This window comes from Shouchella miscanthi, assembly GCF_007725405.1.
Taxonomy (GTDB): domain Bacteria; phylum Bacillota; class Bacilli; order Bacillales; family Bacillaceae_D; genus Shouchella; species Shouchella hunanensis.
In genome coordinates, this window is record NZ_CP042163.1 from 1,892,448 (window position 1) to 1,950,118 (window position 57,671).

Genomic DNA, 57,671 nt, shown 5'->3' on the forward strand with positions numbered 1-57,671 from the left:
CTGTTTGATATCGATGAAACCATCTTTCAGGATGATCGATTGATAGAGATGGTGAAGGAGATAATTGAAGTTGCAACTGGAAGAAAGACTAAATTGGTTGTTGGCAAACCATCTTGCTTTATGGCAGAAGCGACCCTTGATTTTTTGCGAGCGGTTCCAAAAAGCTGTCTCATTGTTGGTGATCGTATAGAATCTAATATTGGATTTGGCCGGTTGCAGGGAATGAAAACAGCGCTTGTCTTAATTTGTAACGCTAGCAATGTAGAAGCCGATCATCTTCCGCAAAGAATCCGCCCTGTTTCTATTCTCGGAAGTATCGCTCAGCTAAGGAGGTACATATGAATTTACGATTACTAGAAGAGCACATTAGTCGGTCAGAAGAAAAGCTTAATCCTTTACCACTTGAAACAATCGTTGTGGAAAAGAATGCATTAAAAAAAGCAGCAGCATTTGTTGCAAGTCGGGTCAAGCAAAGTATTCTGCTTGTTGCTGATAGCCAGACGTACGCGGCAGCAGGAAACCAATTGACTGATTTGCTACAGGAGGAAGCTGTTTTTGTTAATATTCATCTCGTTAAGCCGAATAAAAACGGCGATGTGCTTGCTGATGAACGCTCCTTAATCGATGTTTTTTTAAGCGTTAAAGAAGAAACCGAACTGCTTTTAGCGGTTGGCTCAGGCACAATTCATGATCTTGTTCGCTTTATAAGCGGAAAGACAGGAAAATCATTCATCTCCATTCCTACAGCTCCATCAGTCGATGGCTTCACGTCGCTCGGGGCACCGATTGTTGTGAGAGGGGAGAAAAAGACGTACCAACTTGTGGCTCCAGTTGCTTTGTTTGCTGACATAACTGTATTGCAAAAGGCGCCACCTGCTTTAATTGCCGCAGGTTTTGGGGATATGGTTGGGAAATTTACGTCGCTTTTAGATTGGCACATTGGATCCATTGTGACTAATGAACCGTATTCTGCTTTTGTTGCTGAACGAACAAAAGAAGCGCTCCAAGCTTGTCTTGACCATGTTGAGGAAATTAATACAAAAACAGAAAAGGGCGTACAGCGATTAATGGAGGCTCTGTTACTATCCGGGCTGGCAATGGCTCTTTTTGGTCAATCTCATCCCGCCTCTGGAGCTGAGCATCATCTGTCTCATTATTGGGAAATGAAGGCGTTGGAGAATGAGGAGAAACAGCTATTGCATGGTGCTAAAGTTGGTTTATCAACCTTAGTCATTACTCAATTCTATAAAGAAATCATCAAGCCAGAACTTCACAGTTTAATGGGTGCGGAAGAAGCAAAGCAGATTCGCCAATTAATTGAAGAATTGCCGGACGTGGAATTCATTCAATCACAACTTGAACAAGTAGGCTGGTCTAAGGAGCTTGTGCCTATTCCACAAAGCCTGATTGAGCAGAGCTTAAAGGAAGCTCATCTACTAAGAGATCGTTACACGCTTTTGCGCTTGTACAACGACTACAAGGGAGGAAGAAGCGATGCTTACCGAACTAAAACAGCAAGTATATGATGCGAATATGGCTTTACCAGAGCATGGACTTGTAACGATGACATGGGGGAATGCGAGCGGTATTGATAGAAGTCGAAATATTGTTGCGATTAAGCCTAGTGGACTGGATTATGCAGACATGACTCCAGACGATATGGTGCTCGTCTCGCTTGATGGAGAACGAATAGAAGGTTCTCTCCGCCCCTCCTCCGATCTCCAAACGCATCTGGTCCTATACCGTACTTTTGCTGAAATTGGAGGAATTGTTCACACGCATTCAACTTGGGCGACAGGTTGGGCCCAGGCTGGAAAATCGATTCCTGCTTTTGGTACAACACATGCCGATTATTTTTACGGTGACATTCCTTGCACAAGAGAAATGAAAGAAGCAGAAATCCGCGGCAGCTATGAGCGGGAAACGGGAAACGTAATTGCGGAAACGTTCGAATTAGGAAACCCGCTGCAGATGCCAGCCGTGCTTGTTCACGGGCATGCTCCTTTTACATGGGGACGTACTCCGAAAGAAGCCGTTTATCATGCGGTTGTCTTGGAAGAGGTAGCGAAAATGGCTTCTAATACGATCGGCTTAAACCCTCAAGCATCTGGAATTTCACAAACGCTACTCGATCGTCATTACTTGCGTAAGCATGGAGAACACGCCTATTACGGTCAAGAAGGGAAGTGATATGGAATGAACAAGCGCTATACAATTGGAATCGATTATGGAACAGAGTCAGGCAGAGCGGTATTAATTGATTTAGCAGATGGAGCAGAAGTTGCTGAGCATGTTACGCCTTACGCACATGGTGTAATGGCTAAGCAATTGCCAAAAGGAGGGGTGGTGCTGGAGCCTGAGTGGGCACTTCAACATCCTCGAGATTATATTGATGTGCTTGAGCAATCTGTTCCTAAAGTGTTGACAGAGGCGGGTGTTCATCCAAGCGATGTAATCGGCATTGGCATTGATTTTACCGCATGTACGATGCTGCCAATTGATGAGGATGGCGAGCCCCTTTGCTTCCATACATCTTTTGCGAACCGTCCACATGCATGGGTGAAATTATGGAAACACCATGCGGCCCAGGATGAAGCAAATGAGATCAATCGAATCGGCGCAGAAAGAGGAGAAGCATTTCTTAAGCGCTATGGAGGCAAGTATTCTTCAGAATGGATGATCGCAAAGATATGGCAAATTTTTAATGAGGATCGGCAATTATTTGATGAAGCGGATGCATTTCTTGAAGGCACCGACTGGGTGACCGCACAGATGACCGGAACGATTGTACGCAATAGCTGCACTGCTGGGTATAAAGCGATGTGGCACAAGCAGGACGGTTATCCTGAGGATACTTTTTTTGAAGCCTTGCATCCTGATTTAAAGAGACTAACAGCAACAAAGTTACGAGGTCATATTCGCGCTCCAGGTGAGACAGCTGGCAATTTGATGAAAGAGATGGCTGACCGAATTGGACTCTTGCCAGGTATCGCTGTCGCTGTTGGTAATGTAGACGCACATGTTTCCGTACCGGCAACAGGGGTTGTAACTCCAGGGAAGCTTGTGATGGCGATGGGGACGTCCATTTGTCATCTCGTTCTTGCAGAAGAAGAGAAAGAAGTAGAAGGAATGTGCGGTGTAGTTGAAGACGGAATTGTCCCTGGCTATTTTGGCTATGAAGCAGGACAATCGGCTGTTGGCGACATTTTTGCTTGGTTTATGGAGCATGGCGTCTCATCCGATCTTGTTAATGAAGCGAAGCAGAAAAACGTACCGCTTCATGCGTTACTAGAAGAAAAAGCGGCTGCTTATCAACCAGGTGAAACCGGTTTGCTCGCATTAGATTGGTGGAATGGAAACCGCTCAACATTGGTTGATACAAACTTATCAGGGGTCATTCTTGGAATGACGCTGCAAACGAAATCAGAAGAAATTTACCGAACGTTGCTGGAAGCTACGGCATTTGGAACAAAGAAAATCATTGATGCGTTTACAAAAGCCGGCGTTGAAGTAAATGAACTGGTTGCCTGTGGTGGCTTACCGCAGAAAAACAATTTGTTAATGCAAATTTTTGCTGATATTACGAATTTGGAAATAAAAGTGGCAGCATCCAAACAAACACCAGCGCTTGGGGCAGCTATGTATGCAAGCGTCGCAGCAGGTAAAGCGGCGGGTGGCTATGCAACGATTTTTGCAGCAGCAGAAAAGATGGCGCGTGTACAGGATAGGTCCTATAAGCCTAACCCGGAACGGGCGCAAGTCTACAAAGAAATGTATAAGGAATATAGCAAGCTTCATGATTATTTTGGGAAAGGAGAAAACGATGTGATGAAAACACTTCGGAGCGTGAGAGATAAAACAAAAGGAGGGGTTGTTCATGCTTAAACAAAAAACGTCACACTTTTGGTTTATTGCTGGTAGTCAGCCCTTATACGGGCAAAAAACGATTGATCAAGTCGCTGCTCATGCGGAAGAGATCGTCAAAGGCTTGAATGAGTTGCTGCCAGAACAGCTTATCTTAAAACCGGTCGCAACTTCCCCTGAACGTATTACTGCACTCTTGCGGGAAGCGAGTATGGATGAAAACTGTGCAGGAATTATTACGTGGATGCACACGTTTTCACCGGCAAAGATGTGGATTGCGGGACTAAAAGAATTGACGAAACCGATGCTTCACTTACACACCCAGTACAATCGTGACATTCCGTGGTCCACGATTGATATGGATTTTATGAATTTAAATCAGTCGGCTCACGGTGACCGTGAATTTGGCTTTATGGTTTCAAGAATGGGGATTAACCGTAAGGTAATAGCCGGACACTGGCAGGACTCGAATGTCGCCAATCGAGTCGGTGATTGGATGAAAACAGTTCGCGCCTATCAAGAAAGCAAGCAATTAAAGATTGCTCGTTTCGGTGACAATATGCGAGAGGTAGCGGTGACAGAGGGAGATAAGGTTGAGGCGCAAATTCAGCTTGGCTGGTCTGTTTCCGGTTACGGTATCGGTGATTTAGTCGAAACGATTGAAGCCGTTAATGACCAAGATGTCGCCACATTAATGGAAGAATATCGCAGCCTGTACACATTCCATCCAGATGCGGACGTTCGCGCGATTGAAGAACAGGCACGAATTGAGCTTGGGCTTGAAACCTTTCTTGCACGAGGAAACTATCGCGCTTTTTCAACGACTTTCGAAGATTTACATGGAATGAGCCAGCTACCAGGACTGGCGGCACAGCGGCTAATGGCAAAAGGGTATGGTTTTGCTGGAGAAGGGGATTGGAAAACAGCCGCATTTTTGAGGGTACTTAAAGTGATGGCAGGTAACAGTGGAACGTCGTTTATGGAGGATTACACAAATCATTTAGAGCAAGGGAATGAACTGATCTTAGGCTCACATATGCTAGAAGTATGCCCGACGATCGCAGCTGAAAAGCCGACGATTGTCGTAGAACCCCTTTCTATGGGCAACAAAGCGGACCCGGCAAGGCTTGTTTTCAAAGGCAAAGCAGGACACGCGCTTAATGCAGCAATAATGGATGTCGGTTCTCGTTTTCGAATTGTCGCAAACGAAGTGGAAGCGGTCGAGAATCAGCAGGAAATGCCACAGCTTCCTGTAGCTAGTGTCTTGTGGAAACCGCTTCCTTCGTTTTCGGAAGCAACGGAGGCATGGATCTATGCTGGTGGGGCGCATCACACAGTTTTGTCATACGAGATTACGAAAGAGCAGCTGGCTGATTGGTCAAGTCTAATGGATGTGGAATGCCTTGTAATTGGAAAAGAGTCGAGTATAGAGCAAATACGCAAGGAGTTGTTCTGGAACGAGAAGTCTTATCGTTAAGAAGATCAATAATAATGGAAGGATCGGTAAAGAGAGTGTACGAAAGAACCGTTACATCATTATGAAAACGCTTACTCATAAAATAAGGAGGGAATAAGATGAAAAAATACATTGGAAGTTTCGTCGTACTTGGTTGTGTTGTTTTTACAGGAGCATGTTCTGAGGAAGGATCAGGAGAAGGATCAGGGGAAGGCAAAGGAACGATTGGAATTGCCATGCCAACTCAATCCTCTGAACGCTGGATTGCTGATGGTAATCACATGGTCTCGTATTTTGAAGACCTAGGTTATGAAACGGATCTACAATATGCGGAGGATGTCGTAGAAAATCAAGTTTCCCAGATTGAAAATATGATCACACGTGGTGTAGATGCACTTGTTATCGCTTCTGTTGATGGAGAAGCCTTAACAACAGTATTAGAATCAGCAAATGCACAAGAGATTCCAATCATCTCCTATGACCGTCTCATTATGAATTCAGAGTTTGTCGATTACTATGCGACTTTCGATAATTTTGAAGTAGGTGTTCTGCAAGGTCAATACATCGTTGATGAGTTAGACCTAGAGAATGAAGAAGGACCATTTAACATTGAGTTATTTGGTGGCTCACCAGATGACAATAATGCCCATTTCTTCTTTAATGGAGCGATGTCTGTCCTTCAACCCTATCTAGATGAAGGGAAATTAAATGTGCAAAGTGGTCAAACCGATTTTAATCAAATTGCCATTCTTCGTTGGGACGGTGCAGCTGCTCAGAGTAGAATGGATAATTTGTTGAGTTCTAACTATGGTGGTAGCGAAGACCTTGATGCTGTATTAGCGCCAGCGGATTTATTAAGTATTGGTATTCTAGCTTCACTAAAAAACTCTGGATTTACAGCTGATGATATGCCAATTTTGACAGGGCAAGATGCAGATATTCCTTCAGTGAATGCGCTTATTGCAGGAGAACAAGCGATGACTGTTTTTAAAGATACACGCGTTCTTGCAGAAAAAGCTGTTGAAATGACAGAGGCGGTTCTGCAAGGCGATGAGCCTGATGTGAATGATACAGAAACCTATGACAATAATTCCAAAGTGGTTCCTTCATTCCTAGAGACTCCTGTTGTTGTGACGATTGATAACTATGAAGAAATCTTAATAGACAGCGGCTATTACGAGGCGGATCAGTTAAATCAATAAGGGTTATTGCGGTTTTCTCATGAGAGAGAACCGCCTTTATATAGGAGGTGACCGCAAATGGCGGACGTTCTTTTGGAAATGAAACAAATAACAAAGGAATTCCCTGGTGTTAAAGCGTTGGACAATGTGAACTTGATCGTGAAACAAGGGGAGATTCATGCTTTATGTGGAGAAAATGGAGCTGGTAAATCGACACTAATGAAAGTGTTAAGTGGTGTCTATCCGTTTGGTACATATAACGGTGAGATCTTTTTGAATAGAGGAACGTGTCAATTCAAAGATTTAAAGCAAAGTGAAGCGGAAGGAATTGTCATTATTCACCAGGAGCTTGCCTTAATCCCTGAGTTAAGCATTGCGGAAAATATCTTTCTAGGAAATGAGCGCAAGAGATTTGGTGTCATTGATTGGGATGCGACTGCGAAAGAAACAAAATCCTTATTAAAAAAAGTGAATTTAGATGAGCCCCATGATTCGCTCATTAAGCACATTGGCGTAGGGAAGCAACAGTTAGTAGAAATTGCAAAAGCATTGGCAAAAAAAGTAAAGTTACTCATCTTAGATGAACCAACTGCTTCATTAAATGAAACCGATAGTGATAACCTTCTAAATCTGCTTGTGGAATTAAAAGAACAAGGTATTACTTCTATTATTATTTCTCACAAACTGAATGAGATTAGACAAGTTGCCGATGCTGTAACGATTTTACGCGATGGCAAGACAATTGAAACGTATGATCTAGAAGAAAAAGAGATTAATGAAGATGACATTATTAAAGGAATGGTTGGTAGAAGTCTAACGAATCGCTATCCTCCGAGCAAATCAGAGATTGGTAGTACGATCTTTTCAGTCGAAAAATGGAATGTGTATCATCCGGTTCAGCGAGAAAGACAAATTATCATGGATGCTGATTTTCATGTAAGGCGTGGAGAAATCGTTGGTCTCGCTGGTCTAATGGGTGCTGGTCGAACGGAATTTGCCATGAGCATATTTGGCAAGGCGTACGGGACACAAATTACTGGAACGATTAAGAAAGACGGGAAAGTAATAGACCTTCAGTCTGTCAGTGAAGCAATTAAGCAGGGTTTGGCATATGCAACGGAAGATCGAAAATCATACGGGCTCGTTTTGATGAACGACATTAAAGAGAACATTTCGTTGGCTAGTTTAAATAAGCTTTCTTCACGCGCCATCATTGATGAGCAAAATGAAGTAAGGGTTGCTGAAGAATTTAAACGGAAGTTGCATATAAAGGCGCCGACAATCTTGCAAGAGACTGGTAAATTAAGCGGAGGAAATCAACAAAAGGTTGTTTTAAGTAAGTGGATTTTTTCTGATCCAGATGTTTTGTTTTTAGATGAACCTACTAGAGGGATTGATGTTGGAGCCAAATATGAAATTTATACCATTATTCGAGAACTAGCAGCGACAGGGAAAGCGATCGTCCTTATTTCTTCTGAACTACCAGAATTGATGGGGATGTGTGATCGTGTATATGCGATGAATAAAGGTCAGATTACAGGCGAGCTCGCTAAAGATGAACTTTCACAAGAAAGATTAATGAAATTAATGACGAAAACAAGAGAGGTTTCCCCATGAAAGCGCTATTGAGCGTCATCCAAAATAACGTACGTCAATACAGTATGACATTTGCATTGTTGCTTATTATGATTCTATTCCAACTCTTAACAGATGGTATTCTACTACAGCCATTAAATATCACAAATTTGATTTTACAGAACAGTTATATTCTTATACTTGCTATTGGTATGGTTCTTATTATTATTACGGGGCATATTGATTTGTCAGTAGGGTCGATTGCTGCTTTTATTGGAGCACTATCTGCTATCCTAATGATACAAATGAATCTTGACCCCATTTTATCTGTGTTAATTTGCTTATTGGTCGGTGCGTTAGTTGGAGCTTGGCAAGGGTTTTGGGTTGCTTATGTCAAAATTCCTGCATTTATTGTGACCCTTGCTGGGATGCTGATCTTTAGAGGAATCACGTTAATTATGTTGCAAGGGCAATCAATTGCACCATTTCCTCCATCCTTTCAACGATTAAGTTCAGGATTTCTTCCAGATGTGTTTAATGGTTCTTCTTTGCACCTGTTATCCTTGTTAATTGGTGTGTTGCTTTGTGCCATTCTCATTTTTATTGAGTTGCGCGGGCGGAAGAGAAAACAAAACAACGGTACGGATGTGCTAAATCCGACATTATTCATTTTGAAACTTGTTGGTATCGCAGCCGTTATTTTAGGCTTTACGTATATCTTGGCCAGCTATCGCGGAATTCCTTATATTCTCATCTTGTTGATTGCGTTAATTGCTTTTTACGCATTTCTAACGAAGAAGACAGTCTTTGGTCGTCATATCTATGCAGTAGGTGGAAATGAAAAAGCCGCAGCTCTTTCCGGTATTAAGACGAAGCGCGTAACCTTTATGGTGTTTGTGAACATGGGGATGCTCGCAGCCTTGTCTGGTCTGATTTTCGCGGCTCGGTTAAATGCGGCTACACCGCGTGCAGGTAACTTATTTGAATTAGATGCCATTGCAGCTGCTTTTATTGGTGGAGCATCCGCTTACGGGGGTGTTGGAACAGTCATCGGCGCAGTAGTAGGTGGCCTTGTTATGGGTGTTATGAATAACGGAATGTCCATCTTAGGTCTCGGAATTGATTGGCAACAGGCGATCAAAGGGCTCGTTTTACTAGCGGCTGTTGCGTTTGACATTATGAATAAGAAGAGAGGATAGTATATGTCATTTAAAGTCACCTTTATTGGAGCAGGAAGCATTGGCTTTACAAGAATGTTACTACGAGATTTACTATCTGTCCCTGAATTTAAGCAAGTTAGAATTTCGTTCACAGACATCAATGCTGAGAATCTAGAGATGGTAACGGCTCTTTGTCAACGAGATCTAAAAGAAAATGGCTTTAACACCGAGATACAAGCAACACTTAATCGTAAAGAAGCACTTAAAGATGCACGCTATATTTTTTCGGTTGTTCGAATTGGTGGATTGGAGGCATTTGAACAAGATATCTCGATTCCTTTGAATTATGGTATTGATCAATGTGTTGGAGATACCTTAAGCGCAGGCGGCATTATGTATGGTCAAAGGGGCATTCAGGAAATGCTGGCAATTTGCAAAGATATTCGCGAAGTAGCCGAACCAAACTGCTTATTACTAAATCATGCCAATCCTATGGCAATGTTAACATGGGTGTGTCAGACGTACGGAGAAGTAAATACGGTAGGCCTCTGTCACGGCGTGCAAGGTGGCCATAGACAAATTGCAACTGTTTTTGGACTAGACAAAAAAGAGGTGGATATAGTCTGTGCGGGTATTAACCACCAAACTTGGTACATTCAAATAAAACATAACGGAAATGAGTTAACACCGATGCTACTTGATGCATTTGAACAACATCCTGAATACAGTAAGACAGAAAAAGTAAGAATCGACATGCTCAAACGCTTTGGGTATTACAGTACGGAATCGAATGGTCATCTAAGTGAATATGTACCGTGGTATCGTAAGCGCTCTGATGAAATAATGGATTGGATTGATTTAGGGACATGGATTAATGGCGAAACAGGCGGGTATTTACGTGTATGCTCAGAAGGTCGGAATTGGTTTAAAGAAGACTTCCCAAATTGGATGCAGGATCCAGTTCTTATCTATTGCAATGAAAATCGTAGTGAAGAACATGGTTCATATATTATTGAAGCCCTTGAAACAGGGCGTGTCTATCGTGGCCATTTTAATCGTGTCAACAATGGGACGATTACCAATCTACCAAAAGATTGTGTCATTGAAGCACCTGGTTATGTAGATCGAAATGGATTGACTATGACGTTCATTGGAGATTTGCCCCTTGGTTGTGCGGCCGTCTGCAACGCGAGCATCCAGGTTCAGCGGCTAGCAATCATGGCAGCTGTAACCGGAGATGAACAGCTATTGCGCCAAGCTTTTATGATGGATCCGTTAACGGGTGCCGTCTGTACACCACCTGAAATTTGGCAGCTGGTAGATGATCTATTAATTGCGCAAGAAGAATGGCTTCCTCAATATGAAAAAAGTATTGAAAAAGCAAAGCAAAGACAGTCAACTGAGCCTAGGCTAGTGACAAAAAAATCATCAGGAGCAGCAAGATTAAAGCAAAAAACGATTGAAGAGCTAAAGGAAAATCGTGCAGAAGCAATAAAAAACGCACAAGCAGCTGACAAAGCGAATAATCGACCCGCGCGTTCCACTTGAGGCTGATAAAACGAATAAGTGTAAAGTAGAAGTAAAATCGTTAAAGCCGATTTTACTTCTTTTTTCGTTTGAAATGGGTTTGGATGATGGCGACTGACATGGACATTTACTTTTAGAAAATCAGTTGTTTGCGTTCAAGAGCCTGAGCCAAAGTAGAATGAATGGTAACGTCAGAGAAAGAAATACCAAGCTGTACAGCTGTTTGAGCAATTTCTGGACGTAACCCAGATAAAGAGGTTTGAACACCAATAAGCTTTAACCCTTTAATAAGCTGGAATATTTGTTGTGCCACCATCGTATCAATAACGGGCACACCTGATAAATCAATGAATAGTGTATGAATATATTGCTCGGAGCAATGTTGGAGTGTATGATCAAACATTACTTTTGCACGGTGGGTATCAATCTCACCTACAAGTGGCAATAGAGCTGTTTTTGGAGCCAGTTGAATAATGGGTGAACTTAACTCATCAATCATTTGTTTTTGTGCATTTAATTGATAGTCTGATTGCTTTTTATTTTGCCTAGAAAACTCTAAAATGACTTCGTTAACTCCTTGAACGACAATTTCGTTCCAACGATAAACATCCTTAAGAGAAATAGATTCTTGTTTAACCGATTCGGCATAAGATAATATAAGATCCATATACTGTTGCTGTGTTCTAAAAAACTCGCTCAAAATATTGTTGAAGGGTGTTCGTTGATGAGCACGATCATTCGCAATTGATTCAATCCATTTTAAAAATTCTTCATCGTGAATTCCATTCTTAGTCGGGTTAAATAATTCAGTAAAAAGAGTGTGGAAAGCACGATTTTGGTCTTTGAGCAATTCAATTTGACGAGGATCGGAAGTACTATACACACCGTCTTGTGATTTGTCCAAAGACTTGTACCATTCTTCTGTCAGCTCATCTGTTTTTGATTTTATATATGAATACAGTCCATCTGTTGGCAAAGGAAAGCCCCCTAAAGAGTTAAGAAATTAATTCTAAACTCTATACCCACTCTATATAAATTATAAACCTGTTTTAAATGAAATGTATAAAAATTCATGTATAAAGAGGACCGTATCGGCAACATCGCTTCAGCCGGTCACTCTGTTTAACTAGTCGGTTGAGTAGGTTTCATCGATTCTGTGATTCAACTAAAAGATAATGAAGCTATAATGAGAATGAAAATAAGTATAAGAAAAACCAATTAATTCGATACATTTTTTCGAATTCCTACTTTATCTCTTAAGCGACTTAACTCCATGAACCACTGCTTGTCCTTAGTGAGTAGTGCTAGTTCTTGTAAAGCTCTTATATCAGATTCTTTTAAACGAGCTTTGCTCGTTTGCAAATCTTCTTCATTTGCAAGTAGTGGTTGTTTGCCATTTAAAACTCGTTGCTTCGTGTAGAATTGATACATCGTTTTAATCGGTTCATTTGAAGAGCTTGACGCAATAACTTTAGCATCACTGATCCATCCTAATATACTTGTGCGACCAGCTTTATAAATCACCCATTCTCCATTTCCGAACATTCTATCAACTCCTTTAAATCATCGTATTCAAGTCTGAAGTTGAATATGTATTGCAAGCGTAAAAAAGTCGAGCTCGATTTCTGAAGCTCGACTTTTGCACTGTTAGCTAATTGTACAAATTTGAGAAAGTGTAAATGTTCGAGTTTGTACACCATCTGTAAACACAACCGTACCATTCGCAAGGTTAAACCCAATAAATATTCCTGTGAATGTGCTCGTAGCTGTCGTAATTGTTACTGGGGTGTTAGCTGGTAAAGCTAAGACGGTATTTGCAATCGCAACTAAAGATTGACAGTTGGTGCCTCTCGAAATTGGAAACGGAAAGAAAGGAAAACGACATGGATTTTGACACTGACAGTCACAATCATTTCGCTTTTCATTCTTTTTCTCATCGCGTGAACGAGACAAGTAATCCACCACCTTTTTGTAGGATACTGTAGACTATTCGCAGAAGTCAAAATGAGGTTGGATGATTCACCGAGACCAATCGCCCTTTTTCGTTTCTCTCACTAAATTCATTGGACAAACATGAAGAAGATGTGCAAGAAAATAGGATAGCGATTACAAAAAGCGGTTACAATGAAAAACAGGTAGAAACCAATGAATTCACAGTTCAAAATGTAGCTAAATGAAAGAGAAACTGGTATCATGAAAAGCACTAACCTTAGTATGAGGATAGAAAATGATAAGCGTTGTGAAATAGAAAGAGGGTATACTCATGAAAGATAATAGACAGTCAGAGGCTGTTTTTGTTATATTTGGGTCAACTGGAGATCTAGCAAAACGAAAATTGTTTCCATCTTTATACAATTTATATGTAAAAGGATTGCTATCGAATAAATTTGCTGTCATAGGATTAGGAAGAAGAGAGTGGAGCGACGAAACATTAAAACGTGTCGTTCAAGAAGCGCTAGAAGAAACCAATCAGCAACTAGATAAAGTAGAATCATTTCTTACTCATTTTTCTTACATGTTATTTGATGTAACGAATAAAGATTCCTATAAAGACTTAAAGCAGGAAATCGAGACAAAAGAAGAAGATTTCCAACTGCCAGGGAACCGAATTTTTTACATGGCAATGGCGCCAGAATTCTTTGGGCAAATTGCTCAGTCTATACATAAATATGGCTTAAAGGAAACAAAAGGGTGGACAAGACTTGTTATCGAAAAGCCATTTGGAACAGATTTACAAACGGCCAAAGTGCTAAATAGTGAAATACGTGAAGCGTTTGCTGAAGATGAAATCTATCGAATTGATCATTATTTAGGAAAAGAAATGGTGCAAAATATACAGGTCATCCGCTTTGCAAATGCCATGTTTGCACCGCTTTGGAACAACCGCCATATTGCTAACGTACAAGTAACCTCTAGTGAAAAGCTTGGTGTAGAAGGCCGAGGTGGCTACTATGAAAAATCTGGTGCATTACGTGATATGGTACAAAACCATATGCTGCAAATGGTTTCCTTATTGGCAATGGACGTACCATTGCAATTAACAACAGACGAAATAAGAAGTGAAAAAATAAAGGTGCTTCGAGCACTGCGTCTTATTACGAACGACAATATTGATGATACCGTTGTTCGCGCACAATATCATGAAGGTAACATGAACGGTCAACAGGTTCCAGGTTACGTCGAGGAAGACAATGTCGACCCTCATTCTTACACAGAAACCTATGTTGCGGCTAAATTAATGATTGATAACCACGTGTGGGCAGGTGTTCCTTTTTACATTCGAACAGGGAAACGGATGGCTGTCAAATCAACGAAGATTGTGATTGAATTTAAAGAGATGCCCCTTAATCTTTATGCGAAGGAACATAAAGCAACAGGACCTAACTTGCTTATTATTCACATTCAGCCAGACGAAGGCATTACGATTGTGTTAAATGGTAAAAAGATCGGCTCTGCCGACACAACCCCAGTCCATTTGGAATATCGCCATGATAGTGAAGATCGTGTTAACACACCAGAAGCATACGAACGTTTACTTTATGATTGCATGATGGGTGATGCCACAAACTTTGCTCATTGGGATGAAGTAAGTTTATCTTGGTCACTCGTTGATGCTATTTCAAATGCATGGAAAGAGTCTGCTCATAAACCGGTAAACTATCGAGCAGGGACAATGGGTCCTAAAGAAGCAGATCGTTTGCTGGCAGGTGATGGTCACGCTTGGTGGCCTGTTGAAGAAATGTAGACAAATAAGCAAGGTGACGGGAAGGAGTATACATGCTCCTTCCCTTATTTTTGTGGGTACAACTATGAATAGAATAAAGATCATGCAAACGGCTAAATTTGTATTAGAACTGGGAAGATTATCCTGATTTTGCTCTATAACCGTTAAAATGATTGTATTCATTCTTCTATTCCTGTAGCATTGTCCATCCGTCATCTTATACAAATGAAAGACAAATAGAAATGTAGATAAATCGATATGAATAAGAGAGGAGACCATTTGTTTAGTCCAACTGATTGGTTACGGTTGTTTATGGCAGCTCTTTTTATCCTTCCGATTGTCACGGTTATACGTGAATCAGGTTATTATTTGGCTGCAACACTGCTTAGAGGTGAAAATAAAAAATTAATTATCGGTAGCGGTCCTACTTTTTTTAAGCTCCGAACGATAGAGGTTAGACGTTATTTCTTTATGTACAGCTGGATGGAATACGATGAATTAAAGCCAGGTAACCGTTTTTGGCATGGTTTCATCTATGCTGCACCAATTATTACAACAGGCACTTTTGCGTTTCTTGTAAATTCACTCGTGCTTGGTGACGTTTTACCGCCTAATATCTTTTGGACCACCTTTATTTTTTATTGCTTCTACTACATGCTTTTCGATGTGATCCCAGTCTATCTTCCAGACGGACAGCCTACTAATGGACGTGCTATTTTTGATCTCATTTGGCACGGTGAACGGTCAGACTTCAAAAAGCTTAGAGAAGAAAACGAGTTGAATGCTCAAGGAAGCCATGAACGGAGTAATACAGTAGCTCAAGAAGAAACTATGGAAAATCGAGATCGAGATGATGAAGAAAGAGACGATCATACAAATCCGGAATCCAATGAAACAATGGATGATTCCGAGTCAGATTTTGATGAACGACGTAGTTATACAGAATCTCAGGAGCAAACGAAAGAAAATCGAGATCGAGATGAACGTGCAAGAGGAAATCATGTAGAACCAGATAAGTAAAGGAACAAGTCAGTATGTTATTCACGCACAGATACTGAGAAGCAAAAAAAGCGCCGACGAACGGCGCTTTTTTTTTTGAACGAGAACGAACAGGTTGAAGAAGTTTTACTAAGGAAAAGCCGGTAAATGAGGGGTATGAACACTTGATAGAAATAGGCAATTTTTGAATAGAATTATACGACAGAAGCGGAGCTTTACCGTTTACAGTAAATAGTAAGCGTAAAAGAAGGGAGAAGTTCAAATGGAAAACATCTTATTGAATAACGGAATAAAGATGCCTGTTCTCGGTTTCGGTGTGTTTCAAATTGACGATCATCAACAGTGTAAACAAGCAGTTGTACAAGCAATTGAATCAGGCTATCGATTAATTGATACATGAGAGTGCTACTCAATTTAATCGCGAGTATGCACGACTATTTGGACGTCCGCCAAAAAAAGATAAGCTTCAATATAATCAAAACGTTTAACGAAATAGATTTTGTCAGTTTTGATGAATGGCTTGTTACGTTGAGAAAAAGTTTAGTGACATGCCTCATGTAAACACGAAAACCGCGATGGATAACTAAATCCACCGCGGTTTACTTTATTAATCGTCTAATTTATACCCAGTTCGTATGGAAAATACCGTCTTTATCAATACGCTTATACGTGTGAGCGCCGAAATAATCACGCTGCGCTTGAAGCAAATTAGCTGGCAAGCGTTCACTTCGGTAACTGTCATAATACGCAATGGCGCTTGAAAAGCTTGGGACAGGAACGCCGTTTTCAACAGCAAGTGAAATGACTTTTCTTAATGAGCTTTGATAAGAAGAAGCAATGTTTTCAAAGTAAGGATCGAGCAATAGGTTTGCTAGCTCTGGGTTACTTGAAAAAGCTTCCGTAATTTTATGAAGGAACGCAGCACGAATAATACAGCCTCCCCGGAAGATTCGTGCAACTTCTCCATATTGGATATCCCAATTCTGCTCATCTGACATTGCTTTTAATTGAGCAAAACCTTGAGCATAAGAAAGCACTTTACTAAAGAAAAGAGCTTTACGAATCTCTTCAATTAACGCTTGTTTGTCGCCTGAATAAGAAGAGATTTCTGGTCCAGAAAGCACTTTACTTGCTTGAATACGCTCTTCTTTAATTGCTGATAAGAAGCGAGCGAAAACGGACTCAGTGATGATCGATAGAGGAACACCTAGATCGAGGGCACTTTTGCTTGTCCACTTTCCTGTACCTTTTTGACCTGCCGAATCAAGAATAACGTCAACAAGTGCTTGTCCAGTTTCTTCATCTTGTTTTGTGAAGATGTCTGCGGTGATTTCAATTAAGTAGCTGTCAAGTTCGCCTTCATTCCATTCTTTAAAGACATGGTGAAGTTCCTCGTTTGAAAGACCAACAATCTCTTTTAATAGAGCATAGGATTCAGAAATAAGCTGCATATCACCGTACTCAATTCCATTATGAACCATTTTCACATAATGACCTGCACCATTAGGTCCAATGTATGTTGTACATGGTTCGCCATTTACTTTGGCAGAAATATCTTCAAAAAGTGGGCGAACGAGTTCATAGGCTTGCTTTTGTCCACCAGGCATAATAGAAGGACCCTTTAGTGCGCCTTCTTCGCCGCCTGATACACCAGCGCCGATAAAATGAACACCACGCGCTTCAACTCGTTCAGATCGACGAATGGTATCCGTATAATACGTGTTTCCTCCGTCAATTAAAATATCTTTTTCATCAAGTAAAGGAAGCAATGAGTCGATTACAGAATCAGTTACCTCGCCAGCTTGAACCATGAGCATAATTTTGCGAGGCGTTTCTAAAGAAGCAACAAGTTCCTCAAGGGAATAAGTCCCTACTAAGTTTTTCTTTTTCTCTAAGGCAATGATTTGGTTTACTCGTTCTTCGGAAACATCGTATAAAGAAACACGATACCCTTTACTTTCAAAGTTAAGGGCTAAACTTCTCCCCATCACGCCAACACCAATAACACCGATATTTTGCTTCGTCATTTCGTACGTCCTTTCTCTATTGCTTACCTGTAGTCAAGGCATGATTCTCTAAAAACTAATCATGCTCGAAGATTCGCTATGACCATACCACATGAAAGCGATTTCGAGCAAGCTGGGATTCTTACGTTTCTGTTTTTGACGCTTTTATGATAATGTGGCCAATTTTATCTTTATAGTTTGCCATCAATAATTGGTGTTGATGCATCTTTTCATAGAACTGGGTATTAATCGTCTCAGACGGTCGCATATCGTTTCCTTTGTCCGTTTCATCGTGCTGTAATGATTCTGCTGTGTACTTCTCCATCGTTTGAATGGTGCTAAAACCTGCCTGTGTTAATCGTTCTACCCATTGGTCAGATGAATAAAGTGACGTAAATCCATAGGCGTTTTGTAGTACAGTTCGCTCGTCATTTGACAAAGGGGCGAAGCAAACAAGCTCATTGATAAAAAGGGTGCCGCTTTTTTTAAGCACTCGATATAGTTCAGCTAAAGCGCGATCAATGGACACGAAGCTTAATACAGATTCTGTTAGAGCATAATCAACATAATCTTGCTCTAATGGAATCGCTTCTATAGATGCTTGATGTAAATCAACAGGTAAAAGGTTGTCTGTAAAACGTTGCTGTGCTTTTTTAAGCATAAGAGGATGGCATTCAAGTGCAACCATCTCACAATCAAATTGTTGTTTAATGTAGGCGGACGTTTGGCCAGTTCCGCACCCACAATCAAGAACAGTCGAACGTTCATCAATGTCCATATGCATAATCATGGCTATTGATTTTTTAAAACCACCAGGGTGGGCGCTACCAATTCCAAAGGCAGCAAGCATATCTGTGTAGTTGGTCATACATATCTCCCTCTTGTTTTTTACTATCGTATGACCTAGTAGTGGTTTCGTGCTTTTTATGACCGTTATATTGTTACAGATAGGTTACAAAAAGATTAAATGGACTGTAATAAGTATTAATTTAGGACAACGACGAGTAGGTATGGAACAGATTACAAGAAGGAGGCGTTCATTTTTTTATGAAGACTTCAGAGGCTTTTCGCCACCGTAACAAAAGGGGATTAATGAAAAATAGGGAAAAAGCATATAAGGAGAGGTTCGTAATGAAATATATGATCGGTATGATCGCTACATTCCTAATGGGGGTACTATTTTTACTGCCAGACCATACATATGCAACATCTGTTCAAACGATTGAAACAAACGAAGAAAGTGAACGGGTAGAGTGGTTACAAAGCCAATTAGTGGAACAAGATTTCTTAAAAGAAGAGGATATGTCTTCCATATTCGATGATGCAACGGTTGAAGCGGTGAAAGCCTATCAAGAAGAGCACGGTTTAAGTGTAGATGGAATTGTTGGAAAGCAAACGTTAGGTGCGTTAGAAATATTGCAAGAGGGGAGTCAAGGATTGCTTGTAGAAGCATTACAAAAAAAGCTGCAGGAGCTAAATTATTATAGCAGTTCAATTGATGGCCAGTTTGGTCCTCTTACAACACAAGCGGTGGTAGCTTTTCAACAAGCCAATCATTTACTTGTAGATGGCATTGCCGGTCCAGAAACACATGCACATCTTTATTACAATCAAACAAAGGTAGCCAATGTTGTTGAATCAACTCCGGCTACTAAGCAACAGGAAGAGCAAGAGGCACAAGCGGAACAAACAGAAGATACGACTACTAGTGAGGAAGAACAAACAGTAGAAGTGACAGCGGAAGCGGAAGTGAACAATAAAAAGAAAGAAGAAACGACTATAGAAGAAGAAACGACAGCAGTTGAAGAAGAAACGACTGTAGCAGTAAACGAATCTGCTGGTCAAACCATGACAATGGAAGCGACAGCATATACTGCTTATTGCGAAGGCTGTTCAGGTGTTACGAGAACAGGCATTGATTTACGTGCAAACCCAAATCAAAAAGTAGTCGCTGTTGATCCGAACGTTATTCCACTTGGTAGTAGGGTATATGTAGAGGGCTATGGCGAAGCAATTGCCGGAGACACAGGTGGAGCGATTAAAGGACAAAAAATTGATTTATACGTGCAAACAAAAGATGAAGCATTTCAATTTGGGCGTCAACAAGTACAGGTGACCGTGTTGAATTAAACAAGTAAGAAGCTGCAGAAACGACTGCAGCTTCTTTTGTTTTACGTTGTATCTGGCTCAACATGTACGGTTGTCTCTGTCACATCGTGTTGATCACGAAGTGTTTGCTCGATAAGGTCGGCAATCTCGTGACTAGTACGAACACTCATAGACGGTATGACTGTAATCGTTACATCAGCGTAGATGGTTGAACCGACTTGCCTTGCTTTAATGCCCAACAAATTTTGTACACCGTCAATCGCCAAAACCGTTGATTTAAATGGCTGGAGTGCTTCTTCACTAAATCCATCAGTTAACGAGTGACTCGCTTCTTTAAAAATAGACCATGCCGTATAACAAATGATAAGACCAATTAAAAAAGCCATTAAAGGATCAATCCAGCTCAAATGAAGATGGGAGCCAATAATTCCAATAACAACACCAATACTAACTAGGGCATCATTCTTATTGTCTTGTGAGGCCGCTTTTAATGCTTGGCTATTAATTTTTTCTGCTAGCTTGCGGTTAAAACGGTAGACGAAAAGCATAATAATCGCACTAAATCCAGCTACCCAAGCAGTAATGAAACGAGGTGCTTCAACTGGTTCATTTGCAAGCAGCGTAGTCCCAGCATTTAGGATAACTTGTAAGCCGATGACAGCCATGATAAACGAAGCTAGGAGTGCTGCAATATGTTCAGCCCGAAAATGACCGTAAGGATGATCGTGATCAGGTGGCTTTTGAGATATACGCAAGCCAACAAGAACAGCTACAGAAACAATAATGTCAGCAGCATTGTTATAGCCGTCAGCCACGAGGGCTTGCGACAAAAAGAGGTAACCGATAATTAGTTTTAAGCTAGCTAAGAAAAGGTATGTGCCTATACTTAGCCATGCACCACCTTCACCTTTACGCAATTCCTCGTAACGTCTCATTCTTCTTCCTTTCTTTGGTGCATATTTATTGTTCTTCATTAATGTTTAAACTGTTTGAAAATACAAATTCGTGTTATAGTTATATGATAAAAAATCCTATTTTGATTTAGTATGGACAAAGATACTTATTTTATAAGGAGTAAGAAAGGAAGCTTTTTTATGTCAGAACATACACTAGAAATTATGAAATGTACCCACGAAAAGACAAAGCCAGATCCAGATTCTCTCGTTTTCGGAACAGTCTTTACAGATCATATGTTTATTATGGATTATTCTGAAGAAAAGGGTTGGTACAGTCCTCGTATCATTCCATACCAGCCCTTAACACTTGATCCAGCTTCAATGGTATTTCATTATGGACAAACCGTTTTTGAAGGGTTAAAAGCGTATCGATCGAAAGAAGACGGAACCATTCGCTTGTTTCGACCGGATATGAATATTAAACGTCTTAATCGCTCTAGTGAAAGGTTAACGATTCCGCCTGTTGATGAAGAACAACTATTAAGTTATTTAAAAGAATTGTTGATTATTGATAAAAAGTGGATCCCCGAAAAAGAGGGAACCTCGCTTTATATACGTCCATTTATTATTTCAACGGAACCGAATTTAAGTGTGGCACCTTCTCATTCTTATAAATTAATGGTTATTTTATCGCCAGTCGGCGCTTACTACAAAGAAGGAATGTCGCCAGTTAGTATTTTAGTCGAGGAACGCTATACGCGCGCTGCTCCTGGAGGAACTGGTACAGCTAAAACAGCCGGCAACTACTGTTCTGCTTATAAAGCTCAAGAACGTGCCACGGCAAAACAAAAGTCGCAAGTATTGTGGCTAGATGCAAGCGAGAAGAAATACGTTGAAGAAGTCGGAAGTATGAACGTCTTCTTTAAAATAAATGGCGAGATCGTCACACCAAAGTTAAACGATAGTATTCTTGATGGTGTGACGCGAAATAGTGTCATTCAAGTTTTAAAAGACTGGGGATTAACAGTAAAAGAGCAGCAAGTTGAAATTGAAGAAATCTTTCAAGCTCATCGAGACGGTGTCTTAGAAGAAGTGTTTGGAACCGGAACTGCTGCGGTGATCTCACCAGTTGGACAATTAGAATGGAACGATGAAAACATTACCATTCATAATAATGAAACGGGTCCTTTAGCTCAGAAACTATACAATTACTTAACAGATCTACACGTTGGAAAAGAAGAAGATCGTTTCGGCTGGATTGTTGAAATCGATAATGATTAATGGTTAAAGCGAGGGAGCCGATGATAAAAGCCGTATTTTTTGATTTAGACGATACATTACTGTGGGATAAAAAAAGTATTGCCTTAGCATTTAAGCAGACGTGCTTGCAGGCAGCTGTTGAAAAAGAGCTCGATCCAAAGGAACTAGAGGAGTGTGTAAGGGAAGAAGCAAGAACGCTTTACCAATCCTATGAGACGTATCCTTTTACAGTAAACATTGGCATCAACCCATTTGAAGGATTATGGGGTAGCTTTCGCGACGAAGAGGAAGGCTTTAAAGCGTTAAGAGAGGTTGCGCCAGTTTATCAAAAAGCGGCGTGGCACGAAGGGTTAAAGCGAGTGGGGATTGACAATGAAGCGTTCGCACAACATCTTGCAAATCTATTCCCAGTCGAGCGTCGTAAGCACCCAGTTGTGTATGAAGACACGTTCTCAACGTTAAATGTGTTGAAGGATAAAGTTCATCTTGTTTTACTAACAAATGGCTCTCCTGATCTACAAAATACAAAGCTAGAATTAACGCCAGAGCTTGTACCATACTTTGATCATATTCTTATATCTGGGTCTTTTGGAAGAGGGAAGCCGGACGTTATGATGTTTGAAGACGCATTACATCGTCTCCATCTTGAACCTCATGAAGCGATAATGGTTGGTGATAATCTTCATACGGATATTAAGGGTGCAAATGCAAGCGGGATTCCATCCGTGTGGTTAAATCGAGATAGCCGATCAAATGAAACATCTATTCACGCCACATACTCGATTGAATCGTTAGATGAGTTGTTTCGTTTAGAAAAAGTCAAACATTCCCTTGATAAAGCTTCAAGAATGTGATCTAATTAGCTTAACAAAAAATTATAAATGCCACTAGGGGTGCGAAGAGCTGAGAGAGGATAAATCCTTAACCCTTTACCTGATCTAGATAATGCTAGCGAAGGGAAGTGCGATATGTAGAATGATTGGTTGTTTGTAAGTCCTAGCCAGTTTATTTGCATGCGTCGTTCCGTCGTCTAGATGGAACGTTTTTTGTGTTCGTAGTGGTGGACAGGAGTCGAAATGAAAAAGAAGAATAGGCTGACGTTAGCGGATATTATTGTGACAGTTATGATTGCCACTGTGTTTGCGGTTGTGTACCGATTATGGAGTCCTGTTACAGACGTTGTTGGATTATTTGGTTTACAACTGGAACAGCTTATCTATGGCATGTGGTTTATTGCAGGTACAATTGCGGCTTTGATCATTAAGAAGCCGTTCGTAGCTTTAATTGCTGAAACGGCTGCGGCGTCTGGAGAATTTATCGCAGGCTCCCCGTATGGTGGCATATTGCTTATTTATGGAATTCTTCAAGGAATTGGAATGGAATTAGCCTTTGCGCTATTCCGCTACAAAGTTTACTCCATCTGGACTGCCATGCTGGGTGGCGTGTTCGCAAGTTTTGCTTCAATTGGATTAGATTTCTTATATGCCAATATTGGTCAGTTGACAACGTGGGCGCTCGTTGTGCGAGTAAGCTTACGAACGATTGGTGCCATTCTCATTACAGGCGTTTTAGCTGCTAAACTGGTACAAGCATTGCAAAAGACAGGGGTTCTCGATTCGTTTGGATCGCACCACAAAGGAAGGCCGTTCTCATGAATGCGCATCAACCAATTGTATTAAAGGAGCTCACTGTACGAGATCAACAGAACGGGAAACTCATTTTAGATCGAGTTTCCTGTACAATTAAACCAGGTGAAAAAGTATTAATTGTAGGGCCAAGTGGTGCGGGGAAATCGACTTTATTACAAGTGATTGCTAAACTTCTTGATACAACGAACCAGTTTGAGGTAAAGGCTGAATCGTATCAAGTCCCACCGTGTAGCTATGTATTTCAAGATCCCGATTCGCAGTTTTGTATGCCTTATGTAGACGAAGAGCTTGCGTTTATGTTGGAGAATCAGCAAGTTGCTTCAGAAGATATGCTCGCTATTATAAAAAAAATGCTAACGACGGTTGGTTTACAAAAGGATCAACCCCATACTCCGATTCAAACGTTATCAATGGGAATGAAGCAGCGATTGGCATTGGCCTCTGCCATGCTCCATAACCAAGAATGCATGTTGTTAGACGAGCCTTCTGCATTACTCGATCCAGATGGTGCAGTCCAATTATGGAAAGAAGTGGCGAAGCATTCTGAAGGGAAGACGGTTGTAGCCGTTGAGCACCGTATTACGGAAGCACTCCCGCATATGGATCGCATTCTACTCTTTAATCATCGCGGACAGCTGGTAGCCAATTCTAACGCTACTGTTTTCTTTAACGAGTATCGAAAAGAGGTTATAGCTGCCGGCATCTGGCACCCACATTCATGGAGTGACTATGCAAGTGAAAAACAGTTTGCTAGCAGTTTTAAAAAGAAAAAAGAAGTGCTATCGCTTAGCGATTGGCAGCTGTTAAGACGAAAAAAACCACTCGTTACCGTTAAGGAAGCAACTGTGTATCAGAACGATTGGATTTGTATAACCGGCGTTAATGGCGCAGGTAAATCTTCGCTACTTTATGGATTGATGAATCTACTTCATCATAAAGGCCGATACACATTAAATGGGGGACTCGTTCATCGTAAAGAAAATGTGACAGATCGAATTAACTTTGTCTTCCAAAATCCAGAATTTCAATTTGTCACAACCAACGTGGAAGAAGAATTGCTCTTTTCTGCAACGAATCCCGAAGAAGATGCGCTAGTGAAGACGATCTTACAGCAATTTGGTCTTTCTGAACACCATGATGTGCATCCATACCGTCTTTCTGTTGGTCAAAAAAGACGGTTAAGTGTAGCGACAGCGTTTGTTCATTCAAAACCGTTTCTTTTTCTTGACGAACCTACGTTCGGTCAAGATGCTTTTCATACGTTTACATTGCTTGATTTAATGGAGGACTTTCGTCAATCAGGTGGGACAATTGTGATGGTTACACATGATGAAACGTTAGTTCAACTCTTTGCAACTCAAGAATGGCATGTGAAAGATGGAGCACTTTTTTCTAGTGAAGGGAGGCAGCTTGAAGGTGTACTCGCTACATGATACATTTCTCACAAGCATTAATCCAACAGTCAAACTCCTTTGTTTGCTAGCGCTTTTTTTTGTCATTGTGCTCATTCATAATCCAAATGTATTGTTGTTTATGGTTGTATGTGCACTTCTCGTAACAGTCTTCTTTTCGGGTCATCCAAAACGATATGTCCTCTTGTATGTTGCATCATTCGTGTTGCTATTTGTGTCTGCATCAACGACAATGATTTTTTTTGGACAAGGTGAAACAACATGGGTAAAATGGGGGCTACTTCATATTACAGAGGAAAGCTTCTACACAGGTCTTCATCTAGGCTTACGAGCAACATTATTTGCAACTCTTGGTTTACTGTTCCTTTTAACGACAAAGCCTGTACTCTTATTTTATTCCCTGATGCAACAGCTTAAACTACCACCGACGTTTGCTTATGCTTTTTTAGCGGCAGTGCGAATGCTGCCGATTATGGTAGGAGAGTTCCAAACGCTTCGCCATGCCTATCAAATTAGAAACGCGAAACAAAAGCCAAGAGGAAAACGATTGTACCGAGCTGTTTCATTTTACGTAATCCCGTTACTGACACAAGCGATTCGACGAGCACAACGACTAGCTGTAGCGATGGAAGCCAAGCAGTTTAACCAACAAAAACGAACTTTTTACTATCCTTTGACTTACCGTTGGGTTGATGGACAATTTCTCTTGTTGTTGGTCGTCTTTGTAGGAATTAGTTATACGCTAGGTCAAATGCTACCGATTGTGCCAACAACAGATATTCGACTGAGTTAATCGGAAAGGACATTTCTATGATAGTGGAAAGGATGCCAGCCAACTTTTATGCTCAATCAACTATTGAGTTAGCAAAAGCACTTATCGGGAACTACTTAGTTCATTTTCTTGATGGGGAGTTACTAGCAGGCAGAATTACAGAAACAGAAGCATACTTAGGTGTTTTGGACCGAGCTTGCCACAGTTACGGTAGAAAGCAAACCAAACGGACCCGAATTCTCTACGAGGAGCCAGGACATATTTATACGTATACGATGCATACACATTGCCTGTTAAATGTAGTAACGGAAAGAAGAGGTCAGCCTGAAGCAGTGCTCATTCGAGGGATTGAACCTGTATGGGGAATCGAAAAAATGGAATCTTTAAGAGGAAAGTCTGCTCTAGACAAACAGTTTGCAAATGGACCAGGTAAATTAACAAAAGCATTGGGTATTACAATGGAAGCTTATGGGGAGTCATTTATTGACGGTCCGCTCTATATTGGTTACAACGACAAGAAAAATGTAGCACCACTGCTGGTAAAAGCGACGAGGAGAATCGGAATCGATAACACGGGACAAGCAAAGTACTTTCCCTTTCGCTTTATTGAAGACAGATAAAAACGTACAAGCCTCGCATAAAAGCGAAGCTTGTACGTTTGTTTTATTGTGCTTTTTAAATCGTTGTCCGCAATTCCCAAAGCTCTGGAAAGAAGTAGTCGTCGAGCACAGCCTTTAAATAATGAACCCCTGCTGAGCCTCCTGTGCCTGATTTCATTCCAATAATCCGTTCAACTGTTTTTAAATGTCGAAAGCGCCATTGCTGATGCCAGTCTTCGAGATCCACGAGCTTTTCAGCGAGCTGGTAAAGGTTCCAATAGCGATTCGATTGTTGATAGACGACTTGCCATGCGTCTCTGACTGACTCGGTCGATTGATGACTTTTTGTCACATCTCGCTCTAAGACGGTTTTATCGGAAAATAACCCCGCTCGCGCAAGTGCTTGAATGGCCTCGTCGTAAAGGGTAGGCTTCTCGTAATCCACTTGCAATCCTGATAAGATGGTCGGCTCGTTTTCATAAATTTTTAAGATATGAGGTGTTTTTTTTCCTAATAGAAACTCGAGCTGACGGTGCTGATAAGATTGAAAGCCAGAAGCTTGCCCTAAACTATCGCGGAATTCGACATATTCGCTCGGTGTCAATGTAGCGAGAACATCCCACGCTTGAATAATTTGTGCTTGGGTTTTTGAAACTCGAGCGAGCTGCTTGAAGGCAGGTTGAAATTGATCTTGTTGAAGGGATGTAATCGCACCACGTATTTCGTGGAGCATTAACTTCATCCACAGTTCGCTTACTTGGTGAATCACAATAAACAGCATCTCATCGTGATGATCTGACAGTCGCTTTTGACTATTTAAAATCGGTTCTAGCTGCAAATAATCACTGTACGTCATTTTATCTTTAAAGTCTGTATAGGCAGAATGGCTGTTCTTTGTCATGTCAATCACTCTCCAAAGGTTTAATAATCGCTCGTACTGGGCTGCCATCACCGCCAACAATGCGAAGAGGTAGGGCAATAAATTCATATAAGCCCTCCTCAACATGATCAAGTACAAGGTTCTCAATAATGGCGATATTTGCTTTACCTAGACTATGATGACCGATTAATTCCTTACTCGTGACCGGATCAACACTTGGGGCATCTACACCTAATAAGAAAACACCTTTTTTATGTAGATAGTTCGCTCCATCTTCTGTAACGTATGGAATATCTGTTGGAAAAACGGTTGGATCCGTTTTCGTTTTTGTTTTAATGAGTAGACGTCTAACACCGGTTAAATCATACGTTTCAAGTAAAGTTTGATTAATGGCTCGTGCGCCAATTGCAGTCATAACCGCTGCTTGCCCTACATACGTCTCTAGCGGTAACTCATCAATTGTTGCGCCTGTTTCGTGATAATGAAACGGTGCATCAGCATGAGTACCTGTATGAGTACTGGTTGTGATTTCACCTATATTCACTGAGCCCGTTTCTTCCATAGGAGCCGATAACGTGTATGAGAAAGGTGTATCGCCTGGCCAATGGGCAATCTGGTTATGTAGCGGCATTGTAATATCAATCCAGCCCATTTATGCAATCACTCCTCGTTTATTTTCAAATTGTAGATACGTTTTCTTTTTCATTATAGTTGCAAGGGTATGCGCTGTCTCATAAACATCCGTAAACGAATTATAAAGAGCAACTGGTGCAATGCGGACACCGTTGGGACTTCGGAAATCAGGAATAATACCTTCGGATTTGAGTGCTTTGCAAATGCGTGCAGCTTCAGGGTGCTCAAGAAGAAGGTGCCCTCCGCGCTCCTCATCATGCACGGGTGTAGAAATCGTAAACGACTGTGTGTCAGGTAGCTGGTGTAGCAGGTTGCGTAAATAATGAGTGAGCGCCAATGATTTCGTTCGAATTGCTTCTATACCGACGTCAGTAAACATGTCTAACGAGCCAATGAGTGGTGCCATTGATAAAAGGTGAGGAGTTCCAAGCTGGTAGGATCCAATAGCTGCACTTTTATGGAACAGTGGACTCATATCAAATTGTTTCGATTTATCAGAGCCAAACCATCCTCTAAGACCTGGTAATGTAGTGTGATGCTTTTCATGAACAAATAGACCGCCAACACTACCGGGTCCCCCGTTTAAATGTTTATAGGTACACCAGAAAGCAAAATCAACATTCCATTGCTTAAGTTGATGAGGCACAGAACCGATAGAATGACAAAGATCAAAGCCGATCAAAATCCCTTTATCGTGTGCTGCTTTTGTTAATCTTTCAAGAGATAAAAGCTGCCCGCTTCGATAGAGTACGCTTGATAGAACCACCACAGCAACGTCATCGTCAAAGGAGGCAATAATATCTTCCTCAGATAATGTATGACCGTCTTTGCTTTCAATTAAACGGAGCCCTTTTTCATGAGAGATGCTATGGAGATCAAGATGCGAGTGAATTGCGTAAAGGTCTGTCGGAAAGCTAAGGGCTTCACTGACAATAACATAGCGGTCGGCTGTTGGTTGATAAAACGTAGCAAGCAATTGATGAAGATTGACCGTTGTTGAGCCCATTGCTAACACTTCTTCAGTTGATGCACCAACGAGTGGCGCCATTGATGCGCCTAATTTCTCAGAAAGGGTGAACCAGGGGTACTGACCATCTGTCCATCCATCAATTCCGTATGTTTTCCAATCTTCAAGCATTTGTAAGACTGCCTGCTCAGCTCTCTTACTTAGTAACCCAAGTGAATTGCCATCCATATAGATGGTGTTTTTATCAAGATAAAACTCTTTTTGATAAGGAGCTAGCCTATCAGTTGCATCGAGTTTCGCTGCATACTGCTTTGAAGTGTCCATCTACTCACATCCTTGTTCATAAATTTATGACTCTAGTTAAACGTATCAAAATCCTATTCAATTGAACAGTGGGAATTAAGCGGAGAACGTTAAATATGTGCGTTTCCTGCGCTCCTTACGTCTAATCGAATTCTTTCCATCTCACATAAAGTAGTTACATAGAATGTATGGAGGTGGAGAAATGATGTCAGCCACATTTTCTGTGGTGTTTCGTTCAAAAATAAAACAAAAAGAAGAGACAATTCTAGTACCGACATGTTTGAGAAAATGGTTCACTTATAAACAAATACAGTTAACGTATGGACTCGCATCTTGTAATCTAACAATCTCTTATTATGATGAGAGAGAAAACGATTCGTTGTCCATTTATGTTCATAAGAATGTTCAAAAAGAATTAGCTCTTCATAAAAAAGAGAGTTATCAAGTAAGAGTGGATCAGAACGAACTAACCATAGGTCCCTATATTGGCTTATTGCTAGGGGATCAGCCAGCGAATTATACCGCTGCATTTATGAAAGAACATTATGAAGAAAGAATGAAGCTACAAACCCAACTCGGTGTACGAGTAGCTGCTTTCTCAATCAAATGGGTTGACCTAGAACAGACAAAAACAAAGGCACTAACGTATTGTGTGGAAACAAAAAAATGGAAAGAAGAAGTAGTTCCGATTCCTAAGATTATTTATAGACGTCATTTGCGTCAAGACGAATTCAATGCGTTTAAAAAGCAAATTATACAAAAAGGGGGAACGATTTTTAATTCTAATCGACCAGATAAGTGGGAACTTCATGCCTATTTTAGTGAAGATAGCACGTTAAAGAGTGTTTTGCCTGAGACAGAAAAGTGGACAAAGGAAGGTCAATTAGAGCGTTGGTTACAGGAAAAGCCAAAATTTGTATTGAAACCGATTTTAAATTCGCAAGGTCGGGGTATTTATATGATTACAAAATTAAAGCAGTCGAATCAGTTTTTAGTCTATGATTATGCCAAAACCGATCAAGCAATAAAAAGAAAGCTAACCAAAAAAGCGCTGTTACGATTTTTTCATAAACGTAAATTACGATCGAAAGACTATTTAATACAAGAGTGGATTTCATTAAAGAAATGGGAGTCACGACCATTTGATGTCAGAGTATTTTTACAAAAAGAAACGACTAATTGGCAAGTAAACGGAATCGAGTGTCGACAAGCTCAAGTTAAGCAGCTTATTACTAATTTTTCAAAAGGGGGAAGAGTTCTCCCTCTAAACGAAATATTTGGTGGAAACACAAAAGTGAAGGAAGCAGAAATTGAACAATTGTGTGTAGAAATAGCGAATAAGATTGAATCGATTTATCAAGATGATCATTTTGCTGAATTAGGAATTGACCTTGCTTTTGATGTGAAGCAAAAGCGTTTCGTCCTTATCGAAGTTAACTTTCGACCAGGATACAAAGGGCTTAAACTGTTTGATGAAGACGCTTATTATCGGGTTGCATGGTCACCGTTTAAGTACGCCGCAAAAATGGAAGGGTTTTAAGCAAAAAACTCTGGGGAATTCCCCAGAGTTTATTCATGTGCAGCGTTTACTTGTAACATTCCTTCTTTAAGAACCACTTCTATATGCGTAATGTCGCCATCTTCAATAAGAAGCTCGGTAATATCGTCTTCAATTGTATCTTGAATAACGCGGCGTAATGGTCTTGCACCAAAAGAAGGGTGATAGCCTTTTTTCGCTAGTTCTCGTTTCGCGTCATCACTTACATGAATGGTCATATTTAGCTCATCTAAGCGAGTACGAAGATCATCTAGCATCACATCAACAATTTGAATTAAATCGTTTTCTGTTAGTTGATTAAACTCAATCAATGCATCAAAGCGATTTAAGAATTCTGGCTTAAAGTAGTCATGCAGACTCTCAAGAATTCCAATCGTTTTACTTTGTTCAGCGTTAAAGCCAAGGGAACGAGAAGTGGAGCCAACACCTGCATTTGATGTCATAATGACCATGGTATCTTTAAACGAAACGACTCGACCTTGACTGTCAGTTAAACGACCATCCTCCATAATTTGCAAGAACATATGTTGTACATCAGGATGGGCTTTTTCAATTTCGTCTAACAAGATGATGCTGTACGGATTGCGGCGAACTTGTTCAGTTAATTGGCCACCTTCTTCATGTCCAACGTAACCAGGAGGTGAACCGATTAATTTAGAAACGGCGTGTTTTTCCATAAACTCACTCATATCAAGGCGAATCATATTTTCTTTATTCCCGTAAACTTCTTCGGCTAACTGCTTCGTTAACTCAGTTTTACCAACGCCAGTAGGCCCGACGAAGAGAAAGCTAATAGGGCGATTGCCTTGCTTCAAACCAGCGCGGCTACGTTTGACTGCTTTCGCTGTTTTTGAAACCGCATCTTCTTGTCCAATGACTTTACTAGCAAGACGGCTTGTTAAGTCACGCATTTTTTGCTGCTCATCTTTTTGCAGTTTCTGAACAGGAATACCTGTTTGTTTTTCAATTAATGCTTGGATGTCTTCAATTTTAACGTTAATCGGCGTTAAGCTTGATGCCGTTTCTTTAAGTTTCTCTCTAATGACATTTTCCTCATCACGTAACGTTGCTGCTTGTTCGTATTGTTCATTTTTAGTAGCGGCGTGTTTTCGTGCGCGAACATCATTTAATCGCTTTTCAAGAGACGTTTTATCTTCATGTTCAATAGAAAGCGACAAGCGGGATCCAACCTCATCAAGTAAGTCAATTGCTTTATCCGGTAAGAAACGGTCTTGAATATAGCGGTTTGAGAGACTTACAGTTGCACGTAGTACTTCATCTGAATAGGCTACACCGTGATACGCTTCATAGACTGATTTCAAGCCTTTTAAAATCTCATATGCTTGCTCTTCTGTTGGCTCTTTTACAGTCACTGGTTGGAAGCGACGTTCAAGTGCGGCATCTTTTTCAATTTTACGGTATTCATTCAGCGTTGTAGCACCGATTAACTGCATTTGCCCACGTGCGAGTGCTGGTTTTAAAAGGTTGCTTGCATCCATATTACCTTCACCAGAAGCACCAGCACCAACGAGCATATGAAGCTCATCAATAAATAGAATGATGTCTTCGCGTTGAGATACTTCATCAATTAATTGCTGCATGCGTTCTTCAAATTGACCTCGATAGCTTGTTCCAGCAACGAGAGAAGCAAAATCTAGAGAAAAGATTTGCTTATCTAGCAGTTTTGCAGGCGCATTGCCTTGTGAGATACGCAATGCTAAGCCTTCAGCAATCGCTGTTTTCCCAACACCAGCTTCACCAATTAAAACGGGATTATTTTTTGTTCGGCGACTAAGGACTTGAATGACTCGTTCTACCTCTTGATCGCGACCGATAACTGGGTCAATGTTTCCGTTCTCTGCTTCATGGCTCAAATTGTGTCCAAATTGAGCCAAAAAGCTGTCTTTCTCGTTTTGTTGTTCTTTTATTTGTGTATGATGAGGCTGTTGTTCTTGCCCACCCATGAAAGATTGAAAAAAAGATTGGGCTGGGGCCGCCTGACCATTTGCTTGTCGTAATTCTTGTAAACACGTTTCACATAAGATCATCTGTTTTTTATGCTGATTCACAACAAGATTTAATGATACTGTGGCATCATTTGTTTGACAGTGTTGACATTTCATCTTCAATTACCCCCATTTTTAATATTTATTGACTTTGACTATATTTGACCATTAGGTGTGTAAGAAACAGCTATCGCAAAGGAGTAGCTGTCTTATATAGACTTATTATAACTGATCATATGATATTGTTCAACCAATATCGACTTTTTAGGTCAAATATGATCAGTGGATATACTCTATCACTTGATCATATTCGTGTCAACTATTGCTTAGAAATAGTCAGAGAACCAAGGTTGATTGTCTGGAATTAACTCTTCTAGATAGCTAATAGTTGTATTTGTCGCTTCGATACGCCCGATTTCTTTTAAGTCTTTTGCTCGTTTGTAGTTGAGCAGGAGGGTGACGAGCGTTTGAATATCAAGAGATGCATCAACAGGCGTATCCTCACTCACTCGTTCTACTGTTTGCCCGTTTTCAAACGTCAGTTTAAATACATCTTCATTCCATTCAAGCATTGGATCAGTAACCTTTAAAACAATGGCTTGTTTTGCATAAGAAGTAAAGGGAAAGCCACGTAGAAATTCTTCAACATCAACAATCCGCGCCATATAGTATGGGGAGATCTTTTCTTCAATTTCTCCATCTTCAAGAAAGAAGGAGAGTGGCTCATTGGCAAAAATCTTCCCTTTTACGTAATAGACCATTGAAAAGTGAGCACCAATAAAATTCCATAACCCGCGACGGGCTTCTTCGTTATTAAAGATCATTTCTTGAACGAAAAAGGTTTCATTTTCAACTTTATAATACATATAGCCAGTTGGTTGTTCTTTTTCATCGTAGTAAACACAAGCGATCAGATCATCTCGCCCCCACTTAAAATGTTCATCCCAAGCAAGCTCATTACGGATCATAGCACCATTTTCTTTTTTTGAAAATTGCTCGTATGCGTTACGGATATCTTTATCATGAAAAGAAACGCGCTCAATGCGTCCAGGTACATCATACGGCTTCGGAATTTGTGTATCACGAACTGTATAGGTGATTACATCGGATATAATTTCCCAGCCTTTCTTTCGATAATAGGGAATCGAGTAGGGGAATAAATAAGAGATGGTTTGTCCTTTTTCCCGCATCAACGTTAAACTTTCTTTCATTAAATCGTTCATTAGTCCAAGTCCTGCATACTCAGGATACGTTCCAACTCCGGTAACACCACCCATTTTATAGGCGCGCCCGTGAATGTTAACTGAAAAAGGATATACAACCATTTGTGAAATCAGCTTGTTTTTAGAAAACCATCCTAAAATCGAACTTTGCTCAAAGATGGGTTTTTTCCAGAGCGCCATTTGCGACTCGCCAATTTGGGAAACGTCTTGATTCGTTACTTGAAACACGTAGTTCAACAAATCAAGAGAATCTTGCGTATGTTCTTTTGTAACAAACTTCAGTTCTAAGTCATCTTTTCGATTCTGACTCATGTGATTTCGACCTCTTTCATTAAAATGACTGATTATCATTCATTCTAGTAAAATCAATGCAAACAGTCAAATCGTTTGATTTGAAACAAGTGAAAAGAATCGCTACACTAACTAAGGTAAGAAAGGTGGCTTTAGGATGACAAAGCAAATAAAACTTTCAGCGTTAAATCTAGCGCCAGTTCGTAAAGGAAAAACAGTAAGCGAAGCATTACAACATACAATTCGCAGCGCAAAAGCAGTTGAATCATTTGGCTATCATCGTTTTTGGGTTGCGGAACATCATAATATGGAAGGTGTTGCAAGTTCAGCAACTGCTGTATTAATTGGACAAATTGCCCAAGAGACAACACATATCCGTGTCGGTTCAGGAGGAATTATGCTGCCAAATCATGCACCGTTGATTATTGCAGAACAATTTGGCACCCTTGCGGCTCTTCATCCAAATCGAATTGATTTAGGGCTTGGGCGAGCACCTGGAACGGACCAGTTAACGGCGCAAGCCTTAAGACGAAATGGTCAAAGGGCGGAAGATTTCCCTAGTCTTGTGGAAGAATTACGTCATTATTTTAATCCTGTGTCCTCAAGACCACATGTACGGGCGATACCCGGTGAAGGAGAAGAGGTTCCCATTTGGCTCCTTGGCTCAAGTGGCTACAGTGCACAAATGGCTGGTGAATTAGGCTTACCATTTGCGTTTGCTGGTCATTTCTCACCAAAACAAATTGTACCAGCATTAAACCTTTATTATGATACGTTTAAACCTTCTGCGGTATTAAGTGAACCGTACAGTATGATTGCCGTAAATGCAATTGCTGCGGAGACTGAGCAAGAAGCCCAAATGCTTGCTAGCTCTCTTTACCAACAATTTCTTTCCATGATTCGAAACCAACGAGGAAAATTACAGCCTGCCGTTGAAAATATGGATGTCATTTGGACTCCTCACGAAGAACAACTCGTGATGGAACAACTAAGCGGTTCTTTTATCGGTGATGCCAACAAGGTCGCTAAACAGCTTTATGATTTTGCTATGAACCTGCAAGTAAATGAAATCATGCTGCAAACGACTATTTTTGATGAAGATAAGCAAATTGATTCCTATAAGCGTATAATGGATGCTTGGCAAGCACTCTAAAAACCGAGCTAGCGCTGTATGATAAGGTCGTTCCGTGAGCCTTTATGCATACAGCGTTTTTTTATTCTAGTCACAACGAATGAACACTGAGGACGTGAACGCCTTGAATAACGGCTTTTGATAAAAGAGTGATAGAAGAAAACCGGCGATAATGGTGCTAATATGAAGGGATGGTTGTGAAGGGTAACAGCATTCATTTGCTCCAGCTCGTACCAAAGTGAAAATTTGTTCGCCTATTTGCATTTTCCCAACAAAAAAGATCTCTTTTTATTGCTTATGCGACATATTCATACAGAAAAAGGAAAAGGGGGCAGTTCGCATGCTGTTACTTTATCAAATTCTTGTATGGTTTAGCGTAAGTGGACTAGCTTTTTATGTGTTTGCTTCTTGGAAATGGGAAGATGCAACAAAAAGAAGACTTCCTTTTATACGAAAAATTTGGTATTCCTTATTTACAATCGGAGCAGCTTTATCGTGGACGCTATTCCCAACTAGTTTATTTGAAAACTGGCACCATTATCTCATTGTTGCATGTTTGTTTGTTATTATTGACGCCTTTGTCTTTTTAAGTGCTTACGTACAACGATTTGGGTCGAATTTATTTACAATTGATACTGGTCAGCTAATTGAAACAAACCAAGAAGTCTTGCAGCTTCAGGAAAAACGCTTAAAAGCCTTCTTCCGACTTTTAAAAAGTGACACAATTAACGTCTATTTTGGCGGGCGTGATGCATATATTACAGGTGTGCGAGAAATTTTAATGAAGTTCGCTGAGAAAACCGATATTGAAGCGAATCTTTTTCCTTTCATGACAAAGGCTGAAAAAGATCATCTTCTGTTTCATTTTTCAAATCGAACGGTTGTGAGTGCAACGCTTGAAAGGCAAGATGTGTATTACGGAGAAAAAGATCGCTTAATCTTTATCCCGGTTATCTTAAAAAGGGAGCATTATGTTATTAAGCTGTCGTCAGAAGAGCGAATTATTGAATACGATGCCTTATTATTTGCTTCTCTCGTCGCTATTTATGATTTACTTTCCTTTAATGAAGAGGATGAGAACAAGGCTCACCAATTGATGTAAAGAAGAATATCGTAAAGTATATAAACTTGTTTAAGTGGGTGATACCGTGAAAAAAACAGCAAAAAAGTCAACAGAGAGTATTTTACCGGCGTTTTTCTCGTCTCCTTTTACGATGAATTTACAAAAAAAGAATAAAGAAGCCATTCAATTATTCAATAAATGGAAAAAGGATGTAAAAGAAGACCGAGGTTCTGCATGAATTGTGGGCTGTGAGGGGATATTAGTTGCTAAATTCGACTAATTTCGATACGGTATATACTAAGCTATGTTAGAAAGAAGGTTCCATTGGATGAAACTTAGTATCCTCGATCAAGTACCACGTTCATCTGAATCAACAAATGAGATTGCGCTAAAAGAAACAGCTGATTTAGCATTAGCTGCTGAAAATCTGGGCTATCACCGCTATTGGATTGCTGAACACCATGATTTAGATGCGCTCCTGTCGCCATCGCCTGAGATTTTAATTGCTTATATCGGTGCAAAAACCTATTCCATCCGATTAGGCGCTGGAGCGATATTATTACCACATTATCAACCGTACAAAGTTGCTGAAAATTTCAACATGCTCGCCAACTTGTTTCCTGGCAGAATTGATTTAGGTTTAGGGCGTTCGCCTGGTGGATCAGCTGAAGCATCAGAAGCATTGTCTGAAAATTTCATTGAAAATGTTCATCAAATGGATGAGAAGACAGAAACGTTAATGCACTTTTTAAGACGTGATTTTCCTGAAGCACATCGTTTTGCTACGTTAAAAGCAGCACCTGTGCCTTATGAAAAGCCACAGGTCTTTATGCTGGGTACGTCTGAGAAAAGCGCTCATTTAGCAAGTAAACATCATCTTAATTATGTTTACGGTCATTTTATGAATGGTGAAGAGGGGAAGCATGTTTTAAACGCATTTCGCAGCAAGAAAAAGGATGGACAAGCATTTGCTTGCGTGTCAGTTCTTTGTGCAGATACACAAGAAGAAGCTGAATTGTTGCATCGCTCAGTACGAGTGTGGCAAGCATTTCACTCAATGAACCAGCCTATCGGTGCGATTCCAACTAAGAGTGAAGCGGCTTATTTACTAAACCAGCTTGATGCGGAAACACGAGAACAGATAGAGAAGAGAGAGTCAACGACAATTGTTGGGGACAAGATAACGGTAAAAACAAAGCTTGATGAACTCTCAGAGGCCTTACAAATAGAAGAATTGATGGTGTTAACCCACGCTCCAGAGCTTCGTGATCGCTTGCACTCCTATCGCTTACTTACAGAAATTTATCCACAGCTTGTCTCATTATAAAACATTTGTCGTAAAGGCAAGTGTTCTTTTTCGCGTAATTTATAATTTCACGTACCGAATTATTTTTGAATAATAGGCACACACACAGACAACCAACATACGATACAATATCAAGAGTGAATGAGGTGAGAGGATGGATGTTCATTTTCATATTCACGAACTCATTGGAAAAACACCGATTGTTGAATTACGTTCGTTTCCTATTCCTCAAAATGTACGCTTGTTTGCTAAATTAGAAAGCTATAATCCTGGTGGAAGTATTAAAGATCGCTTAGGCAAACAATTGCTGTATGCTGCTTTAGAGAGCAAGAAGATTAGTCCAAAAGGGACAATTATTGAACCAACAGCCGGGAATACTGGCATTGCATTAGCTTTGGCAGCAATTGGAACGGAAGTAAATGTAATAGCTGTCGTCCCAACATCCTTTAGTCTCGAGAAGCAACAGCTTATTCGCGGCTTAGGTGCAACGGTCATTAATACACCTAGCGAAGAGGGAATAAAAGGGGCCATAAAAAAAGCGCAAGAATTAGAAGCAACAATAAGCGATTCCTATTGCCCACTTCAATTTCAGAACCCTGAAAACCCATTAACGTACTATAAAACACTTGGTCCAGAATTATATGCTCAACTAAATGGTCAAATTGACGTCTTTCTTGCAGGTGCGGGCTCGTGTGGAACGTTTCAAGGAACAGCTGCATATTTAAAAGAACAGAACCCAGATATTGATACAGTTGTTGTTCAGCCAGAAGGATCGATACTCGATGGCGGCACAATCGGACCCCATCGAACAGAAGGAATTGGTATGGAGTTTATTCCACATTATGTGGTTCCATCATTATTTGATCGTATTCATACGATTCCAGATGACCGAGCATTTCTCCGCGTCCGTGAGTTAGCGAAGCAAGAAGGGATCTTAGTAGGAAGTTCATCAGGTGCTGTGTTTGAAGCTGCTTTAAAAGAAGCGCGAGAAGCGACAACTCCGAAGAATATTGTGATGATCTTTGCTGATGGCTCAGATCGATACTTAAGTAAAGGGATTTATGAGGAGGATACGATTTGAGACAGAAAACAAAACTGATCCACGGTGGTAAAGGAATCGATCAAGCAACTGGTGCTGTTAATCAAGCAATTCAACTTTCTAGCACATTTAAGCAAACACAAATCGGAACATTTCACTATGAGTATGGAAGAACAGGCAACCCTACGAGAGAAGCACTTGAAAAATTACTAGCGGATATCGAGGAAGGCGAACATGGTTTTGCGTTTGCATCAGGTATGGCAGCGATTACGGCAGTAATGAAAATATTTTCGCCTGGCGATCATATCATTATTACGGACGATGTCTATGGAGGTACGTATCGTTTTTTTACACAGTTTCTTGAAAAAGAAACCATTTCGATTACATTCGTTGACACAAGTGATGTGACGGCAGTAGAAGAAGCGATACGAAAGGAAACAAAAGCCGTATTTATTGAGACGCCAACAAATCCTTTGCTTAAAATTACAGACCTTAGTAAAATAGGTCAAGTAGCAAACGACCATGGACTTCTCTTTATTATTGATAATACGTTTGCAACGCCTTATTTTCAAAATCCGTTACGATATGGAGCGGATATTGTTATTCATAGTGCTACAAAGTATCTAGGTGGTCATAGCGATGTGATTGCAGGCGCAGTGGTTGTGAGAGAGAACGCCCTTGCAGCAAAACTTGCGTACATTCAAAATGCCACTGGAGCTGTTCTTGGACCTCATGACGCGTATCTCTTAATGAGAGGCATTAAGACATTAGGTGTGCGTATGGAGGAAATTGAAACGAATACACGCCAGTTAGTGAAATTTCTTCAAAGTCATCCGAATGTGGATGAGATTTATTATCCTGGATTAGTAAACCATCCGGGGCATGCAACACATGCTTTACAATCTCGCGGGTTTGGTGGAATCGTTTCGTTCACAACAAAATCTGATGAGCTTGCTTTACAAACGGTCGAGCGAACACGCTATTTTACGTTAGCAGAAAGTTTAGGTGCAGTAGAGAGCTTAATTTCAATTCCGGCAAAAATGACCCATGCTTCTATTCCGAAAGAGCGGCGAGAAGAGTTGGGTATTAAAGATTCTCTTATTCGATTGTCGATCGGATTAGAGGATATAGAAGATTTGGCAGAAGATTTGGAAATTGCGTTAACAGAACAGAATGGCTGCTAATAAAGCAGTCTTTTTTTACATAGAAGAGGAGCGACGTTAAGAAATGAAGTTTATTTCATGGAATGTTAATGGTATTCGCGCATGTGTTAAAAAAGGGTTTCTCGATTTTTTCCATCATGTTGATGCGGATTTCTTTTGTTTACAAGAAATAAAAATGCAAGAAGGACAGCTAGAGCTTGACCTACCAGGCTACCAACAGTACTGGAATTACGCTGAGCGAAAAGGTTATTCTGGCACTGCTATTTTTACAAAGCACACTCCGTTAAAGGTTCACTACGGTTTAGGGGAGGATTTCCATGATGATGAAGGACGCGTCATTACCCTTGAATATGAACAATTTTACTTAATAACTATGTATACGCCAAACGCAAAACGCGATTTAAGTCGGCTTTCTTATCGAATGGAATGGGAACAAGAGGTAAATGCTTATATCGAAAAACTGCAGGAGCAGAAGCCTGTTATATTGTGCGGCGATTTAAACGTGGCCCGAGAAGGAATTGATGTGAAAAATGATCGTGCGAATATTGGAAACGCAGGTTTTACAGAGGAAGAGCGCGGCAAGCTAGAAGAACTAATAAATCACGGATTTATTGATTCCTATCGCTATTTCTACCCAACAGATGATGAATCGTTTACATGGTGGTCGTATATGGCAAAAGTGAGAGAGCGAAATATTGGATGGCGGATTGATTATTTTTTACTGCATGAGCGACTCGTTCCACAATTAAAAGACGCAGTCATTTACGCACATATCTATGGTAGTGATCATTGCCCAGTCGGAATAGAATTAAAAGAAGGAAGCGAATGATTAGCTTCCTTTTTCTCCATAGGTTTGTACGATATAAGCGAGGTCTTCGTTTCCGAAAACTTGAAGGAGATTGATCACGGTGTCTGTTGCGATAGGGCTTGATTCATCTTTTGAAACAGTTAAAGCAAGTGCTTCTTTCAGTTCGTTATTGTTTCCTTGCTCTGGATAGGCCTCTCTATAAAGTGCAGTTGGATCGTGGTCATTATTGATACACCACTGAGAGAAAACAAGAATCATCATTTGTTCATCTTGCTGATAACTTTTAATAATATGATTCGCTGTTTCAGACTGATCGTGCATGTCTTCGCCTCCATTTCTCTTCTTAAGGTGATTATAGAGGATAAGAAGGGAGGATGAAAGCAATCTACGCACAATTCTATTTTTGCGTTATAATAAAGATGAAATAAATGGAGAAAGAGAGTGACAGGTTATGGGGCGTAAATGGAATAACATTAAGGAAAAAAAAGCGTCAAAGGATGCGAATACAAGTAAGATTTATGCAAAGTTTGGACGCGAAATTTATGTTGTCGCAAAGCAAGGAGAGCCGGATCCTGAAGCCAATCAAGCGTTAAAAGTCGTACTAGAACGAGCTAAAACATATAATGTCCCGAAAGCGATCATCGAGCGAGCATTAGAAAAAGCAAAAGGTGGCGCTGATGAAAATTATGATCAGTTGCGATATGAAGGTTTTGGCCCAAATGGCTCGATGCTAATCGTTGACGCATTAACAAATAATGTGAACCGTACAGCTTCTGATGTGCGCGCCGCATTTGGGAAAAATGGAGGGAATATGGGTGTTAGCGGTTCTGTTTCCTACATGTTTGACCACACAGCAGTCATAGCATTTGAAGGCAAAACAGCAGACGAAACACTTGAACTATTACTAGAGGCAGATTTAGACGCCAGAGATATTTTAGAAGAAGACAATATTATTATTATTTATGCTGAACCAGATCAACTTCAAGCTGTTCAAGAGGCGTTAAAACAAGCAGGTGTGAATGAATTCAACCTCGTTGAAACCTCCATGCTGCCACAAACAGAATTATCTTTAGGGGAAGAAGATGAAAAACAGCTTGAAAAATTAATTGATGCATTAGATGATTTAGAAGACGTTCAGCAAGTCTATCACAATGTCGCGTTAAGTGAAGACTAAGCCATTTACAAACTCGTAAAACCTCGTTTTTACGAGTTTTTCTTATAGAATATAAAATAGCTCGAATGCCAAGGCTACGTAATCAATTAATCGTGCATGTCTCAATAGGAATACATGTTTATGAGGCTTGTGAAATGGAAGACAACCGACTGTTTGAATGCGTAATGAGTCTACTGAGCTTCTTTTCAGCAACATGTAATAGAAGTTGAAATGCAAAAACAACGATAGCCACCGTAGAACGAGCTTCATTAAGACAAGGATTAATAAAAAAATCGTGCCTATGCATTTTTTTGAAACGGAACAGTATGTCATTTCGTATAAAATCGTTGTAAGGGAGGGATTAGGGTGATCGTCGTGTATGGAACGATTATAGGTGTCATTGGGATACTGATGATTGTTTTTAGTTTAGTGATACTAAAAACAAAAAAATATCAGTATTTATCAGGCTTCGCAACGAGAAGTAAAGAAGAACAGGAGCAATTGATCAAAAAAGACTTGCCACGAAAGCAAGCCACTCTCATGCTATGGACGAGTGTACTACTTCTGCTTTTACTCATTCCTGTTTTGTTTTCCGTTCCGGGGGCTCTCCCATTCCAATTGCTTGTTTATTTAATATCGTTACTTGGTGGATTAACCTATTTGTCGCGATATGAACTGGAAGGAAAGCGAAAGCGTGCTTACATAGTAAATGGTGGAATTGCAACAATTACTGTGGGCATAGTCGGAAGCGTCTTTTTCTTAGGAGCACAAGCACACGATTTCGTTATACATGAGGATTCAATTGAAATTACCGGTCCCTACGGCTCTAAATGGCCAATTGCCGAGCTCGATAACGTCGAAAAAATTGAAGAACGCCCTTCTATGACAAGATTAAATGGTATCGGTACACCAGATGTGTCAAAAGGTCATTTTCGGCGGCAGTATGATCGAGAACGAGTATTAGTCTTTAGAAAGGGAACGGAATCGGACTATTTACACTTACAATTTCAAGATCAAGAGATTTACGTCAATGCGCCGTCAAATGAACAATTAGATGAGTGGTATGAAGCATTAAACAGCCGACGGTAGTCAGCTGTTTTTTAGCGTCTTTAACTCTTGTAAAATGGGCATATCGGATAGATCAGTATCAGGTACTTGATCCCATAAAATACCGGTCGGCTTAGGGTGAGTGCTGTGGGTTGGAATGAGTTCTTTTTCTGTGGCGATGTAGTCCATAGTAACATCATACGGATTGAGTGGGAGGTCGGTCTCGATCAGCTGTGAAGAATGAATCGTTGTAAAAACTGGCATTTCTTTTTGACCAAGTTCTCTTAGGATGGCATATTCTCGATCTGCATAACCTGCACCTTTTCCAATGCGACGTCCCTTTCGATCAACAGCAACAGACCCCATGACCATCAAGTCGATTTGCGGCAAATCCTTAAGGGGGATTACTTTTCCGTACGATTTTATATGCGTTAAACTAGCTGCTTTTCGGTATTCATTTGGTGGAACCCACTCTGGCTTCACTTGGATAAAGCCATCTTTTAATCGTGGTGTGGGCACAAATAAGATCTTTCCATCAGCTAAAATGGATGCTCTTAATGGTAGTTGGGGAGAATCAGGATTGACCTTAATGATGGTTGCTTGCTTGTAAAGCTCTGTTTGACGTATCCATTCGGCAGCAGCTTCGGCGCCTTTAAAATTTGGGATACGTCCTTTAATTGGAAAAGGAAAGCGTGCTACTTTTTCATTCATCATCTGTTCCCATACGTGTTCTCTAATTTCTTGTTTATTCATCGGAATACAGCACCTTTTCATTGTCACGTTTAATTGAAATTGCTATCATAACTGTATACAAACTAAAGCTCAATAGCAAGGGGACTACTAGATGAAGATTTATGTTATTCATGAAAATGAGGAATGGTCCGCACCATTGTTTAATCGGTTAGAAGAACTAGGTGTCCCGTATGAAAACTGGAATCTATCAGCTGGATCTATCAATTTGCAAGAGGCACCACCTGAAGGGGTCTTTTATAATCGTATGAGTGCATCTTCCCACACAAGAGGCCATCGATTTGCACCTGAACTAACAAGTGCTGTACTCGTCTGGCTAGAGCAGTATGGCCGAACCGTAATTAACGATTCGCGTGCATTACGATTAGAATTGAGTAAAGTCGTTCAGTACGCAGAATTGGAGAAAGAAGGCGTGAAAACGCCAAAAACGATTGTGGCAGTAGGGAAAGAACAGCTATTTGAAGCAAGTAAAGCATTCGAAAACGAACCGTTTATTACAAAGCACAATCGAGCTGGAAAAGGTCTTGGGGTGCAGTTATTTCAATCAAGAGCAGCATTAAGAGCGTATCTTGATAGTGAAGCATTTGAAGAGCCTGTTGATGGAATCACATTGTTGCAGCAATATATTGAATCAGAAGAGCCGTATATTACTAGATGCGAATTTGTTGGTGGTGAATTCATTTATGCTGTAAAAGTGAACACGTCTGACGGTTTTGAACTATGTCCAGCCGATGCATGCACTATCGAAAATCTTTACTGTCCAGTTGGGGAAGAGCCAAGTTCAAAATTTGTTATTGATCCAAGTTTTTCTGAACCTTTTATTGAAGATTATAAACGTGTTCTTCAGCGTAATGGTATCCAAATAGCAGGAATTGAATGTATAAAAGATAAAGATGGCGTGTTTTATACGTATGATATTAATACAAATACGAATTACAACGAAGAGGCTGAGGAGAAGGCAAACCAATATGGGATGTTAGAGATAGCAACGTTTCTACAAACAACATTAACGCATGTTAAATCATGCACTTAAAACAACAAGCGTAGTCCTATTTGGGGACCACGCTTGTTGTTTTGTTAATCGGTAACACCTAATGCAATCTTCGCATATCGAGACATTTTATCTTTTGTCCACGGTGGGCTCCATACAATGTTGACATCAACGTCGCCAAGCTCACCTAATTCCTGAAGCTCTTTAAGAGAATTTTTCACGTCGGATACAATCGTCCCAGCTAACGGACAGCCCATAGCGGTTAGCGTCATCTCAACTTCAGCATTTATGTTCTCATCTAAGTGAACATCGTATACAAGACCAAGATTCACGATGTCGATGCCGAGTTCGGGATCAATGACGTTTTCAAGCTCAGCCATTACGCGATCTTTTGTTTCCTGCAATTCTTGTTCTGTCGGCATAAAAACACCTCCGATTAAAGTATACTTTTAGTATAGCAATCATTTAGGACGAGTTAAAAGAAACTGCTCATGTGTTTCTGAAAGCCGTTGATTGGTTTTAATCATCCGCTGTAAATGACGTTTAAATAAAAACATGACCCATATATGCATTTTTGCCTGTGTCAATGTATAAAGGATCCACGGAAGTGAAGGCTGGTATTCATGAATAGCAATAATGCATTCATTCTTGTATGGAATTTTGCGGAATTCCATTCGACCTCTTCCAGGTTCAGCATTAACGTTTGCGAAGGCTCCTCCTGTTATATAATAAAGGGCGCGTTGCTCATGACTCCGTTCGTTGGCATAGGTAAACTCAAGCAGCTTTTTATTCAGCAAATAAATGGCTGTCTTATCAGAGTGATCACTTTTAGCATTGAGAAAAGGACGTCCTTGCTTTTCTAGCCATTGTAAATAGTAGCGACCTAACCAGTCAGCACTATAATTATCTGGGAGCGGTACACGTTGAATGGACCGAACGTCGGCAATTTTTTTAACTTCTTTTTTCTTTTTCGCAGTAGGTTTTTTTTGTTGGGCATTCTCTTCTTCTATCGCAGCAAGTGCAGCATCGCGAAAAGTTGTTTTACCATAACTAAGATCTGGCTGCATGCGTGACGCTTCAGCAACCATTGGGTGAACTAAACTTTCGATTAATGGATAAACCATTTCTTTTGGCGTTCCTGTTGTCACAGATACCCATAATCTAGATAGCTTAACAGACATAAAGGGAACGTTTAGCATATGGCGTTTTTTCCCCATTACATCGGCTGTTTCTATCATCATTTCTCGGTACGTCATCACTTCTGGGCCAGCAACGTCAAACGAACGGCCAGAAACGTCTGTGTTGCCAATTGATCCATCTAAAGCATGGAGAACATCTGGTAAAGCGACTGGCTGTGTTTTTTGTCTTGTCCATTTTGGTAGCGCCATAAAAGGGAGGCGTTTGACCAATTTTTTCACAATTGGAAAAGAGGAGCCACTAGGTCCAACGATGAGACCGGCGCGTACGGTTGTAACAGGAACATCATACGCATTCAGTACTGTTTCCACTTCACGACGGCTTTCTAAATGTCGAGATAGCTCCGTTTCGTTTTCAGGTATAATGCCACTCAAATAAATGATTTGTTTAACGTTATTCTTCGTCGCAGCTTGAGCAAAATTGTCTGCAAGAATAAAATCCATATCTTCAAATCTTGCTTGTGTTAAACGTGCGGACGGCAGCATGGAATGTACAAGGTAGACAGCGTAATCTACTCCTTCTAAAGCAGATTCTGCATCGCCAAGAGAAAATAAGTCAGCTTGTCTCCATGTGAGGTCATCTGTATGCTCCTTGTGCTCAATGGAGCGAGACAAAGCAATGATATGGGCTTTATCTTTCAATTGTTTAATTAAGTTCTTCCCAATATAGCCGCTAGCGCCACTTATCGCAATGACCGGTTTATTTGCCATATTCGTTTCCTCCTTACATGTGCTAACGATTGTTATACCCTTTGTTCTCCTTGTTTAATCGGGTTAGGTTCTTATTGAATAAGTGGACTTTACATTATTATAAAGGAAAAGCAGGAATTTCTTTCTTTTTGTGGGAAGCGGTTCTGAGGAATGGCTATTGACGAATGCAAAAAGGTTCGTTAATATAAAAACTTAGCAACTTTATTGCATAAAAGCATAAAAGCGATAAAGTGTTTTAGGGAAGTAGGAGGAATACAATAGATGGAAAAGAAACTAACGATTGGCTCTTCTGTTTTGTTACTCGCGCTCATGATGGCGCTCATTATCACTAGCATGACAGCTTTTCAAGCTGAGCCACATATCCCGCTATTAATCTGTCTCGTTGTTGTAAGTATAATCGGTCTATTTCTTAACATTAAATGGGATGAACTCGAAAAAGCAATGATAAAAGGTGTTACAGACGGAACAAAAGCGATCATTATTTTATCGTTAGTAGGGATTGTCATTGCCGTTTGGATGATGAGTGGAACCGTTCCAACAATTTTATTTTACGGACTAACATTTATAACACCAGAATGGTTTGCTGTTAGTGCGCTCATTATTTGCATGATCGTCTCAAGCTTTACGGGAAGTTCTTTTACAACAATCGGTTCAGTTGGCGTGGCGATGATGGGAATTGGCTTAGCATTAGGCGTAAACCCAGCCATGGCAGCGGGTGCCATCATTTGTGGCGCTTGTTTCGGGGATAAAATGTCGCCTTTATCAGATACAACGAACCTTGCATCGGGCGTAACAGGGGTAGACCTATTTGTCCATATTCGTCATCTGATGTGGACAACCATTCCAAGTTTCTTGATTACGTTAATCATTTTCTTTTTTATTGGTCGTTCTTACTCGACGACTAATGTTGAAGGAATTCAGGAAATGCTAACAACACTTGATGCTTCATTTTCAATTAGTTTTTTGACGCTCTTATCTCCATTAATCGTTGTTATTCTAGCGTTTATTCGCTTTCCGACAGTACCAGCTCTTGTGGTTGGAATTTTAACAGGGTTAGTAACGGTGGGTTTTGTTCAAGGGAATTGGCTCATTAGTGAGTGGTTCACTGTTGTACAGCATGGCTTCTTCTTAGAAACAGGGAATGATGCGATCAATGCGATTGTAGACGCTGGTGGTTTACAATCAATGATGTGGTCCATTTCACTCGTCATTATTGCGCTTTTACTTGGTAGTTTAATTCAACGAATAGGATTAATTGATGGGTTGCTGGAGTTTTTTCGTTCATTTCTATCAAACAGAGGGAATCTTATCGGCGCAACTGCCGCCTCTTCTATTAGTGTAAATGCGTTAACCGGCGAGCAGTATTTATCCATCTTGCTACCGGGAAAGGCGTTTGAAATGCATTATGAACGTTTAAACATCGCAAAAAAGAATCTATCAAGAACACTTGAAGATGCAGGCACACTTGTTAATCCACTCATTCCTTGGGGGGTTAGTGGCGCATTTTTTGCTTCTACATTAGGTGTGGCTGTTATGGACTATATTCCTTTTGCATTTTTTCTCTTCTTATCTCCGATTCTAACCATTCTTTTTGGCTATCTTGGAATAGGTGTAGGGAAGTCAATAGAGTCATAAACAAATGAAAAAGGATATAGGGCTGAAAAGGAAAACAATGGTTATTCTGCGGATGAGAAGCACCTTGCATGCTTAAATGGGGTGAGTAAACCAGCGTTCTTTATCATGAAAAGAGAACGACTGAATAGAGGCATAGCGTGAACAAGCATCTTGAATTGAAATGAACCATTTAGTACACAAGCTAGCAATAACAGTTTGAGCTGCTTAAATAAAAAAGCTGAACCCATTTAACGTCTATACGACCTTATGGGACAGCTTTTTTTCGTCATTATTTGGTTAAAGCAGGTTGTTTTACTTTTACATCAAAACGATCATTATTCATCACTTTTGTCCAAGCCGCAACAAAATCTTGCACAAATTTACCTTTATTATCGTCTTGTGCGTACACTTCCGAAATCGCACGGAGAATGGAGTTCGAACCGAAAACAAGGTCAACACGTGTTGCTGTTCGTACAACTTCTCCTGACGTACGATCGCGACCTTCATAAACATTGCCGTTAACAGACTTCCACTCCGTGCTAATATCAAGTAAATTCGTAAAGAAGTCATTTGTTAAGGTACCTACATTTTCAGTGAAGACACCATGGTTGCTACCATCGTGATTCGTACCAAGAACACGCATGCCGCCAATTAATACAGTCATTTCTGGAGCGGTTAAATTCAACAGATGTGCCTTATCAACAAGCAATTCTTCTTCTGACACACTGAATTGCTTCTTTTGATAATTACGGAATCCATCAGAAGTAACCTCTAAAACGTCGATGTTTTCAACATCTGTTTGTTCTGCTGTTACATCTCCGCGACCAGGAGTGAAAGGCACAGTAATGTCGAAGCCAGCTTCTTTAGCAGCTTTTTCAATGGCAGCACTTCCCCCAAGTACAATAAGGTCCGCAATACTTACATCCACATCTACTTGTTGCTGTAATTGTTCAAGAGTAGCAATAACTTTGGTAATGGATTCGTTTTGGAAAACATCCCAATCTTTTTGCGGAGCAAGACGAATGCGAGCACCATTTGCACCACCACGATTATCTGAGCCACGGAATGTGCTAGCAGAAGCCCAAGCGGTTGCAACAAGGTCAGACACACTTAAGTCTGTCGCTAATATGCGTTGCTTTAACGCTTCAATTTCTTTATTAGATAAATCGTAGTTTCCAGCTGAAATGGGGTCTTGCCACAATAAGACTTCCTCTGGTACTTCTGGTCCTAAATAACGATCGCGAGGCCCCATATCACGGTGTAACAACTTGAACCAAGCCCGAGCAAATGCGTCAGCAAATGCATCTGGATGTTCGTGGAAATGACGAGAAATCTTTTCATAAGCAGGATCCATACGTAATGCCATATCTGCTGTTGTCATCATTGTCTTTACTCGTATAGAAGCATCTTCCGCGTCTGGAGCAAGATCTTTTTCTTCTACATTAACAGGTGTCCACTGGTGCGCACCGGCAGGGGATTTCGTTAACTCCCACTCATAGCCAAATAAAAGATCAAAGAAGCCATTATCCCATTGGGTAGGGTTTTGTGTCCAAGCACCTTCAATCCCACTCGTAATCGTATCCCGACCTTTTCCACTACCATGTGAGCTTAACCACCCTAAACCTTGTGCTTCAATTGGAGCTGCTTCTGGTTCTGGACCAACGTGACTTTCAGCATCTCCTGCACCGTGAGCTTTACCAAAAGTATGCCCACCAGCAACAAGGGCAACGGTTTCTTCATCGTTCATTCCCATACGGCCAAACGTTTCACGAATGTCGCGACCACTTTGTACAGGGTCAGGGTTTCCGTTAGGGCCTTCAGGATTCACATAAATTAATCCCATTTGAACAGCAGCGAGAGGATTCTCTAATTCGCGGTCACCGGAGTAACGGTTATCACCAAGCATCTCCGTTTCATTACCCCAATAAATATCTTCTTCAGGGTGCCAAACGTCCGCGCGACCCCCGCCGAAACCAAATGTTTTTCCACCCATCGATTCAATAGCGACGTTTCCAGTTAGCAACAATAAGTCAGCCCATGAAATCTTATTTCCGTACTTTTGCTTAATTGGCCATAAAAGGCGACGTGCTTTATCGATATTCGCATTATCTGCCCAGCTGTTTAACGGAGCAAAACGTTGTGCACCGGCAGAACCACCACCACGTCCATCTCCTGTACGATATGTACCAGCAGAGTGCCAAGCCATTCGAATAAACATTGGACCATAGTGACCATAGTCTGCTGGCCACCAATCTTGGCTATCTGTCATTAATGCATATAAATCTTGTTTTAATGCATCGTAATCTAACTTCTTGAATTCTTCTGTATAATCGAAGTCTTCATTCATTGGATTGGATTTCTTATCATGCTGACGAAGAATAGATAAATTCAGTTGATTCGGCCACCATTCACGTTCTGGCGTACCAGAAACCGTCGTATTTGTTGTGCTACCGTGAAAGAATGGACATTTTCCACCTGAGTGATTTGCTTCAGAAATAATGTTGTTCTCGCTCATAATCAGTCTCCTTTTCGTAAAAGATTAATAGAATAACTGTGATTACCTAAAATCGACTATTAGGTAATAATAATTATTATGTAATCATTATAATAAATTTTGTTGAATTTGAAAAGGATTATATCGTTATTTTAGAAAGTTTTTGTGAAAGAGCTTCACTTAGCTGAGAGAAACACAATGGAAGACATGTGGATTAATGGAAGTAATAACCGCAAACAAGGTAATTGATAAAATAATAACGTAAGTGAGAGACATAGATGATAAATGAAGGGTACGCTTGATAGAATCATCGTTTTTTAAAACAGATCGAATGAAGAAAGTAGGTTCTTTCAACTGGTTCTCTATCAACCATTTAACACAAGGATAGGTCTGATGAAAACAAAGAGTAAGGGTAGAATTAGAAGTTTATATGTTTGAACTCTAGTATAACAAAAAGTCGGAAAAGAATAAATAAAAGGATTGAATTGAAAGCGCTTGATATTAGAAAATAAAAATTTAATTGACAATTAAAAATGAATCAACTACAATTACCTCATCTTCTACTGGACAAACCGCTTAGTCTTCCTACATTTAATTAATACGTCCATTGGAAAAATTAATTAGGGGGAATTAAAAAAATGAAGAAATATCTAAAGTATGCGGCAATGTTTGGTGGCTTAACCATGATGCTTACTGCATGTAATAGCGGAAGTGAGGAAGGAAGTGCAACAAGCGGAGAGAAAGAAGTCACACTTGATTTCTGGTTTTTCACTGGTGAAGATGATCCAAACGGTGAAAATACGATTAACCCAGTGATTGATTCGTTTATTGAAGAAAATCCAAACGTTCAAGTCAACCTACGTCAGTTGACATGGGATAACGGTCTTGAACAAATTACCACTGCATTTGCAGGAAACTCCGTACCGGATGTGATTGAACTTGGTGATACGTGGTTTGCGAACTTTGTAGAAGAGGGCGTACTTGCAAATGTGTCTGACTTAGTAGAACCCATTTACAACAATCACGTAAACTGGGATACCGTTACATACCAAGATGAAGTTTATGGCATGCCATGGTTAATGTCATCACGAGCCATGTATATAAATACAGATTTATTTGAAGAGGCAGGATTAGATCCAAATCGTCCGCCAGAAAATTGGGATGAAATGCTAGAATACGCGAAGCAAATAGAAGAACGTACAGATGCATCTGGATTTGGTATACATGCCGGTGAACCAGAAGCGACCTGGCATTATTTTATGGCAACGGCATGGAGTAATGGAGCAGACGTTTTAAATGAAGATCATACGGCAAGCACGATCAATTCTCCAGAAATGATTGAAGCCCTTGAATTTTATAAAGAAATGAGTAACTACTCGCTTGTTTCTCAAAGTGAAGTCATTGATAGTGAATTCCGAGCTGGGAATATTGGCATGTCATTTTCTGGTGCTTGGGGTGTGTTTTCCATACCAAGAGATGCACCGGAATTGAACTTTGATGTTGCACCAATTCCTGATGGCGCACAGTCTACAGCTTCTAGCTTTGCTGGTGGTGAAATTTTAGTTATTCCTGAGGGTTCGGATCAAAAGGAAGAAGCGTTTAAATTGATGCAACATGTGGCGTCTGAAGAGCAAGCCCTTGATCATATGCAGCGAATTGGCTCTATGTTTGCAGCTGTTCCAGGAGTAGAAGAGCATGCGTTTTTTGATGAACATCCACAGCTTTCTGTTTTTGCTGGTCAGTTAGAAAGTGCGAAGTCATCTCCAGCTATTACAGAATGGCAGTCCATTAGTCGACATGTTGTCGAAGCAGTTGAGCAGACGCTACTCAATAATGTTGATCCGAAAGAATCTTTAAATCAAGCACATGACAAGATTGAAAATGAGCTTTAAGAAAATTGAAATCCCTCGTACTATGCGAGGGATACCCTTTTTCATGGAGGTGTAGCGATGCAAACTTGGACGGAAATGAAGCGTAACAAGATGGCATATGTCTTTTTGTTGCCTTGGTTCTTATTATTTGCTGTATTTAGTGTATACCCATTAATACAATCCTTTATTTATAGTTTTCATGATGTCAAAATTTTGCGAGGCGAGATGGATTTTGTAGGGTTAGAAAACTATCGTAATTTACTACAAGACCCGGTTTTTGGCAGAGCGCTGTTAAACACCTTTATTTATGTTGTAGGTACGATTCCTTTTACCGTCTCCATCGCGCTAATTTTAGCGCTTGCAGTTAATCAACGAATTCCATTTAAAAACTTTTTCCGAGTAGGCTTCTTTTTACCGACGGTTACGTCTATTATTGTTGTCTCAATGATGTTTAATTTCATGTATTCACCATCGGGTTTTCTAAATATGGTGTTAAATCTCTTTCATTTACCAACGATGAATTGGTTGATGGATACAAGAACCGCGCTTGCATCGTTAATGGGGTTGTCTGTCTGGATGTCTTGCGGTTTTTACATGTTAATATTCTTAGCGGGGTTACAATCGATACCGAAAGATTTATATGAAGCAGCAACGGTTGACGGCGCTTCAAGATGGAAGCAATTCTGGCATGTAACACTCCCGCATATTCGTCAAATTGCCATAGTTGTTATTGTTATTAATACGATCAACACGTTTCAAGTATTTCCAGAAGTGTACACGTTGACAAGCGGTGGTCCGTTAAATGCGACAACCACTATCGTATTCTATTTGTATGAAGAAGCGTTTAAGCAGTTCCAGTTTGGCCCAGCGTCAGCCACTGCTTATGTGCTGTTCGTTATTATTATGGGAATTTCACTCTTGATGCTAAAGATAATGGGGATTAATAAGGGGGTTGGAGATTAATGAATCAGCCATCTCACCAGCCAAAAGCACCGCTTCTAATGCAGGAACAAGTAGCGCCTATTCCTCCAAAAAAGAAGCCTAAAAGAAAGCTATTTGATTACAAACCGAGGGAAATTTTACTATTCTTCCTTTTGTTTATTCCATTGAGTGTAATGCTAATCCCGTTTTTGTATATGGTCAGTATTTCAATTAAGACGGATGGGGTTGTTCTAAGAACGCTTGCAGATATTCTTCCAAGAAACCCTTCCTTCGATAATTATGCGACGGTACTTGCAAACGGAAACTTCGCTCGCTACCTAGGGAATAGTTTATTTGTTTCTTCTTCTATTGTGATCGGAAATGTGTTTTTTTGTACAATGGTAGGCTACACGTTTGCGAAAATGACGTTCCCAGGGAAAAATATGATATTCATTTTAGTTCTTACAAGCTTTATGATTCCATTTCAAGTAACCATGATTCCTGTTTTTCAATTAATGCAAAACATTGGCTGGATTGATACGTATAAAGCGCTTATTGTGCCAACCCTAGTGACACCTTTTGGGATATTCTTAATGCGCCAATACATTTCGGGATTACCTGATGAATTGATCTACGCGGCAAAAGTCGATGGAGCTTCCGAATTTCGGATTGTTTGGCAAATCATTTTTCCACTAGCGAAACCGATTGTTGCTGTACTGGTCATTATGACATTTCTGAACTCGTGGAATGACTTCCTTTCACCACTTATTTTAACAACGTCACCAGAGATGAGGACAATTCCCCTTGGTCTAGCAGAATTTAGTTTCTTAAACAATACGAATTGGGGGCATTTAATGGCGGCCTCGGTCGTATCCTTATTACCAGTGTTTATTATTTTTGTGTTTTTCCAAAAGCAAATTATATCTGGCCTTGTGTCAGGTGCCATTAAAACCTAAAGCTCCATTTGAAAAGAGGGATGAGACATGGAGACGAAAGTAGTGAAACGCTTAACGATACGTGAAAAGGTAGGGATGTTGTTCTCAATGGGTGCTCCAAGTAACAGCATTGATCAAAAATTTCATCAGCGTTTTGATGAGTTGCCTTTTGGAGGCATGAGCATTTATCCCTATAACATTGAACATAAAGAGCAATTACTAGCGCTCTTCAATGATGTGCAGCATTTTTACAAGCAGAAGGGCTATGAACATCCATTTCTAATGGCCCTTGATGAAGAGGGAGGGACTCTGTCTACGCTTGATCGATTCTATCCCTCCGTACCAGGGAATCGTGCGCTAGGGTTAAAAGATAATCCTGAGCTCGCTTATGAGAATGGGAAATTATTAGGCAGCATGATGAATGCATGTGGTATTGCAATTGATTGGGCGCCTATTTTAGATGTCAATACGAATCGCAAGAATTCCGTTATTGGTGTTCGAAGCTACGGGGAGGATACGAGACTTGTTAGCGAATATGGCGCAAAATACATACAAGGAATTCATGAAGCTGGCGTAGCGGCAACAGCTAAGCATTTTCCTGGTCATGGGGAGACAGAAGCCGATTCCCATCTAGGTTCTGTTGTCTGTAGTTTAAAGGAGGAAGATCTATTCAATAAATTAATTCCGCCATTTGAACGAGCCATTGAAGCAGGTGTTGATGCCATTATGGTTAGCCATGTTATTTATGATCAAGTTTCTCAGTCTAACGGTTTGCCAGCAACCATGTCGCATTATTGGATGACGAACATTCTTCGCGATAAGCTTGGTTTTAAAGGAGTTATTTGTACGGATGACATGGAAATGAGTGCGATTAAAGATCATTTTCCTGCAAAAGATATTGGTGCACTTGCTATTGAAGCTGGAGTAGACCAGCTGTTAATTTGTCACTCTCCATCGTTCCAGCAAGAGGTATTTCAAGGCCTAGTGCAAGCGGTCGAAACAGGTAGAATTAAAGAGGAACGAATTGATGAGTCGCTTGCACGATTATCAACATTGAAGAAGGCTATTCAAACGTATCGCAATAAGGCGATGCCAATTCCGGAACAAATGTGGAAAGAAAAAGCCCTTGAGCTCTCAAAAAAGAGTCTTCATCTTGAACGAGATCCGAAAAAGTTGCTTCCATTAAAAAAGGATCTTTCCTATGCCCTGATTTTGCCTAATCTTGAAGCACTAACACCTGCTGATTCAACCGGTGGGAAACGAGTGACACTAGAAAGTAAACTCGTTGATTTACAAGTAGAAACCTTTTCGCTATCATTAAAACCAACGAATCAAGAGATTGATCAAGTCATAAAGAAAGTCGATGCGAAAGATGTTGTCATAATTGGCACCGTTAATGCTCATTTATTTCATGAACAGCAAACGCTATTGCATCGGTTACATCATAAAGACTGTATCGCGCTTGTCTTACGTGATCCATATGATCTAGATGTCATCCCTATTGAACAAACAGTTATGCTCATTTGTTCTACTGGTGAATCTAGTATGGAAGCTTTTGCGCTTAGGTACAGTTAGAACGGTAAGGAATGGAGTGGAGTTAGATGCAAGCAAGACAAGGGAATCAAAAATTATTAAAACAGTTTAATAAATCAAAACTATTAAACCTGGTTAATCATCTTGCGCCAATTTCCAGAACAGACCTTGTTCAAAAAACAGGCTTAAGCCCTACAACGGTTTCCTCGTTAATAGAAGAGAGCTTACTCGACGGCGTCCTAATTGAAACGGGCTCGGTTGGGGAAGGGGTAGGAAGAAAGGCAACTTTACTGGAAATTAATGCGCACGGAGGCGTCGTAATTGGAGTGGACCTCAGTTTTGCGACAGAATTAACACTATTGAACTTGCGAGGTGAATTGTTGACGACGGAGCGGATGGACGAATTGTCAGGTGAGGGACTATCGGACCTGCCTCACTTATTGGACGCGTTTATTACGAAGCATCAGATTAAGCGGGATCACATAAAAGGTATAGGGTTATCGCTACCTGGAATTCTCGATGAAGAGCGGAAAAAAATTGTTTTTTCCTATAATTTGAATGTGAGAAATTACCCGTTATTTGATCTTGTCACAAATGCATTTCAAGTCCCCGTTCATCTCGTTAATGATGTCAATGCAGCAGCTTTTGCTGAACAATATAGTGGGCAAGCAGTTGGGTGTCATAGTTTAGTGTATACGTTACTTAGTCAAGGTGTCGGAACAGGTATTATCTTGAGAAACGAGATCTATAATACCGGAGAGACAGGCAACTCTATTTTGGCAAGCGATTGTTCAGGGGACGAATCCATTTTTCATCCTCTCAATATTTATTCCATTCACAATCTATCAAAAGGCATCAGAGAGCGCCATCCCGAAGAGTTTGCCCATCTAACAGAGAATGAGGCTGTCATTGATCACTTTTTTAATCGAGCTTTTACCGACATAGAGGAGCCCTTTTACAGTGAAGCAAAGCGAATGGCTCATGACATTGTGACGTTGCTATGCAATTACGCCTTGCTGCTTCAACCAGAAAAAGTATTGGTTAACGGCTGGGTTGCGAAACAAGATTTGTTTTTCCAATATATGTTACAAGTCTTAAATGGGCTTGAGAAAACGACCAATGTGCCAATCCAGTTAGAGAAATCTTATTGGAGAGAGAAAGGCCCCTCCATTGGGGCTGCAAGACTTGCGTTGCATCATATTTTCAAAGAGATGCAATTTTCTTAGGGTGAAAAATGAAGACTAGGTGTTAACGACAGATATAAATTGTGTGGTCATACGTATCTCGTTACCTCTATCTACCTGTACTTGTATTTACGAGCTATAGTATGACTTACTACTAGACAGATCCTTTTTAATAGACGCTTCTATAAGAGGCGTCTTATTTTGGTTTGCTTTTAGTGCCTGACGTTTCGGTTTTAAGAGCTACTTCTAACATCAGCTAAATCGTTTCTCCATCATTCATCACTTTCTAATAGACTTTTTTATATTCTATGGAAGATTTTCTGATTTTTATAAAGACATATTCGACAAAAAGTGCTATATTCAATTTTAAGTTTTAAGGAATATAAAAAGACATGTCCGAAAATGGTGGTGTAAAAAATGAATGATTTAAGACAGAACAAGACGATTGGTTCAAGATTGCTAGATACAGTTGAGCGAGTCGGGAATAAGTTACCGCATCCATTTATGTTATTCTTATACTTAGCGGTAGCAGTAATTCTTTTTTCATGGTTCATTGCAAGTCTTGGGGTTTCTTTTATTCATCCTGGAACCGGTGAGGAAACGACGGTTAACAGTCTTGTGTCAGCAGAAGGATTTATGTACATACTAGATTCAATGATTTCAAACTTTATCGGCTTTACGCCACTAGGGCTCGTGCTAACAATGATGCT

53 protein-coding genes and 1 riboswitch (2 of these 54 cut by a window edge) are annotated in these 57,671 nt (G+C 40.4%); of the genes, 37 read left to right on the top strand and 16 right to left on the bottom strand.

Going from position 1 to position 57,671, the window contains the following annotated elements; all coding sequences use genetic code 11:
* From FPV17_RS09645 to FPV17_RS09685, 9 genes are all read left to right on the top strand, one after another.
* Positions 1-342 carry the 3' portion of an HAD hydrolase-like protein gene (locus FPV17_RS09645; protein ID WP_144558850.1) on the top strand. The gene continues 24 nt to the left of window position 1, outside the view, so the window shows 342 of its 366 coding nt (coding positions 25-366); its start codon lies beyond the left edge, outside the window; it ends in the stop codon at positions 340-342.
* Positions 339-1,526 carry a sn-glycerol-1-phosphate dehydrogenase gene (locus tag FPV17_RS09650; protein ID WP_144558851.1) on the top strand — a complete coding sequence of 396 codons (1,188 nt, stop codon included), beginning with the start codon at positions 339-341 and terminating at the stop codon, positions 1,524-1,526. Before FPV17_RS09645 ends, FPV17_RS09650 begins: the two co-directional genes overlap by 4 nt.
* A complete protein-coding gene (locus tag FPV17_RS09655; RefSeq protein WP_035394015.1) occupies positions 1,495-2,190 on the top strand; it encodes an L-ribulose-5-phosphate 4-epimerase in 696 nt (231 codons plus the stop codon). The genes FPV17_RS09650 and FPV17_RS09655 overlap by 32 nt, the downstream gene beginning before the upstream one ends.
* 6 nt (positions 2,191-2,196) lie before the next feature.
* Entirely contained in the window at positions 2,197-3,885 is a 1,689-nt protein-coding gene (locus tag FPV17_RS09660) for a ribulokinase (protein ID WP_144558852.1), read from the top strand.
* Entirely contained in the window at positions 3,878-5,341 is a 1,464-nt protein-coding gene (gene araA, locus FPV17_RS09665) for an L-arabinose isomerase (protein WP_035394012.1), read from the top strand. Before FPV17_RS09660 ends, araA begins: the two co-directional genes overlap by 8 nt.
* Positions 5,342-5,439: 98 nt before the next feature.
* Positions 5,440-6,522, top strand: coding sequence for a multiple monosaccharide ABC transporter substrate-binding protein (chvE, locus tag FPV17_RS09670; protein ID WP_035394009.1), 1,083 nt, complete (start codon positions 5,440-5,442; stop codon positions 6,520-6,522).
* Positions 6,523-6,579: 57 nt separating this feature from the next.
* On the top strand, positions 6,580-8,118 hold the full coding sequence (gene mmsA, locus FPV17_RS09675) for a multiple monosaccharide ABC transporter ATP-binding protein (protein WP_144558853.1): 1,539 nt from the start codon (positions 6,580-6,582) through the stop codon (positions 8,116-8,118).
* Positions 8,115-9,275 (top strand): multiple monosaccharide ABC transporter permease, encoded by a 1,161-nt coding sequence (gene mmsB / locus FPV17_RS09680; RefSeq protein WP_144558854.1) that lies wholly within the window; start codon positions 8,115-8,117, stop codon positions 9,273-9,275. Before mmsA ends, mmsB begins: the two co-directional genes overlap by 4 nt.
* Positions 9,276-9,278: 3 nt before the next feature.
* On the top strand, positions 9,279-10,784 hold the full coding sequence (locus tag FPV17_RS09685; RefSeq protein WP_144558855.1) for an alpha-glucosidase/alpha-galactosidase: 1,506 nt from the start codon (positions 9,279-9,281) through the stop codon (positions 10,782-10,784).
* 112 nt (positions 10,785-10,896) lie between these two features.
* Here the strand turns inward: FPV17_RS09685 and FPV17_RS09690 are convergent, their stop codons facing one another.
* The 3 genes from FPV17_RS09690 to FPV17_RS09700 form a co-directional block, all read right to left on the bottom strand.
* Positions 10,897-11,739, bottom strand: coding sequence for an STAS domain-containing protein (locus FPV17_RS09690; protein WP_035396449.1), 843 nt, complete (start codon positions 11,737-11,739; stop codon positions 10,897-10,899).
* Between the two features lie 242 nt (positions 11,740-11,981).
* Positions 11,982-12,308 carry a hypothetical protein gene (locus tag FPV17_RS09695; protein WP_035396448.1) on the bottom strand — a complete coding sequence of 109 codons (327 nt, stop codon included), beginning with the start codon at positions 12,306-12,308 and terminating at the stop codon, positions 11,982-11,984.
* Between the two features lie 102 nt (positions 12,309-12,410).
* Positions 12,411-12,716 (bottom strand): hypothetical protein, encoded by a 306-nt coding sequence (locus FPV17_RS09700; RefSeq protein WP_035396446.1) that lies wholly within the window; start codon positions 12,714-12,716, stop codon positions 12,411-12,413.
* Positions 12,717-13,026: 310 nt separating this feature from the next.
* Here FPV17_RS09700 and zwf point away from each other — a divergent pair, with 310 nt between their 5' ends.
* From zwf to FPV17_RS09715, 3 genes are all read left to right on the top strand, one after another.
* A complete protein-coding gene (gene zwf, locus FPV17_RS09705; protein WP_144558856.1) occupies positions 13,027-14,508 on the top strand; it encodes a glucose-6-phosphate dehydrogenase in 1,482 nt (493 codons plus the stop codon).
* 258 nt (positions 14,509-14,766) lie between these two features.
* Positions 14,767-15,507, top strand: coding sequence for a hypothetical protein (locus FPV17_RS09710; RefSeq protein ID WP_186370774.1), 741 nt, complete (start codon positions 14,767-14,769; stop codon positions 15,505-15,507).
* Positions 15,508-15,748: 241 nt separating this feature from the next.
* Positions 15,749-15,886 (top strand): hypothetical protein, encoded by a 138-nt coding sequence (locus FPV17_RS09715; RefSeq protein WP_201769515.1) that lies wholly within the window; start codon positions 15,749-15,751, stop codon positions 15,884-15,886.
* A gap of 220 nt (positions 15,887-16,106) precedes the next feature.
* Here the strand turns inward: FPV17_RS09715 and gnd are convergent, their stop codons facing one another.
* Together gnd and FPV17_RS09725 are read right to left on the bottom strand one after the other, a co-directional pair.
* Positions 16,107-17,513, bottom strand: a complete 1,407-nt coding sequence (gene gnd, locus FPV17_RS09720; RefSeq protein WP_144558857.1) for an NADP-dependent phosphogluconate dehydrogenase — start codon at positions 17,511-17,513, stop codon at positions 16,107-16,109.
* 121 nt (positions 17,514-17,634) lie between these two features.
* Positions 17,635-18,360, bottom strand: a complete 726-nt coding sequence (locus tag FPV17_RS09725) for a class I SAM-dependent methyltransferase (protein ID WP_144558858.1) — start codon at positions 18,358-18,360, stop codon at positions 17,635-17,637.
* Positions 18,361-18,623: 263 nt separating this feature from the next.
* Between FPV17_RS09725 and FPV17_RS09730 the strand changes: the two genes are divergently transcribed.
* Complete coding sequence (locus FPV17_RS09730) at positions 18,624-19,622, top strand: peptidoglycan-binding protein (protein ID WP_246117163.1); 999 nt, start codon at positions 18,624-18,626, stop codon at positions 19,620-19,622.
* Between the two features lie 41 nt (positions 19,623-19,663).
* Here the strand turns inward: FPV17_RS09730 and FPV17_RS09735 are convergent, their stop codons facing one another.
* A complete protein-coding gene (locus FPV17_RS09735) occupies positions 19,664-20,536 on the bottom strand; it encodes a cation diffusion facilitator family transporter (protein WP_144558859.1) in 873 nt (290 codons plus the stop codon).
* Positions 20,537-20,695: 159 nt separating this feature from the next.
* Here FPV17_RS09735 and FPV17_RS09740 point away from each other — a divergent pair, with 159 nt between their 5' ends.
* From FPV17_RS09740 to FPV17_RS09765, 6 genes are all read left to right on the top strand, one after another.
* Positions 20,696-21,778, top strand: coding sequence for a branched-chain amino acid aminotransferase (locus FPV17_RS09740; protein ID WP_144558860.1), 1,083 nt, complete (start codon positions 20,696-20,698; stop codon positions 21,776-21,778).
* A 20-nt stretch (positions 21,779-21,798) separates the two neighbouring features.
* On the top strand, positions 21,799-22,611 hold the full coding sequence (locus tag FPV17_RS09745; RefSeq protein ID WP_144558861.1) for an HAD family hydrolase: 813 nt from the start codon (positions 21,799-21,801) through the stop codon (positions 22,609-22,611).
* Positions 22,612-22,636: 25 nt separating this feature from the next.
* A riboswitch (TPP riboswitch) is annotated at positions 22,637-22,734 on the top strand.
* A 99-nt stretch (positions 22,735-22,833) separates the two neighbouring features.
* Entirely contained in the window at positions 22,834-23,412 is a 579-nt protein-coding gene (locus FPV17_RS09750; RefSeq protein ID WP_035396442.1) for an ECF transporter S component, read from the top strand.
* Positions 23,409-24,839: an ATP-binding cassette domain-containing protein gene (locus FPV17_RS09755; RefSeq protein ID WP_144558862.1), complete on the top strand. Its 1,431-nt coding sequence runs from the start codon at positions 23,409-23,411 to the stop codon at positions 24,837-24,839. The genes FPV17_RS09750 and FPV17_RS09755 overlap by 4 nt, the downstream gene beginning before the upstream one ends.
* A complete protein-coding gene (locus FPV17_RS09760; RefSeq protein ID WP_437183317.1) occupies positions 24,817-25,611 on the top strand; it encodes an energy-coupling factor transporter transmembrane component T family protein in 795 nt (264 codons plus the stop codon). The genes FPV17_RS09755 and FPV17_RS09760 overlap by 23 nt, the downstream gene beginning before the upstream one ends.
* A 17-nt stretch (positions 25,612-25,628) precedes the next feature.
* Positions 25,629-26,210, top strand: a complete 582-nt coding sequence (locus tag FPV17_RS09765) for a DNA-3-methyladenine glycosylase (protein ID WP_035396435.1) — start codon at positions 25,629-25,631, stop codon at positions 26,208-26,210.
* Between the two features lie 55 nt (positions 26,211-26,265).
* Here the strand turns inward: FPV17_RS09765 and kynA are convergent, their stop codons facing one another.
* Genes kynA through kynU form a run of 3 tightly spaced genes read right to left on the bottom strand, consistent with a single transcriptional unit; the run spans position 26,266 to position 28,993 of the window.
* The gene (gene kynA, locus FPV17_RS09770) at positions 26,266-27,090 is read right to left on the bottom strand and encodes a tryptophan 2,3-dioxygenase (RefSeq protein ID WP_144558864.1); all 825 of its coding nucleotides are present in this window, start codon (positions 27,088-27,090) and stop codon (positions 26,266-26,268) included.
* A 1-nt stretch (position 27,091) separates the two neighbouring features.
* On the bottom strand, positions 27,092-27,721 hold the full coding sequence (kynB, locus tag FPV17_RS09775) for an arylformamidase (RefSeq protein WP_144558865.1): 630 nt from the start codon (positions 27,719-27,721) through the stop codon (positions 27,092-27,094).
* A complete protein-coding gene (gene kynU / locus FPV17_RS09780; RefSeq protein ID WP_144558866.1) occupies positions 27,722-28,993 on the bottom strand; it encodes a kynureninase in 1,272 nt (423 codons plus the stop codon). It lies immediately after the preceding gene.
* 181 nt (positions 28,994-29,174) lie between these two features.
* Between kynU and FPV17_RS09785 the strand changes: the two genes are divergently transcribed.
* Positions 29,175-30,512 (top strand): YheC/YheD family endospore coat-associated protein, encoded by a 1,338-nt coding sequence (locus FPV17_RS09785; protein WP_035396432.1) that lies wholly within the window; start codon positions 29,175-29,177, stop codon positions 30,510-30,512.
* 29 nt (positions 30,513-30,541) lie between these two features.
* On the opposite strand, the gene FPV17_RS09790 is transcribed toward FPV17_RS09785, so the two are convergent.
* A complete protein-coding gene (locus FPV17_RS09790; RefSeq protein WP_144558867.1) occupies positions 30,542-32,653 on the bottom strand; it encodes an ATP-dependent Clp protease ATP-binding subunit in 2,112 nt (703 codons plus the stop codon).
* Between the two features lie 209 nt (positions 32,654-32,862).
* Positions 32,863-34,071, bottom strand: a complete 1,209-nt coding sequence (locus FPV17_RS09795) for a GNAT family N-acetyltransferase (protein WP_144558868.1) — start codon at positions 34,069-34,071, stop codon at positions 32,863-32,865.
* A 136-nt stretch (positions 34,072-34,207) separates the two neighbouring features.
* Here FPV17_RS09795 and FPV17_RS09800 point away from each other — a divergent pair, with 136 nt between their 5' ends.
* The 7 genes from FPV17_RS09800 (at position 34,208) to FPV17_RS09825 (ending at position 40,582) form a co-directional block, all read left to right on the top strand.
* A complete protein-coding gene (locus FPV17_RS09800; RefSeq protein WP_060705009.1) occupies positions 34,208-35,203 on the top strand; it encodes an LLM class flavin-dependent oxidoreductase in 996 nt (331 codons plus the stop codon).
* Between the two features lie 319 nt (positions 35,204-35,522).
* A complete protein-coding gene (locus FPV17_RS09805; RefSeq protein WP_035396430.1) occupies positions 35,523-36,284 on the top strand; it encodes a type II toxin-antitoxin system SpoIISA family toxin in 762 nt (253 codons plus the stop codon).
* Positions 36,285-36,330: 46 nt separating this feature from the next.
* Positions 36,331-36,483: a hypothetical protein gene (locus FPV17_RS21885; RefSeq protein ID WP_158332018.1), complete on the top strand. Its 153-nt coding sequence runs from the start codon at positions 36,331-36,333 to the stop codon at positions 36,481-36,483.
* Between the two features lie 90 nt (positions 36,484-36,573).
* Entirely contained in the window at positions 36,574-37,572 is a 999-nt protein-coding gene (locus FPV17_RS09810) for an LLM class flavin-dependent oxidoreductase (RefSeq protein ID WP_035396428.1), read from the top strand.
* Between the two features lie 133 nt (positions 37,573-37,705).
* Entirely contained in the window at positions 37,706-38,632 is a 927-nt protein-coding gene (locus FPV17_RS09815; protein ID WP_060705008.1) for a PLP-dependent cysteine synthase family protein, read from the top strand.
* Positions 38,629-39,774: a bifunctional cystathionine gamma-lyase/homocysteine desulfhydrase gene (locus FPV17_RS09820; protein WP_035396424.1), complete on the top strand. Its 1,146-nt coding sequence runs from the start codon at positions 38,629-38,631 to the stop codon at positions 39,772-39,774. The genes FPV17_RS09815 and FPV17_RS09820 overlap by 4 nt, the downstream gene beginning before the upstream one ends.
* A gap of 43 nt (positions 39,775-39,817) precedes the next feature.
* Complete coding sequence (locus tag FPV17_RS09825; protein WP_144558869.1) at positions 39,818-40,582, top strand: exodeoxyribonuclease III; 765 nt, start codon at positions 39,818-39,820, stop codon at positions 40,580-40,582.
* On the opposite strand, the gene yxiS is transcribed toward FPV17_RS09825, so the two are convergent.
* A complete protein-coding gene (gene yxiS / locus FPV17_RS09830; protein ID WP_035396423.1) occupies positions 40,583-40,882 on the bottom strand; it encodes a protein YxiS in 300 nt (99 codons plus the stop codon).
* 130 nt (positions 40,883-41,012) lie between these two features.
* Here yxiS and FPV17_RS09835 point away from each other — a divergent pair, with 130 nt between their 5' ends.
* Both FPV17_RS09835 and FPV17_RS09840 read left to right on the top strand, forming a co-directional pair.
* Complete coding sequence (locus FPV17_RS09835; RefSeq protein WP_060705005.1) at positions 41,013-41,735, top strand: YebC/PmpR family DNA-binding transcriptional regulator; 723 nt, start codon at positions 41,013-41,015, stop codon at positions 41,733-41,735.
* A 345-nt stretch (positions 41,736-42,080) separates the two neighbouring features.
* Complete coding sequence (locus FPV17_RS09840; protein ID WP_035396421.1) at positions 42,081-42,803, top strand: DUF3784 domain-containing protein; 723 nt, start codon at positions 42,081-42,083, stop codon at positions 42,801-42,803.
* On the opposite strand, the gene FPV17_RS09845 is transcribed toward FPV17_RS09840, so the two are convergent.
* The gene (locus FPV17_RS09845) at positions 42,804-43,514 is read right to left on the bottom strand and encodes a 5-formyltetrahydrofolate cyclo-ligase (RefSeq protein ID WP_144558870.1); all 711 of its coding nucleotides are present in this window, start codon (positions 43,512-43,514) and stop codon (positions 42,804-42,806) included. It abuts the gene before it with no gap.
* 91 nt (positions 43,515-43,605) lie between these two features.
* Between FPV17_RS09845 and FPV17_RS09850 the strand changes: the two genes are divergently transcribed.
* Positions 43,606-44,544 (top strand): ATP-grasp domain-containing protein, encoded by a 939-nt coding sequence (locus FPV17_RS09850; RefSeq protein ID WP_144558871.1) that lies wholly within the window; start codon positions 43,606-43,608, stop codon positions 44,542-44,544.
* A 44-nt stretch (positions 44,545-44,588) separates the two neighbouring features.
* Here the strand turns inward: FPV17_RS09850 and FPV17_RS09855 are convergent, their stop codons facing one another.
* Together FPV17_RS09855 and FPV17_RS09860 are read right to left on the bottom strand one after the other, a co-directional pair.
* Positions 44,589-44,924, bottom strand: coding sequence for a metal-sulfur cluster assembly factor (locus FPV17_RS09855; protein WP_144558872.1), 336 nt, complete (start codon positions 44,922-44,924; stop codon positions 44,589-44,591).
* A gap of 39 nt (positions 44,925-44,963) precedes the next feature.
* Positions 44,964-46,409 carry an NAD(P)H-binding protein gene (locus FPV17_RS09860; protein WP_144558873.1) on the bottom strand — a complete coding sequence of 482 codons (1,446 nt, stop codon included), beginning with the start codon at positions 46,407-46,409 and terminating at the stop codon, positions 44,964-44,966.
* 261 nt (positions 46,410-46,670) lie between these two features.
* Between FPV17_RS09860 and nhaC the strand changes: the two genes are divergently transcribed.
* Positions 46,671-48,044, top strand: a complete 1,374-nt coding sequence (gene nhaC, locus FPV17_RS09865; RefSeq protein WP_144558874.1) for a Na+/H+ antiporter NhaC — start codon at positions 46,671-46,673, stop codon at positions 48,042-48,044.
* Between the two features lie 268 nt (positions 48,045-48,312).
* Here nhaC and katG read toward each other — a convergent pair whose 3' ends face one another.
* The gene (gene katG / locus FPV17_RS09870) at positions 48,313-50,538 is read right to left on the bottom strand and encodes a catalase/peroxidase HPI (RefSeq protein WP_144558875.1); all 2,226 of its coding nucleotides are present in this window, start codon (positions 50,536-50,538) and stop codon (positions 48,313-48,315) included.
* 617 nt (positions 50,539-51,155) lie between these two features.
* Between katG and FPV17_RS09875 the strand changes: the two genes are divergently transcribed.
* The 6 genes from FPV17_RS09875 to FPV17_RS09900 form a co-directional block, all read left to right on the top strand.
* Entirely contained in the window at positions 51,156-52,409 is a 1,254-nt protein-coding gene (locus FPV17_RS09875) for an extracellular solute-binding protein (protein ID WP_144558876.1), read from the top strand.
* A gap of 57 nt (positions 52,410-52,466) precedes the next feature.
* Positions 52,467-53,351 carry a carbohydrate ABC transporter permease gene (locus FPV17_RS09880; protein WP_035396408.1) on the top strand — a complete coding sequence of 295 codons (885 nt, stop codon included), beginning with the start codon at positions 52,467-52,469 and terminating at the stop codon, positions 53,349-53,351.
* A complete protein-coding gene (locus FPV17_RS09885) occupies positions 53,351-54,265 on the top strand; it encodes a carbohydrate ABC transporter permease (protein ID WP_246117164.1) in 915 nt (304 codons plus the stop codon). The genes FPV17_RS09880 and FPV17_RS09885 overlap by 1 nt, the downstream gene beginning before the upstream one ends.
* 27 nt (positions 54,266-54,292) lie before the next feature.
* Positions 54,293-55,819, top strand: coding sequence for a beta-N-acetylhexosaminidase (gene nagZ / locus FPV17_RS09890; RefSeq protein WP_035396407.1), 1,527 nt, complete (start codon positions 54,293-54,295; stop codon positions 55,817-55,819).
* Between the two features lie 26 nt (positions 55,820-55,845).
* On the top strand, positions 55,846-57,003 hold the full coding sequence (locus FPV17_RS09895) for an ROK family protein (protein WP_144558877.1): 1,158 nt from the start codon (positions 55,846-55,848) through the stop codon (positions 57,001-57,003).
* A 375-nt stretch (positions 57,004-57,378) separates the two neighbouring features.
* Positions 57,379-57,671, top strand: the 5' portion of a protein-coding gene (locus FPV17_RS09900; RefSeq protein WP_144558878.1) for an AbgT family transporter. 1,246 nt of this gene lie beyond the right edge of the window; the window shows 293 of its 1,539 coding nt (coding positions 1-293); the start codon lies at positions 57,379-57,381; its stop codon lies beyond the right edge, outside the window.

Coding starts and splice junctions, on each gene's coding strand:
- FPV17_RS09650 (WP_144558851.1), top strand. CDS start 339: ATGAATTTACGATTACTAGAAGAGCACATTAGTCGGTCAGAAGAAAAG.
- FPV17_RS09655 (WP_035394015.1), top strand. CDS start 1,495: ATGCTTACCGAACTAAAACAGCAAGTATATGATGCGAATATGGCTTTA.
- FPV17_RS09660 (WP_144558852.1), top strand. CDS start 2,197: ATGAACAAGCGCTATACAATTGGAATCGATTATGGAACAGAGTCAGGC.
- araA (WP_035394012.1), top strand. CDS start 3,878: ATGCTTAAACAAAAAACGTCACACTTTTGGTTTATTGCTGGTAGTCAG.
- chvE (WP_035394009.1), top strand. CDS start 5,440: ATGAAAAAATACATTGGAAGTTTCGTCGTACTTGGTTGTGTTGTTTTT.
- mmsA (WP_144558853.1), top strand. CDS start 6,580: ATGGCGGACGTTCTTTTGGAAATGAAACAAATAACAAAGGAATTCCCT.
- mmsB (WP_144558854.1), top strand. CDS start 8,115: ATGAAAGCGCTATTGAGCGTCATCCAAAATAACGTACGTCAATACAGT.
- FPV17_RS09685 (WP_144558855.1), top strand. CDS start 9,279: ATGTCATTTAAAGTCACCTTTATTGGAGCAGGAAGCATTGGCTTTACA.
- FPV17_RS09695 (WP_035396448.1), bottom strand. CDS start 12,308: ATGTTCGGAAATGGAGAATGGGTGATTTATAAAGCTGGTCGCACAAGT.
- zwf (WP_144558856.1), top strand. CDS start 13,027: ATGAAAGATAATAGACAGTCAGAGGCTGTTTTTGTTATATTTGGGTCA.
- FPV17_RS09715 (WP_201769515.1), top strand. CDS start 15,749: ATGGAAAACATCTTATTGAATAACGGAATAAAGATGCCTGTTCTCGGT.
- gnd (WP_144558857.1), bottom strand. CDS start 17,513: ATGACGAAGCAAAATATCGGTGTTATTGGTGTTGGCGTGATGGGGAGA.
- FPV17_RS09725 (WP_144558858.1), bottom strand. CDS start 18,360: ATGACCAACTACACAGATATGCTTGCTGCCTTTGGAATTGGTAGCGCC.
- FPV17_RS09730 (WP_246117163.1), top strand. CDS start 18,624: ATGAAATATATGATCGGTATGATCGCTACATTCCTAATGGGGGTACTA.
- FPV17_RS09735 (WP_144558859.1), bottom strand. CDS start 20,536: ATGAGACGTTACGAGGAATTGCGTAAAGGTGAAGGTGGTGCATGGCTA.
- FPV17_RS09740 (WP_144558860.1), top strand. CDS start 20,696: ATGTCAGAACATACACTAGAAATTATGAAATGTACCCACGAAAAGACA.
- FPV17_RS09745 (WP_144558861.1), top strand. CDS start 21,799: ATGATAAAAGCCGTATTTTTTGATTTAGACGATACATTACTGTGGGAT.
- FPV17_RS09750 (WP_035396442.1), top strand. CDS start 22,834: ATGAAAAAGAAGAATAGGCTGACGTTAGCGGATATTATTGTGACAGTT.
- FPV17_RS09755 (WP_144558862.1), top strand. CDS start 23,409: ATGAATGCGCATCAACCAATTGTATTAAAGGAGCTCACTGTACGAGAT.
- FPV17_RS09765 (WP_035396435.1), top strand. CDS start 25,629: ATGATAGTGGAAAGGATGCCAGCCAACTTTTATGCTCAATCAACTATT.
- kynA (WP_144558864.1), bottom strand. CDS start 27,090: ATGACAAAGAACAGCCATTCTGCCTATACAGACTTTAAAGATAAAATG.
- kynB (WP_144558865.1), bottom strand. CDS start 27,721: ATGGGCTGGATTGATATTACAATGCCGCTACATAACCAGATTGCCCAT.
- kynU (WP_144558866.1), bottom strand. CDS start 28,993: ATGGACACTTCAAAGCAGTATGCAGCGAAACTCGATGCAACTGATAGG.
- FPV17_RS09785 (WP_035396432.1), top strand. CDS start 29,175: ATGATGTCAGCCACATTTTCTGTGGTGTTTCGTTCAAAAATAAAACAA.
- FPV17_RS09790 (WP_144558867.1), bottom strand. CDS start 32,653: ATGAAATGTCAACACTGTCAAACAAATGATGCCACAGTATCATTAAAT.
- FPV17_RS09795 (WP_144558868.1), bottom strand. CDS start 34,071: ATGAGTCAGAATCGAAAAGATGACTTAGAACTGAAGTTTGTTACAAAA.
- FPV17_RS09800 (WP_060705009.1), top strand. CDS start 34,208: ATGACAAAGCAAATAAAACTTTCAGCGTTAAATCTAGCGCCAGTTCGT.
- FPV17_RS09805 (WP_035396430.1), top strand. CDS start 35,523: ATGCTGTTACTTTATCAAATTCTTGTATGGTTTAGCGTAAGTGGACTA.
- FPV17_RS09810 (WP_035396428.1), top strand. CDS start 36,574: ATGAAACTTAGTATCCTCGATCAAGTACCACGTTCATCTGAATCAACA.
- FPV17_RS09815 (WP_060705008.1), top strand. CDS start 37,706: ATGGATGTTCATTTTCATATTCACGAACTCATTGGAAAAACACCGATT.
- FPV17_RS09825 (WP_144558869.1), top strand. CDS start 39,818: ATGAAGTTTATTTCATGGAATGTTAATGGTATTCGCGCATGTGTTAAA.
- yxiS (WP_035396423.1), bottom strand. CDS start 40,882: ATGCACGATCAGTCTGAAACAGCGAATCATATTATTAAAAGTTATCAG.
- FPV17_RS09835 (WP_060705005.1), top strand. CDS start 41,013: ATGGGGCGTAAATGGAATAACATTAAGGAAAAAAAAGCGTCAAAGGAT.
- FPV17_RS09845 (WP_144558870.1), bottom strand. CDS start 43,514: ATGAATAAACAAGAAATTAGAGAACACGTATGGGAACAGATGATGAAT.
- FPV17_RS09850 (WP_144558871.1), top strand. CDS start 43,606: ATGAAGATTTATGTTATTCATGAAAATGAGGAATGGTCCGCACCATTG.
- FPV17_RS09855 (WP_144558872.1), bottom strand. CDS start 44,924: ATGCCGACAGAACAAGAATTGCAGGAAACAAAAGATCGCGTAATGGCT.
- FPV17_RS09860 (WP_144558873.1), bottom strand. CDS start 46,409: ATGGCAAATAAACCGGTCATTGCGATAAGTGGCGCTAGCGGCTATATT.
- nhaC (WP_144558874.1), top strand. CDS start 46,671: ATGGAAAAGAAACTAACGATTGGCTCTTCTGTTTTGTTACTCGCGCTC.
- katG (WP_144558875.1), bottom strand. CDS start 50,538: ATGAGCGAGAACAACATTATTTCTGAAGCAAATCACTCAGGTGGAAAA.
- FPV17_RS09875 (WP_144558876.1), top strand. CDS start 51,156: ATGAAGAAATATCTAAAGTATGCGGCAATGTTTGGTGGCTTAACCATG.
- FPV17_RS09880 (WP_035396408.1), top strand. CDS start 52,467: ATGCAAACTTGGACGGAAATGAAGCGTAACAAGATGGCATATGTCTTT.
- FPV17_RS09885 (WP_246117164.1), top strand. CDS start 53,351: ATGAATCAGCCATCTCACCAGCCAAAAGCACCGCTTCTAATGCAGGAA.
- nagZ (WP_035396407.1), top strand. CDS start 54,293: ATGGAGACGAAAGTAGTGAAACGCTTAACGATACGTGAAAAGGTAGGG.
- FPV17_RS09895 (WP_144558877.1), top strand. CDS start 55,846: ATGCAAGCAAGACAAGGGAATCAAAAATTATTAAAACAGTTTAATAAA.